Source organism: Pseudomonas sp. ACM7 (assembly GCF_004136015.1).
In the GTDB taxonomy this organism is placed as follows: Bacteria; Pseudomonadota; Gammaproteobacteria; order Pseudomonadales; family Pseudomonadaceae; genus Aquipseudomonas; species Aquipseudomonas frigoris.
The window spans coordinates 3,901,435-3,959,105 of sequence record NZ_CP024866.1; the positions used below are offsets into that span (position 1 = coordinate 3,901,435).

The window sequence follows — 57,671 nt, forward strand, 5'->3', positions numbered from 1 at the left end:
GCGTCGTCTGGCGACAATGGAAGCGGCCCTCAACGAGGGCACGTAACTTGATGCGCCTGGGGCTTAGCGAAGCTCGCGCCTGCAAATCAGCCTTCAATGGCCGAGGCCCATGGTGGAGCTCAGGCGCATCTCATATGAATCAGGCGCTGCCGAAGAAACTATGGGGTCAGCTTGGGTTAGTTTCGGTACTGGATACGATAAACCGGCTTAGCCGCATAGCTTGAACCGCCGTATACGGATCCGTACGTACGGTGGTGTGAGAGGACGGCGGCTGTAAAGCCGCCTCCTACTCGATCTGGATCCAGGATCAAAAGATCGCAGCCTTCGGCAGCTCCTACAGAGAAACGCGTTCCAAAATGTAGGAGCTGCCGAAGGCTGCGATTTTTTGATTCTGGCTTCTAATCCGCGCAAACCACCCGATTACGCCCGCTTTCCTTGGCCTGATACAGCGCCTTGTCCGCTGCAAACAATAGCTGTTCCAGACTGATCTCGGCGGAGGTGGTCCAGGTACTGATACCGATACTGACAGTAATCGGCGACTCGGCACCTGCCACCAGCGGCAATTGCTCCACTGTCGCTCGGATGTGTTCGGCAATCTGTTGCGCACCCTGGCTGTCGGTTTCCGCGAGAATCACCGAAAACTCCTCGCCGCCGTAACGGGCGACCAGATCGGCTGGTCGTCTCACATTGTCAGAGATCAACTTGGCCACCGAGCGCAACGCATCATCGCCAGCCTGATGCCCATGACGGTCGTTGAAGGCCTTGAAGTGGTCGGCATCAATCATCAGCAGCGATAACGGCTGGCCGGAACGTTGAGCGCGGAACCACTCATGACGCAGGACCTGATCCAGCGTTCGGCGGTTGGCCAGGCCGGTCAAGGCATCGGTGGCCGCCAGTTGCGCCAGTTCCTGTTCGGCGTTGTGGCGCAGGCGCAGTTCTCGGCTGAGCAGCCAAGTCAGCCAGAGCAAGCTGATGCACAGCGCAATAGTCGCAACGCTAACCACTACCGTCGTACGCTTCCACGAGGCAAACACTTCATCACTGGACAGTGCAACGATGACGATCAACGGCAAGTTGCCCACCTTGGAGAACGTGTACAGGTGTTTGTCCTTGTAGCGGCTTGAAACACCGGTGAAGCTGCCGTTGCCTTCTTTGACGATGCGCTGAAAGTTGGGACGGTTGCTGAAGTCCTTGCCAATCAGCTCTTCAGCCAAGCGGGGTTCCTGAGCCAGAAGAATCCCGTCCGAGCTGATCAGGTTGACCGAGCTGTCACGACCGATGCTCAAGCTGTTGAACAGCTGATCGAAATAACTCAAGCGCATGGCGGCTTCGGCCACGCCAAGAAATTCGCCCTGTGAGCCGCTGACCCGGCGACTGAAGCTGATTCGCCATTCATGTTCAGCCTGTCTGGACCGGAAGGGACGGCTGATGAGCATGCTCGGATCACGATTGGTCACGTGCGACTGAAAGTATTCGCGGTCAGCAAAATTGCCCTTTCTAGGCTCTACCGAGGCCGAGTCAGCGATCACGTCGCCCTTGTTGTCCAGCAACAAAATGTCGCCCTTGTACGGCGCGGCAGTGGCACGGTCAAACAAGGCCAGATGCCGGATAGCCGGGGAGACGTTCTTGAGGTCTTCACGCTGCGAGGCAGCGATCAAGCCGAGCAAGGACAGGTCATAGAGTTCGACATTGCGCAGCACGTCGGCGTCGATCAGTTGCACGATGTTGGTTGCTGCGCGAGTGGCAGACTGTTCAGCATTGGCGCGTTCGCGTATGAGCAGGAACGCCACGATGCTCAATATCGCAATCACCAGCAGCAAACTGCCGAGAACCAGAAGCCGCTCCGATCGCGTCGACCGGATCGGCTGGTGAGATGTTGCACTGCTCACACTCATGGTTCTGACTTCTGCTAATGAGGCGTTATGAAAGTGTTTTGCAAGACTCGGGCAGAATCCCAGAAACCGTTTGCGTTCGGAGCGCCTGTATAAATCCCGGATAAAAAAAAGGCCAGCAAAACGTGCTGGCCTTTTACTTATTGAAGCTTAGAAGACATTGAGCGGGTAGTCGACGATCACCCGGTATTCATCGGTGTCCTGATCCAGCGCGCCGTAGCCGTTGCCTCCACGGTTGGTCGCCCATTGCAGGCGCAGCGCCAGGTTTTTGGCCTTGCCGCCCTGAACCACGTACTTGAGATCAATGTCGCGTTCCCAGTGCTTGGCGTTTTTGCCATCAGCGCTGTACCACGAAGCATAACCGGGGCTGGCCGGATCGACCTTGGTCAGGTCCAGCTCGCCCCTGGAGTAAGAGACCGCCGAGGTCACGCCGGGCAGGCCGAGCCCGACAAAGTCGTAGGCGTACTTGAGTTTCCATGAGCGTTCGTTCGGGCCGTTGAAGTCCGAATATTGCTGGGAATTGTCGAGGTAGACGCTGTCACCCTGGCTGATGTAGTCGAACGGCGTGTTGCCATTGACCCGCTGATAGGCCGCGGTAACGCTGTGATTGCCCACACCAACGGTGAAATGCAGGCTGTAGGTGTTGTTGTCGATGTTGCCCAGCAGCGCATTGCCGGTGTCTTGCGTGTGATAGGCGTGCAGACCCGGGTTGAGGCTGACCAGATCATTCAGCGCGTAGGTGTAGTCCAGATCGTAGTAATACTGGTTCCAGATGTCCTTGAGTTCGGAAGCATAGAGGCTGCTGGTCAACCCCGGCAGGCCGCTCCAGGCCACGCCGGCCCAATTCAGGTGCTTACTTTCGTCACCGTCGGCCAAGCTGCCGTAGGACGTGCCGATTCGGGTGTGTCCGCTCTGGTTGTAAGGCTTGGTGAAACTTGCCTGGCCACCTTCAATCATCCAGCCGTCAAAACTGTGGTTGGTCAGGCTGACGCCGCGAAAGGTCTGGGGCAGCATGCGGGTTTCGCCGCCGGCGATCACCGGGTTGGTGATAAACAAATCACCGGCCTTCAGTTCGGTATCGAAGGCACGCATTTTCAGCGTGCCGCCCGCCGTCGAGAACGAACTTGGCGCTTTGCCGTTGCCATCGCTGATCGGCAGGATACTCGACCCGTCGGTACCGCCACCGCCGTCGAGCTTGAGCCCGAGCATGGCGTGGGCATCAACACCGAAACCGACGGTGCCTTGGGTGTAGCCCGATTCGAAGAGGCCTAGGAAACCCTGGCCCCATTCAATATTGTCGTCCGTCTGCTGCAGGCGATTGCGGTTCATGTAGTAGTTGCGGGCGTTGAGGTTGAGGCTCGATCCTTCAACGAAACCTTCGGCGTTTGAGTCGTCTGCGGCGTGAGCAGCAGGCGTCACCGTTGCAGTGATTGCAATGAATAACGGGCTGAATCTAAGAGGGAAACGCACTAGCGGTAAAGCTCCTTGGGTCAACTAAGAGCCTCAATGTTTGAGACTCAGGATGTTTCTTGTTAGGGAAGACGAACTGAAGCTGTTTAAAACCACAACGAAAAAAAGCCGCTGATAGCAGCGGCTTTGAAGACAACTTTTCAAAGGGAAGAGCCGGTGAAAAGTGTCGAGGGAAACAAAGTGATACTGGGCAATCAGCTGTCTTTCTCAACCGTTGGCTGGGCCTGAGTGGTCGACGCTTGAGGGGTTTGCGCAGCTTCCTGAGCCTTGGCTGTCATTTCGCTCTGATACTGTTCGAATGCAGCAGCGCGTGCGGAATTTTGCGCGACGAACGTCTGCGACTCTTCAGCGATGGCGAACGGAGACAGAAACAAAGAGGACAAAACGAAAGCGCTGGCAATACCCATAGTGTTGGACATCTTTAAACCTTCTTGCTTGGCAAGTGCTGTTTGGTGCGGCAAAGATAAGGGGGATTGGAGAAGGGAAAAAGAGCGGATTCATGAAAGGACTGTTGCGCTGAAAGCAATAGTTGGCAGACCGGCGCCCGAACCTGTAGCAGCTGGCGAAGCCTGCGTCCGGCTGCGAAGCAGTCGCGAGATCAAGCGCTGCGGTCTGTCAGATAGACCGCGCGTGTAGGGTTTACGACTGCTACGCAGCCGGACGCAGGCTTCGCTGCTACAGGACCGGGGGCAGTCCGGGTGTCGTATGGGGTCAGACAGGGAGGTGAATCCCAAACGTATTCATCCCATGATCACTGCGCACAAACACATCCCCGCCGTGCATCAGTGCAATCGCCTTGACGATCGCCAACCCCAACCCATGGTTGTTGCCACTGTTGCTGCGCGATGCATCCACCCGATAAAAACGCTCAAACAACCGCGACAAATGCTCGCTGGCAATCGGTGACCCAGGGTTCGCAACCCCGATGCTCACTTGATGCTCCTCAACCTCGATGCGCACCTCAATCACCTGCCCAGGTTCGGTGTGTTGCACCGCGTTGCTTAGCAGATTAATCAATGCCCGGCGCAGATGAGCAATCTCGATCCGCACCTGCGCGTCTCCACTGACCTGCACCCGAACCTGCGCGTCCTCAAGGATGAAATCCAGATACTCCAGCGTCGTCGCCACTTCATCGGCCAGCGACGTAGAGGTCAGTTTGGTGGCCTTGCTGCCTTGATCCGCGCTGGCGAGAAACAGCATGTCATTGATGATCGAGCGCAGTCGCTCAAGCTCTTCAAGGTTCGATTGCAGCACTTCAAAATAGTGTTCGGCGGATCGCCCGCGAGTCAGCGCAACCTGGGTCTGGCCGATCAGATTGGTTAGCGGCGAGCGCAGTTCATGGGCGACGTCCGCGTTGAACGACTCAAGGCGCGAGTAAGCCTGTTCGACCCGCTCCAGTGTCGAGTTAAACGAATTGACGAACTGATTCAGTTCCGGCGGCAGAGGCGACAATTGCAGGCGACCGGACAACAGCGGCGGGGCCAGCCGCTGGGCTTCCTGGGACAACTTGATCAGCGGTTTGAGGCCGATCCGCGCCACCCAATAACCGAGGGCCGACGCCAGCAACACGCCGATGATCGCCAGGCTGATCAGGGCAATCAGCAGATGATGTTGAGTCTGCAGAAACGTCTCGGTGTCGATGCCGATCATGAAGCGCAACGGTGGGCGTTGATCCTTGGCCGGGAACTGGCTGACCAGCACTTTCAGCGGATAAGGCTGATCCGGCAGATTCAAGTCGCGCATGCCCAGCGGGCCTTCGGCAAAGGCGCGGATCTGCGGTGTCAGGTTGCCGTATTCGTAGTGCGGATCACCGCTGATGATCCAGAAGCTGATGCGCTTGTCTTCTTCGCCGAGCAGCTTGAGCTTGTTGTTGATCTTCACCCAATGCTCAGGCGTGCCATAACGGCCGACTGTGGATTCGAGCACGCTGTAGCGCGCGTCCAGCTCAGCCTCGGGCAACAAACCCAGGCCTTTATCGACCTGTTGATAAAGTGCCCAGCCAATCAACAGAAACACCAGCAGCGCCACCAGCGTGAACATTCCGCTGAGGCGCAGCGCAATAGAATTACTGGACACCACGGCTCTCCAGCACATAACCCATGCCACGAATCGTGTGCAGCAGTTTCTCGTCGAACGGCCCGTCGAGCTTGGCGCGCAAGCGTTTGATCGCGACTTCGACAACGTTGGCGTCGCTGTCGAAATTGATGTCCCAGACCATTTCGGCGATGGCGGTTTTCGACAGAATTTCACCCTGACGGCGGGCCAGTACGCTCAGCAATGAGAACTCCTTGGCGGTCAAGTCCAGGCGCGTGCCGGCGCGGGTGGCTTTGCGGCTGATCAAATCTATCCACAGGTCGGCGATGCTCACCTGCACCGGTTCATGGCCACCGCTGCGGCGGGTCAGCGCTTGTAGGCGCGCCACCAGTTCGAGGAAGGAAAATGGTTTGCCGAGGTAATCGTCGGCACCGTCGCGCAGGCCTTTGATCCGGTCTTCCACTCGCTCGCGGGCGGTGAGCATGATCACCGGGGTTTGCTTGCGCGCACGCAACGCGCGCAGTACGCCGAAGCCGTCGAGGCCCGGCAGCATGACGTCGAGGACGATCACCGCGTAGTCGCTTTCCAGCGCCAGGTGCAGGCCTTCGACGCCGTCTCGCGCCAGGTCCACGGTGTAACCCTGTTCCGTCAGGCCGCGGTGCAGATAATCCGCGGTTTTTTCTTCGTCTTCGATAATCAGAACGCGCATGACCCCGCCTCAGTCTGTGGTTGCCAGCGCCGGCATCGGTGCGGGTTTGGGCTTATGGAAAAGCCGCTCAAGCCACAAGTATATGACCGGAGTGGTGAACAGCGTCAGCGCCTGGCTCACCAGCAAGCCACCGACCACCGCGATCCCCAAGGGCTGGCGCAGTTCGGCGCCGGTGCCGTAGCCGAGCATCAATGGCAGTGCGCCGAGCAGGGCGGCGAGGGTGGTCATGATGATCGGCCGGAACCGCGTAATACAGGCCTGGTAGATCGCCTCTTCCGGCGGCAGCCCGCCCTTGCGTTGCGCTTCGAGGGCGAAGTCGATCATCAGGATGCCGTTCTTCTTCACGATCCCGATCAGCAACACCAGCCCGATCAGCGCCATGATCGAAAAGTCCTGCCCGCAAATCCACAACATGATCACCGCGCCGAGTCCCGCCGACGGCAGCGTCGAGATGATGGTCAGCGGATGCACGAAGCTCTCGTACAGCACGCCGAGAATGATGTACACCGCCACCAGCGCCGCCAGGATCAGCCATGGCTGACTGGCCAGCGAACTCTGGAACGCCTGGGCCGCTCCCTGGAAGTTGCCGCTCATGGCGGCCGGCATGCCGATTTCGGCTTTGGCCTGATTGAGCATGATCACCGCATCGCCCAACGCCACACCGGGCGCGAGGTTGAACGACAAATTGGCAGCCGGGAACATGCCGTCATGGGCGATGGACAGTGGGCCGACCGTCGGCGCATCGAATTTCGCCAGCGCCGACAGCGGCACCATTTCCCCGCTCAGGGGCGAGCGCAGGTAGAAATAGTTGAGGCTTTCGGCCTTGCCGCGCTGCTTGGTGTCCAGTTCCAGAATCACGTTGTACTGGTTGATCTGAGTCTGGAATTCATTGATCTGCCGCTGGCCGAAGGCGTCGTACAGCGCTTCATCGACATCGCTGGCGGTCAGGCCAAAACGTGCCGCGGCGCTGCGGTCGATGCTGATGTGGGTGATGCTGCCGCCCAGTTGCAGGTCGTTGGAAATGTCACGGAACGCCGGGTTACTGCGCAGTTTTTCCGTGAGGCGCTGGGTCCAGGTGCTGAGGACTGCACCGTCGTTGCTCTTGAGCACGTATTGGTACTGTGCGCGGCTCGGGCCGGAGCTGAGGTTGATGTCTTGGCCGGCGCGCAGGTACAGCACGATGCCCGGGACTTTCATCAATTGCGGACGAATCCGGTCAATGAACTGGCTGGCGGAGACGTCGCGGTCGCCGCGTTTTTTCAGGGATATCCAGAAGCGACCGTTGGCGATGGTCTGGTTACTGCCAGAGACGCCGACCGAGTGGGAAAACGCCGCGACCGCCGGATCCGCCGCGACGATTTCGGCCATCGCCAGGTGTTTTTTCACCATGTCGCCGTAGGAAATATCGGCGGCCGCTTCGGTAGTGCCGAGGACAAAACCGGTGTCCTGCACCGGGAAGAAACCCTTGGGGATAAAGATGTAGCCGGCAATCGCCAGGCCCAGAGACAGGCAGAACACCCCGATCATCAGCTTCTGGTGGGCAAGGGCGCGGCGCAGAAGTTTTTCATAGCCTGTCAGCAAGCGTTCGCCAAACGTAGGTTTGCTGTGGGCGTGATGCACCGGGGCGCGCATGAACAGCGCGGCAAGCGTTGGCGCCAACGTCAGTGAGACCACCACCGAAATCATGATGGTCGAAGTGGCGGTCAGGGCGAACTCCTTGAACAGCCGTCCGACCACGCCGCCCATGAACAGCAACGGAATAAACGCCGCCACCAGCGAAAAGCTGATGGAGACCACGGTGAAACCGATCTCGCCGGCACCTTTGATCGCCGCCTCGCGCATGCCGTCACCAGCTTCAAGGTGACGGTGAATGTTCTCCACCACCACAATCGCATCGTCGACCACAAACCCCACGGCCACCACGATCGCCACCAGCGTCAGGTTGTTCAGGCTGAAACCCATGATGTACATCAGGGCGAAACTGGCGACCAGCGAAACACCCAGCACGGCGGACACGATCAGGGTCGCCGACCATTGGCGCAGGAACAGCGCCATCACCGCCACCACCAGCATGATCGCGATCAGCAGGGTGACTTCCACCTCGTGCAGCGAGGCGCGGATGGTCTGGGTGCGGTCGACCAGCACCTTGACCTGCACCGAGGCTGGCAGCATGGCTTCGAGGCCGGGCAGGGCGGCCTGGATGCGATCCACGGTTTCGACGATGTTGGCGCCCGGTTGCCGGGAAATCACCAGGTTCACCCCAGGCTTGTCACCGGCCCAGGCTTGCACGTAGGCATCTTCCGAACCGTTGACGACTTTGGCCACATCCTTGAGGTGAACCGGGGCACCGTCCTTGTAGGAAACGATGAGTTGGCTGTATTCCTCAGGATGGAACAACTGGTCGTTGGTCGACAGCGTCGAGATGCTCGACTCGCCGTACAAAGCACCTTTGGCCAGGTTGAGGCTGGTTTGCTGGATCGCCAGACGAATGTCCGCCAGGGTCAGGCCGATGGCCGCGAGTTTGTCCGCCGAGGCTTGAACGCGGATCGCCGGACGTTGCTGACCGGTGATGTTGATTTGGCCCACACCGTCGATCTGACTGATCTGACGGGCGAGCAAGGTTTCCACCAAGTCGCTGAGTTCGGTGCCGGGCATCTGGGTCGAGTTGACGCTGAGGATCAGTACCGGGCTGTCGGCCGGGTTGACCTTCCTCCAGGTCGGCAAGGTCGGCATGTCTTTGGGCAGTTTGCCGGCGGCGGTGTTGATCGCGGCCTGAACTTCCTGAGCGGCGGTGTCGATGCTTTTGTCGAGGGTGAATTGCAGGGTCAGGTTGGTCGAGCCCAGTGCGCTGCTCGAGGTCATTTGGGTCACGCCCGGGATGGCGCTGAATTGCACTTCAAGCGGCGTGGCCACCGACGACGCCATGGTCTCCGGGCTGGCACCGGGCAATTGCGCGGCGACCTGGATGGTGGGGAATTCGGCTTCCGGCAACGGCGCGATGGGCAGGCGCGGGAAAGCGATGACCCCGAGCAGCACCAGCGCAAAGGTCAGAAGAATCGTCGCAACCGGATGGTCGATGCACCAGGCAGAGACCGAGCCATGGCCCTTCATGGTTTCGGCTCCGATTGAACCACTTGCGGCGGGTCAGTCACTACGTGCACCGTCGAACCGGGCTTGAGCCGCGACTGGCCGTCGCTGACCAGCACGTCGCCCGGTTTAACGCCTTTGATGATGTCCTGACCGCTGCCTTGATAGACCATTTGTACGGTGACGGTTTCGACCTTGTCGCCATTGACCCGGTACACGAAATGTTGATCGAGACCGCGTTGTACGACAGTGGGTGGCACCACCAGCGCATCTTTATCCAGAGCCGTCTGAATCTTTACCGTCACCAGCAGGCCCGGCCAGAGTTTCTGCCCGGGGTTGTTGAATTCAGCTTTGGCGCGAATGGTCCCGGTGTTGGCGTTGATCTGGTTGTCGATCAGGGTCAGGTGGCCTTCGCCCAGTAGATTGCCGGTTTCGCCGTCGGTGTCGGCGCCGATGTAGGCCTTCACCTGAGCATGTTCCGGATCGTTGATCAGACCCTGCAGGGTCGGCAGCATTTGCTGTGGCAGGGAGAACTCCACGGCGATCGGGTCGATCTGGGTCACCGTGAACAGGCCTTGAGCGTCGGTCATGCGCAGGAAGTTGCCTTCGTCTACCGTGCGAATACCGACGCGACCGGTGACCGGAGATCGAATCTGTGTGTAGGAAAGCTGCACCTGAGCGGCGTCGATCGAGGCCTGGTTACCTTGGGCGGTGGCTTTGAGTTGGTTGACCAGGGCTTGTTGCTGGTCGTAGGTCTGCTTGGAAACGCCGTCGTCCACGCTCAGTAGCTTGTAGCGCTTGAGGTTGACCAATGCGACTTGCAGCTGCGCCTGGCTTTCACCGAGTTGCGCCCGGGCCTGATCGAGGCTGGCGCGGATCGAGCGGTCGTCGATGGTGGCGAGCAGGGCGCCTTTGTTCACCAGTTGGCCTTCATTGACCAGGATTTTGGTGAGGATGCCGTCGATTTGCGGACGCACTACCACGCTGTGCAGCGACAGCACCGAGCCGATGCCGCTGACGTAGCGGGGGACGTCTTTTTCGGTGACGCTGACGACCCGTACGGGAATGGCGGTCGGAGCGGCCAGTTTTGCCGTGGCGGGTTTGGTGAGGTACCACGTGCCCAGCGCTGCCAAGGCAATCAGCAGACCTGCGATCAAGGCGGTTTTTTTCTGAATTCGCATGCGAGTGAGGCGCCGGGCTAAGTGGTCGGGGTTTTGTCAGGTTTATACCTTCCTTTATAAACCTGTTCGCCCGTCAGGAAGGTGACTGCTAACTGACGGCGCTGTCAGTTTGGACCTCTGCGGATCGACGCCTATCCCCCCGTAGTTGCCGGAGGCTGCGATCTTTTGATCTTGGCGCCAGGTAGCCGACCAAGACATAAAACCCGACGGACTCGCTTGCGGCTTGAAGCTTGCAGCTCCCGACACAGGTATACTGCCGCCTTTCGCGGCTCGCTGACCGGGCCCGACTCTATGGCATCACCCGGAGCTTTCATGACTTCCCCGACACAACCGCCGGTTGCCGACGCTTTGAGCGACGACCAGGCAGACCTGCCAGACAGCGTCGACTCCAGCGCAGACAGCGAAACCAAGGCCGCGATCCCGGCGTTCAAGTTCCCGTTCAAACCGGGCGACCTGGCCGCTGCCAAGAACGCCAGCCAGCCTTGGTACAAGAATGGTGCCAAGAATGGCCATACCAAGACGCCGGGGGCGGCGCCTCCCGGCACTCGTCGCTCCATGGGTAAACGCTGACTGTCAGGTATTTTGTTGAGCGGTAATTGTCCTTCCTGTCATTGAGACATTTCCCACAAGGATGAGCGATTCGTCCTCTGGGAAGGTCGGCGGCCACTCGTCAAAGATTCATACCCCTGAATTTTTGATGAAGGCCGCCAAAATGTCTCTTGTAAAAACCCTCTATCTCCTTTCGCTAGTGGCCCTAACCACCGGCTGCATGTCGTTTGTGCCCGATCCGCAGATCCGTTTCGGTGTCGAAGCCCTGGTTCCACCGTTCGAGAGTCGTAACGACAAGGGTGAGCTGGTCGGATTGAATATCGAGTTGGGCAATGCACTGTGTGCCGAGCTCAAATCCCGCTGTGTCTGGGTTGATCAGGATTACGCGACCAACATTCACGCCCTCGAATCCAACCTTTTCGAAGTGATCATGCCGATGACGGCAACATCGGCGCGTCGAGAGCGGGTCGATTTCACCGATAATCTTTACCCCCTGAGCAGCCGTCTGGTGGCGCGCAAAGGGGCGAATCTTCAACCGGATGTGCAATCGCTCAAGGGTAAGCGTATTGGCGTCCTGACAGGCACCAGCCGCGAAGCTTTCGCCAAGTCCCGTTGGGCCCCGGCCGGAGTGACGGTGCGCAGTTTCGATTTCAACAACCAATTGGTCGCCAGCCTGCTGGCGGGTGAGCTCGACGCGACCCTGCAAGACTCGATTGAAATCACCCAGGCGCTTTTAAGTCAGCCTCAGGGGCAAGGTTTCGATTTTGTCGGTCCGGCGCTCAAGGACCCCATGCTGGGCAGTGGCGTGGCCATGGCTGTGCGAAAAACCGACACCCTGCTGCGCGATAACCTGAATGCGGCGCTTGAGCGTCTTAAGCAAAATGGCCAGTACCAGGCGATTACCCAGCGTTATTTGCCACCCGCAGCACCAGACTCTCCACGCTACTTTCCGAATGAGGAAGGTCTGCCATTCTCCGATGCGGTGCAGGTCGGCGAGACCCTTTACTTTTCCGGGGTGATCGGCCTCGGGGCTGATGGTGAACTGGTGAAGGGCGGCATAGGCCCGGAGACGACGCAGGCCATGGAGAACTTGCGTACCGCGCTGCAACGCAACGGTTCGTCCCTGGCTCATGTAGCCAAATGCACGGTCATCCTTGCCGACATGAGGGATTTTTCCGCCATGAGTGCTGTGTATCGCAGCTTCTTTCCGGCGGATCGTTTGCCCGCACGTACGACGTTTGCCGGCAAGTTGGTCGAGAACGCGCGGGTAGAAGTGGAATGTCTGGCGGTGACGGCCAGCTAATTTTTTTGACGACGGGCCACTGCGCAACGGGATTGCGCAGTGGTTCCGAAGTCTTGCGTCTTAGGCTGCCCGCAACGAAATGAACGCGTAATTCTCGGGAGCATCAGTCGCCACGTGCGCCCCGGCCGCCTGCACTTGCCCGGCAATGTCCTCGCCCGACACATGAAACAACCAGTCAGCGCCAGACTCAGCCACTGGCTGCGCCGCAACCTGGTCGATGACCCTCGCAAACGCCGTCATGTCCGGCAGATAAGCGGTAAAGCCATCGCCCTTCAGTGCTGTAGTCCGAATCCCCAACAGCGCGCAAATCGCATCCTTGGTCCGAATGTCATCGCGATCCGCCTGGCGGGAGCGCTGGATTAATCCGACCAGTTCCTGATCCACCAATTCACCACCCACAATCAGATCTGGTCCCTTTTCCCACGACTCGGGAGGACATTCCTTCACGGCAATGTTCAGGGGGATGTGCGGATTGATTTCCATCGGGTAGATGCGGCACACCAGCGGCCGGCGTTCGTAGATGCGGCAGAGGTTGTCTTCGTCAAGATTCCGGCAAGGACCGACGTTGTAGGCAGCAAAGGTGATGGCTATGTACGCGTCGGAGGCGCCGCTTCGAACACTCACCGAGCGGCGTTCGGCGTGTTCGCGTTGCTGCACTGGCAGGCCCAGGCCATTGCCCAGGAAACCTTCCACCAGCACGATCACCTGACCGCCATCGGCCGCCCACATCCGGGCTTCGGGCAGGGTCAGGGGCACGTGGTGGTCGTTGCAGCATTTGCCACAGCCTACGCAGGAAAACGTCGTATTCATTGAACGGCCAGTCGCATAAAAGGACATGAAACGGCGACAGAATGCCGCCGCAAAGGCCGCTATCAAAGCAAGTTATGCGCCAGTCACTGTGCCTTGGTGGTTGGGCGGATGGAGTCCCATTCGGTGACGTAAGCGGTTTTGCTTTTCTTGTTGTAGAGACACAGTTCGGTGCCTTGCTGGCCTTTCATGTGTTTTTGCGGGTATTGGCCTTGCAGCAGAAGTGCGGTGTAGCCAACCCGGTCATCAAACTGCGCGGCGTTGCCCACGGGTTTGGCATTCTTCAAGCCGCTGGCGTTGGTGCAACTGGCGAGCACGGCTTTGTCGTAAGCGGCCCAGGCGTCGGGGCTGGATGCGTGGGCTTGGGTGGCGAGGGCGGTGAGGCAGAGGAGGGTCAGGGTTACAGCTTTCATGGGACAGGCATCCTTGGGCTCGTGTTGGCCGAGGTTGGAGTATGCCTCAAGACGTTTGGTTTGGCCGATATCGCCAAAAGATCGCAGCCTTCGGCAGCTCCTACGGTTGGAATGCGTTCTCCTGTAGGAGCTGCCGCAGGCTGCGATCTTGGCGATGTCAGGCCGGAACCGGTTCCCGGCGGATCACACGCATTCCGGCGTTTTCATACAAACGCTGCGCGCGAAGGTTGTCTTCCAGCACCTTCAAATCCACAAAACCTTCGCGTCGTTGCTGAAACGTCTTGAAAGCATGTAGCAGCAACGCGCGTCCTAATCCTTGCCCCTGAGCCCGTGGATGCACCACCAGGTTCTTGATATAGGCGCTGGTCCAGCACTGGCACACGCCGACGATACCTTCGGCATCCAGAGCGATAAAGCACAGACTCGGATCATATTCAGGATCGGTTTCAAAACGCTGTTGCCAGACATCCAGTGCCGGCACGCGACCGCCACCTTGCTGATAACCCAGTTCCATCAAATGATGAACGGCTTCTGCCAGTTCGGGGCTGTATTCGCTGAGGACAATTCCCTGAGGCCAAGTGATCGCAGGCACAACTTCAGCGAGGTTGCGCCGCATCAGAAAGCAGAAGTCCTTGCTCAAGCTTCAATGACCTTGTTCAGCGACAGCCTTGGCCGCTTCGATCAGGCACTTGGTCAGTTCTGGCGAGGAGAACTTGGTCAGCACCGCGTTCGCGCCGGCAAGACGGGCCTTTTCACTGTTCATCGCACTGTCCAAAGAGGTGTGGAGCAGCACATAGAGGTGCGAAAAGTCCGGGGTTTCGCGCAGGGTTCGAGTAAATGCGTAGCCGTCCATCTCCGACATTTCGATGTCCGAGACGATCAGGTTGATCTGCTGGGCCGTGCCTTGCAGGTCCAGCAGGCAGTCGATGGCTTCCTTGGCACTGCGGGCGGTGTGGCATTGCAGGCCGAGGTTGCGCAGCGTGTGCACTGATTGCTGCAACGCCACCTGGCTGTCATCGACCACCAGAATCCGCGCGTTGCCGAGTACTTCGGCGTCTTCCATGCTCAGTTCGGTCGGGGCCGTTTCGATTTGTGCCGGGGCGATGCCATGAATCACTTTTTCGATGTCCAGCACCTGTACCAACGTGCCGTCGACCGAGGTCACGCCGGTGATGTACGAACGCACGCCGCCAGAGCCAAAGGGCGGCGGACGAATGTCGGTGGTCAGGCAGTGGACGATCTTGCTCACCGCCTGAACGTGCAAACCCTGCTTGGAGCGGCTGACATCGGTGACGATCAGGCAACCACCGTTCGGGTCTTCCAGCGGCCGTTCACCGATGGCACGGCTGAGGTCGATCACCGACAGCGAGGCACCGCGCAGGGTGGCGATGCCTTTGACGTGGGGATGCGACTCCGGCAGCTTGGTCAGCGGCGGGCAGGGAATGATTTCACTGACTTTCAGCAGGTTGATCGCCATCAGCTTGCCGCTGCGCAAGGTAAACAGCAGAAGCGAAAGTGAATCTGCGCGGGCTTTGTTTGAAGACATAAAAACCTTCTGTGGAAAAAGGTGATGGGCGACCGCGAGGATCGCCAACAGCTATCGATGCCGGGTTATCGACTTGTTGCGGGCAGGCTTTAGGGTTATTCCCCGGTATTGCCGACCAACGCGATCCTGTGTAGCAGCTGCCGAAGGCTGCGTCCGGCTGCGAAGCAGTCGTAAATCCCGATCCCTCGGTGCACCAGATATAGCGCGGTGAATGGTTTGGCGAGGACTTCGTCCTCGGACGCAGCCTTCGGCAACTGCTACAAGGGATCGCGTTATTTCATTCCCAGGCGTTTGGCCATCCGCCCAAGATTCGCCCGATCCAAGCCTAGCTCACGCGCCGCACTTGCCCAATTGTTATGGTGCCGTTCCAGACAGGCGTTGATCAGTCGACGCTGATAATCCTCGGTCGCCGCCCGCAAGTCTCCCGAGACCAAAGCAGCAGGGCTGACAGGGACTGGCTCGGTTGCAAGCTCAACGCTGCCATTGGGCAAATCCAGATCCGCCGCGCTCAAGCTGAGAATCTTCGGTCGCTCCTTGCAATTACCCAACGCCTTCAAGGCACTGCGGCCAATCAAGTGCTCCAGCTCCCGCACATTGCCCGGCCATGCATACGCCAGCAATGCAGCCTGCGCATCGCTGTTCAGGCGCAGGCTGTTGAGGCCCATGCGAGAACGGTTTTGCTCCAGAAAATAGCCGCTGAGCAGCAACACATCCCGCCCACGATCACGCAGTGCTGGCACCAGCAACGGATAAACGCTCAGGCGGTGATAGAAGTCGGCACGGTAGTGGCCGCTGCGCACTTCCTCGGCCAGGTCGCGATTGGTCGCGGCGATCAGACGTACGTCCACCTGATGTTCTTTATCCGAACCCAACCGCTGCAATTGACCGCTTTGCAGGACTCGCAACAATTTGGCCTGGACGGTCAGGGACAGCTCACCGACTTCATCGAGAAACAGCGTGCCGCCATTGGCCAGTTCAAACTTGCCGCGCCGATCGTTCATGGCACCGGTGAAGGCGCCGCGAACATGGCCGAACAATTCGCTCTCCACCAGCGTGTCCGGCAGCGCGGCACAGTTGAGGCTGATGATCGGCTTGTCGGCCCGGGGCGATGCGGCGTGGATGGCTTGGGCGACCAGTTCCTTGCCGACCCCGGTTTCGCCGGTGATCAGCACGGTAAGATCGCTGCCGCCCACCAGATTGATTTCTTCCACCAGCCGTTTGTGGGCCTTGCTCTGGCCAATCATCTCGCGGTTCTGCTGGCCGCTGGCTTGTCGGTAAACCTCGGCACGCTGATGTTCGTCTTCGACACGATTGGCCAGGCGTTCGATGCGCTCGGCGGCGTTGACGGTGGCGGCGGCGAGGCTGGCGAAGGCTTCCAGGGCGTCCAGCTCGATCGAATCGAAGCGCTCCGGATCGAGTGCGTCGAGGGTCAGCAAACCCCATGGACGCTCGTCGATAAACAGCGGGCAACCCATGCAGTCGTGGACTTCCAGATGATCGTCGAGGCCATCGACCAGTCCGTCGTAAGGGTCGGGTAAGTCGCTGTCGGCGGCGAAACGAGTCGGGCCGGGACTGCTGAGCAGCGCTTCGAAACGCGGGTGTTCGCTGACTTTGAAGCGTCGACCGAGGGTGTCGGTGCTCAACCCGTCGACGGCCAGTGGCACCAGCCATTCGCCATCAAGGCGCAGCAGGGCAGCAGCGTCGCACGGGAGCAAGGCGCGCATGGCTTCGAGCAAGCGCCGATAACGCTCGCCTTCGGGGAGTTCGCGGGACAGGTCGGAGACCAGTGGCAGCAGGGTGGTTAGCAAGGCTTTTGCAGTCATAGTGACTCCATGTAGTCGGTATGACTATAAGTCAGTCTTTGTCGATATGACTATAAAGAATTTAACTAATTGATTTATAAGGTTTTATTTTGTGGCACGGAAACTGATAAGTACAAGGCAGTCAGTTAGCAATCCAAGTAGATCAGGAGTCGCCTTATGCTTAGCGTTCAAGACCGTGCAATCGTCAAATCCACCGTGCCCTTGCTGGAAAGCGGTGGCGAAGCATTGATCACTCATTTCTACCGCATGATGCTGTCCGAGTACCCGGAAGTCCGCCCGCTATTCAACCAGGCCCACCAGGCCAGCGGTGATCAGCCGCGCGCCCTGGCAAACGGTGTCTTGATGTATGCGCGGCACATCGACCAACTCGACCAGTTGGGCGACCTGGTGGCCAAGATCATCAACAAGCACGTGGCCCTGCAAATCCTCCCGGAACATTACCCGATTGTCGGCGCCTGCCTGCTGCGAGCCATCTCCGAAGTGCTGGGCGATGAGATCGCCACACCTGAAGTGATGGCCGCCTGGGGGGCTGCTTACGGTCAATTGGCCGACATCCTGATCGGTGCCGAAACCAGCATCTACGACCAGAAGGAACAGGCACCGGGCGGCTGGCGCGGGGCGCGGGAATTCATCGTGGTGGCCAAGGTCGAGGAAAGCGCGGAAATCATCTCGTTCTACTTCGAACCGGCGGACAAAGGCCCGATTCTGGCGGCAGAACCCGGCCAGTACATCGGCATGAAACTGATCCTCGATGGCGAAGAGATTCGTCGTAACTATTCGCTGTCGGCCCTGGCCAACAAGGGTCAATACCGGATCAGCGTCAAACGTGAAACCGGTGGCCGCGCCTCCAACCATCTTCACGATCAATTGCATGTGGGCTCCAGCATCCAGCTGTTCCCGCCATCGGGTGAATTCACCCTGACCGACAGCGACAAACCGTTAGTGCTGATCAGCGGCGGCGTCGGCATCACTCCGACGCTGGCGATGCTCGAAGCGGCGCTGGCGACCGAACGGCCGGTGCACTTTATCCACTGCGCGCGTAACGGTAGCGTTCATGCTTTCCGCGACTGGATCGATGGCTTGGCCGAGCGTCATCCGCAGCTCAAACGCTTCTATTGCTACGACGAAGATGATGGCGTGAGCCCGGCGGCGCACCAGGTTGGCCTGTTGAGCCAGGAGCAACTGGGCGAGTGGTTGCCGCAGCAGCGTGACCTGGACGCTTACTTCCTCGGACCAAAAGGCTTCATGGCGGCGGTCAAGCGTCACCTGAAAGCGTTGGGTGTGCCGGAGAAGCAAAGCCGTTACGAATTCTTCGGGCCGGCTTCGGCGCTGGAGTAACGCTAACGCCGGGTACTCTGTGGCGAGGGAGCAAGCTCCCTCGCCACAGGTTTCAGCCCTTCAGTTCTTTCAAATGTTTGTACACCGTTGCCCGCCCCATGTTCAGCACGTTCGCCACATAGTTGGAGGCGCTTTTGCCTTTGAAGGCGCCCTCGGCGTGCAGTGCCAGCACCAGTTCGCGTTTATGGTCACGGGTCAGCAGGTTCAGGCTCAGCTGACGTTCGCGCAGCCAGGCGTGGAGGAAGGTGTTGATGCGCTCCTGCCAGTCATCGCGAAACAGCGAGTCCGGTTGCGGAATCAACTTGCTCGGCGACAGGAACAGGTCCAGCGCGGCTTTGGCATTTTCGAACAACGAAATATTCAAATTAATGCACAGCACCGCCAGCGGATGACCTTCGCTGTCGCGCAGCACGCTGCTCAGGCTGCGAATCTTCTGGCCATCCCAGTTGAGCTTTTCGTACGGCCCGATGTTTCGTTCGCTGATATCGTCGCTGAGCATGTCCTCCAGCGCCGAGTCGTCACCGATTTCCCGTTTGGACAGGTTGTTGGCGATGTAGTCGACCTTCTGGGTACGCAGGTCGTGCAGCACCACCTCGGCGTGAGGAAAGAACAACGTGGCGATGGCATCGGCGATCGCGCGGAAGTTATCCAGCGGTGAGCTCTTCAATGCAGAGTCATCACCGGCCGGTTCTTGTTCTTGGGCGTTCATAAAGTGGAGCTCCAGACAGCATCAGCGCCCCGTCAAAAAAGGGCGCTGGAAGTTTGCCGCAATCGTGTCGACACGTCACCTGCGTCCAAAGGTCAGCCCAGCCGCGAAGGGGAGAGCATTTGGGTGTTCAGACCGAAGCGAGTCAGTTGCTCGGGCAAGGCTTCACCGCGCACCAGTGCGGCGCTGGCCTGGCCCATGGCCGGCGAGGTCTGGATGCCATAACCGCCTTGTGCCGCTACCCAGAATAACCCCGGCACCTGCGGATCAAAACCGGACAGCAAATCACCGTCGCTCACAAAACTGCGCAAGCCGGCCCAGGTGCGGGTCGGACGGCGGATGGTCAGGGTGGTGGCTTCTTCGATCTGGTAGATGCCCATCGCAATGTCCAACTCTTCGGGCTGCACGTCGTGCGGTTCCACCGGGTCGGCGTTGGCTGGCGAGCCGAGGAACATTCCGGCGTCGGGCTTCATGTAGAAGGATTCATCGAGGCTGACCAGCATTGGCCAATGGTGGATGTCCACGCCCTCGGGACCGGCGAAGATGAACGCCGCGCGGCGCTTGGGTTGCAGGCCCAATGGTCTGGCACCGGCCAGCTCGCCGATTTTGTCGGCCCAGGCGCCTGCCGCGTTGATGATGATCGGGGCGCGGAAGGTTTGACCGTTGGTTTGCACGTGCCACACACCTTCGGCGTCACGGGTCAGGCTCAGGACTTCGCTGTCGGTATGAACTTCGCCCTTGTTGCGTCGGATACCGCGCAGGTAGCCCTGATGCAAGGCATCGGTGTCGATGTCGCTGGCGGTCGGGTCGTAAATCGCACCATGGACTTTTTCCCGGCGCAGGATCGGCAGGCGCACGCAGGCCTCGTCGGCGCTGAGTCGCTGCATCTCCGGCACCGTGGCTTTGGCGCTCAGGTATTGATTGTTCAGCTCGTCCGGGTCGCCGGTGAAGTCCACGGTCATCTCGCCACGCGGGGTCAGCAGCGGGTGTTCGCAGAAACCGGCCGGCGGCGCGTCGAAGAAGTCGCGGCTGGCTTGGGTCAACGCCCGAACCTGCGGTGTGCCGTAAGCGGCGGTGAACAATGCGGCCGAACGTCCGGTGGAGTGGTAAGCCGGATGGGATTCGCGTTCGAGCACGATCACTCGGGCGTGCTGCGACAACCAGAAACCGGTGGAAGCGCCGGCAATCCCGCCGCCGATGATGATGAAATCTGCCTGGCTCATGAACGTCTCCTGTGGGGCGTAAATGCCGAATGTGTGGATGACCCTTGTGGGAGCGGGCTTGCTCGCGAAAGCGGTGTGTCAGTCGACGTCGTCGGTGAATGTCAGACCGCATTCGCGAGCAAGCCCGCTCCCACAGGGTTCGTGGTGTCAGGGCTGCAAGCGGTAAAGGGCATTGGCCAGTGCGATGTCTTCCAGGCCCAGGCCAATGGAGCGGAAGAACACATGACGGTCGTAGCCAGGGCGCTGGACTTTTTCGCTGAGCAGGTCAGGCAGGTCGCCGATGATCGCGCCCTTATCCCAACCATGCTGTTCACCGGCAATCAGCATCTCGCCGGCCGAGCCCGGGGTGGTCAGACGATAGTCGCAGAACACTTGCATGTCATTGAGGCTCTGCGGCGGCACTTCGTGGGCACGCGGTGCGTTGGTGCTGATGGAGGTGATCAGTGCCGGTTTGCTCAAGCTTGACGGGTCGATCACCGGGGCTGCGGATGAGGTGCAGAGCATGATCACGTCGGCGTCTTGAACCGCTGCTTCACGACTGTCGACGATGGTCAGGCGTGGATCGAGACTTTGGAGCTGTGCCAATACTTCGGGATTCTTGTCGCTCAGGCTCGGCGAGTAGAGGCTGATGCTCTGCCAGTCGCGCAGGCCTTTGACGTAGTGCAAGTGCGCCCGGGCGACCTTGCCGCTGCCGATGATCGCCAGGCGTCGGGCCTTCAGCGGGGCGAGGGCGTCGACCGCCACTGCGGTTGTTGCGGCGGTGCGTGCCGTGGTCAGTTCACCGGCATCGCAGAGCAGCAACGGCTGGCCGGTCTGCATCGACATCAGCAGCGTCCAGGCGGTTACCAGCGGGCCTTGTTCTCGAACGATGTACGGCGAGGTCTTGACCCCGTACACGCCGTCTTCGGCCAATACGCCCAAGTAGTTGATGAAATCGCCAGCGCCCCGCGGGAACTCCACCAGTTGCTGCGCCGGTTGCACAGCTTGCCCGGCGGCCAAGTCGCGGAACAGTTTGCGCAGGATCTGCGGCACGTCGACCTGCACCAGCAACTCGCTGGCCTGGGCTTGGGTGATCACGTAAGGCGTACTGGTCATGGTCGGCTCCGGGAGCTGGAAGTAAACTAATTTGTCCATTATGGACTTTTAGTTGTCTTGATCAATGTCCGGACGAAAAAAAAGCGCAGTCCGTTTCCGGCTGCGCCTCTTTTAGTGCGACCCGCGTTACGGGCGCTTGCGCTCAACCGCCCGCAGCAGATGCGTCGGTGGCGTTTCACAGCTGATCTTGCGACCCAGCAGCGCCTCGATGGACGGTAGCTGGTAGGAGTCGTCTTCACCGGCAAAACTGATGGACACGCCATCGGCGCCGGCACGACCGGTGCGGCCGATACGGTGCACGTAATCGTCCGGGACTTCCGGCAGGGTGAAGTTGATCACGTGGCTGATGCCGTCGATGTGAATGCCGCGACCGGCCACATCGGTGGCGACCAGTACGCGGATCTTGCCTTCGCGGAAACCTTCCAGGGTCTTGATGCGCTTGTGCTGCGGCACGTCGCCGGACAGTTGCGCGGCGTTGACGCCATCACGCACCAGGCGTTCTTCGATGCGCCGCACTTCATCCTTGCGGTTGGCGAACACCATCACCCGTTCCCAACCGTTGTCGTTGACCAGGTTGTAGAGCAGTTTGTATTTGTCGGCACCGGCGACGGCGTAGATGTGTTGCTCGACGTTTTCGCTGGCCACGTTCTGCGACTCGATCTCGACGATCGACGGGTCGGTGGTCCATTGCTTGGCCAGGTTCATCACGTCTTCGGTGAAGGTCGCGGAGAACAGCAGCGTCTGACGCTCGTTTTTCGGCGGGGTCTGGCGAATGATCTGACGCACTTGTGGGATGAAACCCATGTCGAGCATTCGGTCGGCTTCGTCCAGGACCATGACTTCGACCATGTCCAGGTGCACGTCGCCGCGCTGGTTGAAGTCCAGCAGACGACCCGGCGTGGCCACGAGGATGTCGCAATGACGGGCTTCGAGGTTTTTGAGCTGCTTGTCGAAGTCCATGCCGCCGACAAACGTCATGACGTTGAGGCCGGTGTATTTGGTCAGGTCGGCTGCGTCCTTGGCGATCTGCACCACCAGTTCACGGGTCGGTGCAATGATCAGCGCCCGTGGCTCGCCCATGTAACGCTCTTTCGGCGGCGGGGTTTCCAGCAGCTGAGTGATGATCGAAATCAGGAACGCTGCGGTTTTGCCGGTGCCGGTCTGGGCGCGGCCAATGGCATCTTTGCCGGCCAGGGTGAAGCCGAGGACTTGTGCCTGGATCGGCGTGCAATACGGGAAGCCCAGGTCCTGGATGGCGTGCATCAGTTCGGGGGCGAGTTTGAAATCGTGGAAACGGGTTTTGCCTTCCTGGGGTTCGACGGCGAAGTCTTCGAGTTTCCAGGGGATAACCGGTGCTTTTGGCTTCGGTTCGCGACGCGGTCGGGCAGGTTTTGCAGCTTCGCTGCTCGGTTCTTCAGAGGCCTGAGCCTCAACGGGTTGGACGGCCGGTGTGGTCATTGGCTCGTGCTTCGGTACCGCTACGGTTGCGGTCCGGCCAGACTGATTACCGTCGGTGCGGTGGCTGGGATGGTGAGACGGAGCGCTGGAGACTGGCGCGAGCTGCTCAGTCTCGCTTTTACCGAACATTTTCTTGAGTGCTTTGAGCACGGTCATCTCATCAATTGGTTAAGGAATATACGCCGGCCAGTGTAATGCAAGAATCGGGCGCGGCGTAGTGGGATGGATCAATGGGCTGCTTTTCACATAAACAGTTAACGCAAGCGCTCGGCGAGCCAGACACCAATGTCGCGAATTTCCTCGGGTAACACTTCGTGGCCCATTGGGTATTCCTGCCATGTGACGGTGACACCATGCTGCTTTAAATACTCGTAGGCGGTTCGGCCCATGGAGTTTTGAACGACGTCATCGTACTGGCCGTGTAAAGACAGAACGGGAATGCGCTGCTGGCTGGCGGAAAGCTCCAGTTCATCGCTGAAGGTCGGTGCATAGGTCGAGAGGGCAAGTACGCCACCCAACGGCCCCTGCCATTTCAGAAAAGCGGCGTGTAACGCCACCGCGCCACCTTGGGAAAAACCTGCCAGAAATATCCGCGAGGCGTCTATTCCGCTGGCGCGCTGCACGTCGATCAATTTAACGATCCTGTCTGCCGACTCTTCCAGCTGCTCGCGGTTGATCGCGCGCGCGGGGCTCATGGCCAATATGTCGTACCAACTTGGCATCTCGTAACCACCATTGATGGTGACGGCGCAGGTTGGTGCCTGGGGCAGAACGAAGCGGGTGGTCAGCAGGCTTTCCTGCAGTGCTTCGGCCACCGGCAGGAAGTCGTAGCGATCGGCGCCCAGGCCGTGCAGCCAGATAACGCAGGCGTCTGCAGGCTTGACGGGCTGAAGAATCAAGGGCTCGGTCATGGTTGCTCCAATGTTGTGCAGGCGCTCTCATTGAGTGCGAGGTCTGAGGGCGTGCCTGGTTGATCAGTTAAGAAGATGTCGCAAGGCTACAAGTTTTGCTATTGACCTGTAGCGCAATCGCTTCAGCGAGCGGTCTGGTACGGGCTTTGCTATGGGAAAACGGTGCAACCCATCTCGCGCCTTGCGGTAACACTATCAGTGTACTGCTGGCGATGGGATAGCAAAGAATCCGGTGATGGATGTTCGCCAGTGGCCGCTACGGGCTTCGCGAACGTGAAAGGGCTACAGCCCGTTCGGCCGATTGGTGAGAAGTGAGTTGTCCATGATGTGGATTTTCTCCTACTAGACTCATAGCGCAGGTCTTACGTCGGTTGACCCCAAAAAAAGCCAACACGGGTCAACAACGCCTCATAAGGGTGCGACTGGACTCAGCTCCGACACAACAAGAGCAAAACTGGAGGTTTGAATGAAGATGTTGAAATCCACCCTGGCTATCGTGACTGCAGCCGCAGTACTCGGTGTCAGTGGGTTCGCTCAGGCGGGTGCAACCCTGGATGCAGTGCAGAAGAAAGGTTTCGTACAGTGCGGCGTAAGTGATGGTCTGCCGGGCTTCTCGGTTCCGGACTCGACTGGCAAGATCATCGGCATCGATGCTGACGTCTGCCGCGCTGTGGCCGCTGCCGTTTTCGGCGACGCGACCAAGGTCAAATTCAGCCAGTTGAACGCCAAAGAGCGTTTCACCGCGCTGCAGTCCGGCGAAATCGACGTGCTGTCGCGTAACACCACCTGGACCAGCTCCCGCGATTCGGGCATGGGCCTGGTGTTTGCCGGCGTGACGTACTACGACGGCATCGGCTTCCTGGTGAACAACAAGCTGGGCGTGAAGAGCGCGAAAGAACTCGACGGCGCCACCATCTGCATTCAAGCCGGTACCACGACCGAGCTGAACGTTTCCGACTACTTCCGTGGCAACGGTCTGAAATACACCCCGATCACCTTCGACACCTCCGATGAAAGCGCCAAGTCGCTGGAATCCGGTCGTTGCGACGTGCTGACCTCCGACAAATCCCAGCTCTACGCACAGCGCAGCAAGCTGGCGACCCCGACCGACTACGTCGTTCTGCCGGAAACCATCTCCAAGGAGCCTCTGGGCCCGGTCGTGCGTAAAGGCGACGAAGAGTGGTTCAGCATCGTCAAGTGGACCCTGTTCGCGATGCTCAACGCTGAAGAAATGGGCATCACCCAGAAAAACGTTGAAGCTGAAGCCAAAGCCACCAAGAACCCGGACGTCGCTCGTCTGCTGGGCGCTGACGGTGAATACGGCAAAGACCTGAAAGTGAAGAAAGACTGGGTCGTGCAGATCGTCAAGCAAGTGGGTAACTACGGTGAAGTGTTCGAGAAAAACCTCGGCAAGGGCACTCCACTGGCCATCGACCGCGGGCTGAACGCTCTGTGGAACAACGGCGGCATTCAATACGCACCACCAGTGCGCTGATGGTTCTATCACCCGGTGGGCCAACCACCGGGTGATGTTCTGTTCCATTATTTGCGGGGCACTTCATGCAAAATTCAATCGGCGCACCAAAGCAGAGGCTCAGCCTCAGCGATCCAAAAGTGCGTGCGTGGCTATTTCAGATCATCACCATTGTGGCGGTGGTCTCGATGGGCTGGTATCTGTTCGACAACACACAGACCAACCTTCAACACCGGGGCATTACCTCCGGCTTCAGCTTTCTGGAGCGCAGTGCCGGTTTCGGCATCGCTCAACACCTGATCGACTACACCGAATCGGACAGCTATGCCCGGGTGTTTGTCATCGGCTTGCTCAACACCCTGCTGGTGACCTTCATCGGCGTGATCCTGGCGACGATCCTCGGGTTCATCGTTGGTGTGTCACGGCTGTCGAAGAACTGGATCATCAGCAAGCTGGCGACTGTTTATGTGGAAGTCTTCCGTAACATTCCACCGCTGCTGCAAATCCTGTTCTGGTACTTCGCGGTGTTCCTGACCATGCCGGGGCCACGCAACAGCCATAACTTTGGCGACACTTTCTTCGTCAGCAGCCGTGGCCTGAACATGCCGGCCGCGTTGACGGCGGACGGTTTCTGGCCGTTTGTGGTCAGCGTCGTCGTGGCCATTGTCGCCATCGTGCTGATGAGCCGCTGGGCCACCAAACGCTTCGAAGCGACCGGCGTACCGTTCCACAAGTTCTGGGTGGGCCTGGCGCTGTTCCTGGTGATCCCTGCGCTGTGCGCATTGATCTTCGGCACGCCGCTGCACTGGGAAATGCCGAAGCTGCAAGGCTTCAACTTCGTCGGTGGCTGGGTGCTGATCCCGGAACTGCTGGCGCTGACCCTGGCCCTTACGGTGTACACCGCGGCGTTTATCGCCGAGATCGTGCGTTCGGGCATCAAGTCGGTCAGCCACGGCCAGACCGAAGCGGCGCACTCGTTGGGATTGCGCAACGGTCCGACGCTGCGCAAGGTGATCATCCCGCAAGCCCTGCGCGTGATCATTCCACCGCTGACCAGCCAATACCTGAACCTGGCGAAGAACTCCTCGCTGGCGGCCGGTATCGGTTATCCGGAAATGGTCTCGTTGTTTGCCGGTACGGTGCTGAACCAGACCGGGCAGGCGATCGAGGTGATTGCCATCACCATGAGCGTGTACCTGGCGATCAGTATCAGCATTTCCCTGCTGATGAACTGGTACAACAAGCGCATTGCGCTGATCGAGCGGTAAGGAAAAGCGCATGACGACTCATACTTTCAAACCTGACATGCCACCCCCGAGCCGCAGCATCGGTGTCGTGGCGTGGATGCGCGCGAACATGTTCTCCAGCTGGCTCAACACCCTGCTGACCCTGTTCGCGTTCTACCTGATCTACCTGGTGGTGCCGCCGATCCTGCATTGGGCGATCCTCGATGCCAACTGGGTCGGCACCACGCGCGCCGACTGCACGAAGGAGGGCGCCTGCTGGGTGTTCATCCAACAACGCTTCGGCCAGTTCATGTACGGCTATTACCCGACAGACCTGCGCTGGCGCGTGGACCTGACCGTGTGGCTGGCGGTCATCGGCGTGGCACCGTTGTTTATCTCGCGCTTTCACCGTAAAGCGGTGTATGGCCTGAGCTTCCTCTTCCTGTACCCGATCATTGCCTACTTCCTGTTGCATGGTGGTCTCTTCGGTCTGAGCACTGTGGCGACCAGCCAGTGGGGCGGGCTGATGCTGACTCTGGTGATCGCCACCGTCGGTATTGCCGGTGCGTTGCCGCTGGGTATCGTCCTGGCGCTGGGCCGTCGTTCGAACATGCCGGCGATTCGGGTGGTCTGTGTGACCTTCATCGAATTCTGGCGCGGCGTGCCGCTGATCACGGTGCTGTTCATGTCCTCGGTGATGCTGCCGTTGTTCCTGCCTGAAGGCATGAACTTCGACAAACTGCTGCGGGCACTGATCGGCGTGATCCTGTTCCAGTCGGCCTACGTCGCCGAAGTGGTGCGTGGCGGTCTGCAAGCGATTCCCAAAGGTCAGTACGAAGCGGCTGCAGCGATGGGCCTCGGTTACTGGCGCAGCATGGGCCTGGTAATTCTGCCGCAAGCCCTGAAGCTGGTGATCCCCGGTATCGTCAACACCTTCATTGCGCTGTTCAAGGACACGAGCCTGGTGATCATCATCGGCCTGTTCGACTTGCTCAACAGCGTCAAACAAGCCGCCGCCGACCCGAAATGGTTGGGCATGGCCACCGAAGGCTATGTGTTCGCGGCCCTGGTGTTCTGGATTTTCTGTTTTGGTATGTCCCGCTACTCCATGCATTTGGAACGTAAGCTGGACACTGGCCACAAGCGTTAGGAGCGTAGTTTATGAGTGAAGCGATCAAACAGCCTGTGAGCCCTGAAGGCATTATTCAGATGCAGGGCGTGAACAAGTGGTACGGCCAGTTCCACGTGTTGAAAGACATCAACCTGAACGTTAAACAGGGCGAGCGTATCGTCTTGTGCGGCCCGTCGGGTTCCGGCAAATCCACCACCATTCGTTGCCTCAATCGTCTGGAAGAGCACCAGCAAGGTCGCATCGTGGTCGATGGCGTGGAGCTGACCAACGACCTCAAGCAGATCGAATCGGTTCGCCGTGAAGTCGGCATGGTGTTCCAGCACTTCAATCTGTTTCCGCACCTGACCATCCTGCAGAACTGCACCCTGGCGCCGATGTGGGTACGCAAGATGCCCAAGCGCCAGGCCGAAGAAATCGCCATGCATTACCTTGAGCGCGTACGCATTCCGGAGCAGGCGCATAAATTCCCGGGGCAACTGTCTGGCGGTCAGCAACAGCGTGTGGCGATTGCCCGCGCCCTGTGCATGAAACCGAAAATCATGCTGTTCGACGAACCGACCTCGGCACTCGACCCGGAGATGGTGAAAGAGGTTCTCGACACCATGATCGGCCTCGCCGAAGACGGCATGACCATGCTCTGCGTGACCCACGAAATGGGCTTCGCCCGCACCGTGGCCAACCGCGTGATCTTCATGGACAAGGGCGAAATCGTCGAGCAGGCGGCGCCAAACGACTTCTTCGATAACCCGCAGAATGAACGTACCAAACTGTTCTTGAGCCAGATCCTGCATTGATCCTGCGCAGGTGTTGAAATGAACCCGGACTTGATCCGGGTTTATTTTGTCTGGGGTTTGAGGTCAGGAGGTGAGTGCCGCTTCCAGTTCCGGATGGCGGGCGGCCAATAGTTGTTTGAGGGCGGCACCTTCGTTCAATACCTGAATTTCCGCCAGTAAATAGGGATGACGATCCAACAGCTGCATCAGTGTGAGTAACGGTTTGGGCGCAGGCAGCTCTCCACGCTCATACCGCGAAAAGGCATTGTTCCCACCGCCGGACAGCAACTTCACTGCGTTTTTTTGCGTGAGGTGGAGTTTGCGGCGGATACGCTTGATCTCCGAGCCGATCAGTTGCAGGCAGTCCTGAAGCAATTGATCGCTGGCATCTGCATAACGCTCGGCGCTGTCGGTGTCATGATCGAATTCGATTTCACCGCAAACTCTGCATTCCCAACCCGCAAGCTCGTCAACAAGTCGCGACATCTGTTTGTAATTGACTGAGAGTGTGCGGCCTTCGAAGTGCCCCATCCCATCGTGTGTGCCACAGTTGACGCATTGCCGCGTTCTCATAGGTCTTTCTCCTTGAAGGAGACTACTGGATGTCAACCGCCGGGGCGGTAAGACACTTTTATGTAAATCTCCAATCCGTGAAATGTTGTGTGATAAACGTCCTGCCAAACCCGGTGGTCGACATAGGTGGTGATGGATTTGAAAAGCATTCGGCGTTCCAGTGCACAGATCACCTCAATCATTTGCCGGACGTTGAAACCCATGTAGCTGCCCGATTCCACAGCCCGTCGGGTGAATGCCTTTCTACCCAGCCTGACCACCTCAGCCTTGATCACCGCCAAGTCGTAATGGGGTGTGCTCTTTTCCATAAGAAACCAAAACCCTGCCCCTGAAATTACCCTTAAAGGGTAATTTTGACTAATCGAAAATCCCGCTTCATTCCCTCTCTCTGACCGTAGGCGGTTGCCGTCCTACTTGAAGCTGACTAACATGTCAGAAAATTCATCCTATGATTGGATGAAAGGGCGAATCCTATGTCAGACATTTCTCCGCTAGTTAAACGGTCCCTGGTCGACCAGGCACTGGACCAGCTACGCCTGCGCATCACCGAAGGCGTCTGGACGGTCGGCCAGCGTTTACCGACCGAACCTGAGCTGTCCGCCGAGCTGGGCATCAGCCGCAATACCGTGCGTGAAGCCATGCGTGTATTGGCGTTTTCCGGGTTGATCGAAATCCGTCAAGGCGACGGCAGCTATTTGCGGGCGGTGGTCGATCCGCTCGACACCATGAAGGCGTTGTCCCGCTGCTCCCACGAGCAGGCCCGGGAGACTCGGCACATTCTGGAAGTCGAGGCCATCGGCCTGGCCGCGTTGCGTCGTACCGACGAAGACCTGGTGGCATTGCGTGAGGCGTTGGGCGTCAGTGGCAGTCACTACCACGGCGATCTCGACACGTATATCGCCTGCGATCTGGTGTTCCACCGCCGCTTGGTTGACGCCGCACACAACCCGACCCTCAGTGAGTTGTACCGCTATTTTTCCAGCGTCATCGGGGCGCAGTTGCGCGAGACCCTGAACATTTCCCCTCGACGCCAAGAGGTGTTCGACCTCCATATCGAACTGCTTGATGCCGTCGAGCAACGCGACCCGGAACGGGCCAAAGCCCTGTCGAGGCAGTTGATCAATGAACCTTGAAACCGAGAATTCCATGTCCAGCAGCAACAGCAACATCACTCAGCCCAAGCGCACGGCGGAGCTCGAAGAGCTGCTGATCGACGCGGAGGCGGATGACGAACAGGTCCAGCAAAGTCACCCGATCCTGCGGCGGCCGTGGCTGCTGTTGCTGGGCCTGATTCTGGTGGCGCTGAACCTGCGTCCGGCGCTGTCGAGCATGGCGCCGATGCTCAGCGAGGTGTCGAAAACCCTCGGTTTGTCGGCAGCCCAGGCCGGTTTGCTGACGACGTTGCCGGTGCTGTGCCTCGGCTTGTTTGCACCACTGGCGCCCGTGCTGGCACGACGTTTCGGCGCCGAGCGAGTGGTGCTGGGCATTCTCTTGATGTTGGCCGGTGGGATCATCCTGCGCAGTTCGTTCGGCGAGATCGGCCTGTTTGCCGGCAGCGTGCTGGCCGGCGCGAGCATCGGTGTGATCGGCGTATTGCTGCCCGGCATCGTTAAGCGCGACTTCGCGAAACACGCGGGCACCATGACCGGCGTCTACACCATGGCCCTGTGCCTGGGCGCGGCGATGGCCGCGGGTGCGACCGTGCCGTTGAGCGAGCATTTCGACAAGAGCTGGGCCTTGGGCCTCGGCTTCTGGGTGGTTCCGGCATTGGTCGCGGCGATTTTCTGGTTGCCACAGGTCGGGCAGAAACACGGAGCGCACAACGTCGCGTATCGGGTTCGCGGTCTGTTGCGTGATCCACTGGCCTGGCAAGTGACGCTCTACATGGGCCTGCAATCTTCTCTGGCCTACATTGTGTTCGGCTGGTTGCCGTCGATCCTGATCGGTCGCGGCCTGACGCCGACCCAGGCGGGTCTGGTGCTGTCAGGCTCGGTCATTGTTCAGTTGGCGAGTTCACTGGCGGCGCCATGGCTGGCGACGCGTGGCAAGGATCACCGTCTGGCGATCGTCATCGTCATGCTGCTGACCCTTGGCGGTTTGTTCGGTTGTCTTTACGCACCGATCGAAGGCTTGTGGGGCTGGGCGATCCTGCTGGGTCTGGGGCAGGGCGGTACGTTCAGTCTGGCGTTGACCCTGATCGTGCTGCGTTCGCGGGACGCCCATGTCGCGGCGAACCTGTCGAGCATGGCCCAAGGCTTCGGTTACACCCTGGCGTCCATGGGGCCGTTCGCGGTCGGCATCGTGCATGACTGGACCGGTGGCTGGAACGACTTGGGCTGGATTTTCGGCATCATCGGCCTTGGGGCGATCATCGCCGGTCTCGGCGCCGGCCGTTCGCTGTACGTCCAGGTCGAAAGCGAAAAGGTCTGACACCCGCGCACTGTCGGTATTCGGCTCACGAATGCCGATAGTGTTTCGCGCCTTTGTTGACTATCGTGCAGGCAATCTTTTGAAACCACTTTGCGCATCTATTTGCACATCCAGAGGGAGCCTGTCCATGAGTGATGCCCACAACGCATTGATCACCCAGTTCTACCAAGCCTTCCAGCGTCTGGATGCCGAGGCCATGAGTGCCTGCTATACCGACGACGTGGTGTTCAGTGATCCGGCGTTCGGCGAGTTGCACGGCCGCGATGCAGGCGACATGTGGCGCATGCTCACTACCCGAGCCAAGGATTTTTCCCTGACGTTCGATAACGTGCGCAGCGATGAGCGCACGGGCGGCGCCCATTGGGTGGCGACGTACCTGTTCAGCCAGACCGGCAATACCGTGGTCAACGACATTCAGGCACGCTTCGTTTTTCGCGACGGCAAGATTTGCGAGCATCACGACAGCTTCGACATGTGGACCTGGTCCCGACAGGCGCTGGGTTTCAAGGGGCTGTTGTTGGGCTGGACGCCGGCGGTGAGAAACGCCGTGCGCGCTCAAGCCTTGAAGGGGCTCAAGGCATTCCAGGCCAGTCGCTGATAAGATCGCGGCTTGTTTCCTACAAGCCTTGATCGTCACGTGAACACCGCCAGCGAATCTTCCGTCATTGCCGCCGAACCGACGCTGCCTGTCAGCAAACCCTGGTTCGTCTATCTCGTTCGCGCGGCCAATGGTTCGCTCTACTGCGGGATCAGCGATGATCCCGTGCGCCGCTTCGCCACCCACCAGAGTGGCAAGGGCGCGCGCTTTTTTCTCTCCAGCCCTGCCGTGGCATTGGTTTACACCGAAGTCTGCCGCGATAAAAGCGAAGCGCTACGTCAGGAACGGCTGATCAAAAAACTCAAGAAAAGCGCCAAGGAATGCTTGGTAGCGAGCGCCGCTGCGGGCTTATCAATCTGATTGATAAGTGCCCATCAGGCAGATCGGTGGGATGCACATGGAATGCGCGCTAAGCTGCGGATTCCCTATCCGTGCGGCGGAGCCGAGCATGTCAGAGTTAATTCTTCATCATTACCCGACGTCCCCTTTTTCTGAAAAGGCCCGCTTGCTGCTGGGCTTCAAGGGGCTGTCCTGGCGCTCGGTGAAGATCTCGCCGGTGATGCCAAAACCCGATCTGACCGCGCTGACCGGCGGCTACCGCAAGACGCCGGTGTTGCAGATTGGCGCGGATATCTATTGCGACACGTCGCTGATCGCCCGTCGTCTGGAACAGGAAAAAGCCTTGCCGGCGTTCTTCCCGGAAGGTCAGGAAATGATCGCCGCGACCTTTGCCGTATGGGCGGATTCGGTAGTGTTCCAGCACGCGGTCAGCCTGGTGTTTCAACCGGAATCGATCGCCGTGCGCTTCGGCAATATGCCGCCGGAAGCGATCAAGGCGTTCATTGCCGATCGCGCGGAGTTGTTCAGCGGTGGCAGCGCCACACGGCTGCCGGCAGAGCAGGCCCGGCATCAGTGGCCGACCATCATGACGCGTCTGGAGCAACAGCTTCAGCGTGAGCAGGGCGACTTCCTGTTCGGCGAGCCGTCGATTGCCGACTTCGCCCTGGCCCATCCGTTGTGGTTCCTCAAGGCCACGCCCGTCACGTCACCGTTGGTCGATGCTTATCCAGCGGTTTCGGCATGGCTGGGTCGCGTGTTGGGCTTCGGTCATGGCGCGTTCAGCGAGATGACCTCCGAGGAGGCGCTGGAGGTTGCGCGCAATGCCACACCGGCCGCATTGCCGGATGAGCAATTCGACGAGCCGAATGGTTTTGAGGCTGGCCAGCAGGTGGTCATTGCCGCCATCGATTACGGCGTTGACCCGGTGGAGGGTGAGTTGCTGTTTGCGGGCAGTGAAGAATTGATTCTTCGTCGTGAAGACGAGCGGGTCGGTGTGGTGCATGTGCACTTTCCGCGATTGGGCTTCCGCATCGAAAAGCGCCGATGAACCCCTGTGGGAGCGGGCTTGCTCGCGAAGAGGCCATTACATTCAACATTGATGTTGACTGACAGGCCGCTTTCGCGAGCAAGCCCGCTCCCACAGGGTTTGTGTTTATTTCAGTGCGGCCAGGATTTCATCCGGGTCATACCCGCGAATCAACGTCCCGTTCACATCAATGATCGGAATCCCGCCGCCACCCAGCGCCTCGTAGTCCTTGCGCGCCTCAGCATCCTTCTCGATATCGAACTCCTTGTACGGAATGCCCTTCTGATCGAGAAAGCGCCGAGTCAGTTTGCAGTAACCACACCATTCAGTGGCGTAGAGCACGACGTTGGCCTTGGCCTGAGTCTGCTCCGACACCACCTGCGCCGGATGGAACACCCGCTCGATCTTGCCCCAGTTCTGGTAGACCACGACCACCAGCAGGATCAGCAGGCATTTCTTCAGTACGCCGCCGAGCATCAGTTACGCCGCTTGAGCTGATCGGTGAGTTGGGTCGGCAGACCTTTGATGATCAGCGTGCCGGCTTCTTCGTCGTATTCGATCTTCGAGCCCAGCAGGTGCGCTTCGAAGCTGATGGACAGGCCTTCGGCGCGACCGGTGAAGCGGCGGAACTGGTTGAGGGTACGTTTATCTGCCGGAATCTCCGGTGACAAGCCGTAGTCCTTGTTGCGGATGTGGTCGTAGAAGGCTTTCGGGCGTTCTTCGTCGATCAGCTCCGAGAGTTCTTCCAGGCCCATGGGTTCGCCCAATTTTGCTTGGCTGCTGGCGTAATCCACCAGGGTCTTGGTCTTCTCGCGGGCGGACTCTTCCGGCAGGTCTTCGCTTTCGACGAAGTCACTGAAGGCCTTGAGCAGGGTGCGGGTTTCGCCGGGGCCGTCGACGCCTTCCTGGCAGCCGATGAAGTCGCGGAAATACTCCGAAACCTTTTTGCCGTTCTTGCCTTTAATGAACGAAATGTACTGCTTGGACTGCTTGTTGTTCTGCCACTCGGACACGTTGATCCGTGCCGCCAGGTGCAGTTGGCCCAGATCCAGGTGCCGGGACGGGGTCACGTCCAGTTGATCGGTCACTGCAACGCCTTCACTGTGGTGTAGCAGGGCGATCGCCAGGTAGTCGGTCATGCCTTGCTGATAATGCGCAAACAACACGTGGCCGCCCACAGAGAGGTTCGACTCTTCCATCAGCTTTTGCAGGTGTTCCACCGCCACACGGCTGAACGCTGTGAAATCCTTGCCGCCATCGAGGTATTCCTTCAGCCAGCCGCTGAACGGGTGTGCCCCGGACTCGGCATGGAAGAAACCCCAGGCCTTGCCTTGTTTGGCGTTGTAGCTCTCATTGAGGTCGGCAAGCATGTACTCGATGGCGCTCGACTCGGCCAGTTCGGAGTCGCGGGCGTGGAGAACTGCAGGTGTGCCGTCGGGTTTTTTGTCGATCAGGTGGACGATGCAATGGCGGATCGGCATGGGCTTCTCGGCTGATTGAAGAGAGGAGGGCGTGCTCCCCCGAAAAAGCGCCCAGTGTACCGCAACCACTGGTTTTGGCGCGGCACGAAGGGCAATTCGCAGGTGTCCAACGGCGCTTATGCTGTTTTTTACAGTTTTAGAGCAATAAAGCTGACCAAATGGGTAGCTAGAGGCGGATATTTCCCCGTCTCTGTGCTAGTTTTGCCCGGTCTTACGCGAAGTCACTGCGTTAAGCGTGCATTCAGCATTTGTCAGGTCGAACCAAACCCAGATTTCGGTATCTATAACCCCGATCCCGTGGTTATTGGCCGAGGGTGCCAGATCCAGAAGATCGGGCTCGATGGCTGACACTGCACTCTGCAATCCATATGAATTTGATAGGGAAGGAACACTACATGGCTCTTACTAAAGACCAACTGATCGCCGACATCGCTGAAGCTATCGACGCGCCAAAAACCACCGCGCGTAACGCTCTGGACCAACTGGGCCAAATCGTTGCCGATCAGCTGGAAAACGGCGGCGAAATCACTCTGCCAGGTATCGGCAAACTGAAAGTGACTGAGCGTCCTGCCCGTACCGGCCGCAACCCTTCGACTGGCGCTGCCATCGAAATCGCTGCCAAGAAAGTTATCAAGCTGGTTGTGGCCAAAGGCCTGACCGACGCTGTTAACAAGTAAGACGCAGTAAAAAAAGCCGTGCTCCGGAGTGATCCGGGCACGGCTTTTTTGTGTCTGCGATTTACCACCTACACCGCTAAACCAATGTGGGAGCGAGCTTGCTCGCGATGGCGGCCTGTCAGTCAACACTTGTGCTGAATGTTATGGCCTCATCGCGAGCAAGCTCGCTCCCACAGGGTCACTCAGCTTTTGCGAGCCCAACGTTCGCGCCAGACCTGCTGCTCGGATTTGGTCTGGAAGGTCCAGGCGACGAAACGGCTTTGCTTCTGCCCCTGAGACATTTCCACGACCTGGCTTTCCAGTACGCCGGCCTTTTTCAGCGCAGTCTGGATCGCCGGCAGGTTGGAGGCTTTCGAGACCAGGGTGCTGAACCAAAGTACTTTGTGTTGGAAATGCGCGCTCTCGGCGATCAGTTGCGTCACAAACCGTGCTTCGCCACCTTCACACCACAATTCTGCCGATTGACCGCCAAAGTTCAGCACAGGCAGTTTGCGTTTTGGATCAGCACGGCCCAGCGCGCGCCATTTACGTTCGCTGCCCTTGGTCGCTTCGTCCATCGAGGCGTGGAACGGCGGGTTGCACATGGTCAGGTCAAAGCGTTCGCCGGGTTCGAGCAGGCCCAGCAGAATGTGCTTGGGATTGCTTTGCTGGCGCAACTGGATGGCTTTGTTCAGCCCGTTGGACTGCACGATGGCTTTGGCAGCGGCCACGGCCGTCGGGTCGATTTCCGAGCCGAGGAAGTGCCAGCGGTAGTCGCTGTAGCCGATCAGCGGATAGACGCAGTTGGCGCCCATGCCGATATCGAGCACCTTGACCGGCGCACCGCGAGGGATCTCGCCGTCGTTGACGCTGGCCAGCAGGTCGGCCAGGAAGTGCACGTAATCGGCACGGCCCGGAACCGGAGGGCAGAGGTAGTCGGCCGGGATGTCCCAATGGGCGACGCCGTAGAACGACTTGAGCAACGCACGGTTGAACACCCGCACTGCGTCCGGGCTGGCGAAGTCGATACTTTCCTTGCCGTACGGATTGATGATCACGAACTTCGCCAGTTCCGGCGTGGTTTTGATCAGCGCCGGGAAGTCGTAACGACCCTGATGGCGGTTGCGCGGATGCAGGCTGGCCTTCTCGCGGGGCTCCACGGCTTTGGCCGGGGTGGCGGTGTCAGGCTTCTTGCGCGCGGGGCGGGGTGTGCGGGGGGCGTTCATGGGCGTGGTCGATTCGGGTATGGCTAAAAGTGGCGGGTATTGTCCCACATCCAGCCGTTGTGAACGCAATTGTGACAAACACCGCCATCCCCCCTGTGGGAGCGAGCTTGCTCGCGATAGCGGACTGTCAGCCAACGTCGATGTTGAATATTATGACCTCATCGCGAGCAAGCTCGCTCCCACAGGGGGGGGGTGTTTGGGAGAAAGCGTCGGGCATAAAAAAGGGAGGCCGTTTCGGGCCTCCCGTTTTCATTGCGATGTGCCGTTACAAACTGGCAATCCGCGCATGCTGCTCGGCCAACTTGCCCAAAGCCTGTTCAGCTTCAGCCAGTTTGGCGCGTTCCTTGTCGATGACTTCGGCCGGGGCCTTGTCGACGAAACCGGCGTTAGACAGCTTGCCGCCAACCCGCTGAACTTCGCCCTGCAGACGCAGGATTTCCTTGTCCAGACGGGCCAATTCGGCGTCTTTGTCGATCAGGCCGGCCATCGGCACCAGCACTTCCATCTCGCCGACCAGTGCGGTGGCGGACAGCGGTGCTTCTTCGCCAGCAGCCAACACGGTGATCGATTCGAGGCGAGCCAGCTTCTTCAGCAGGGCTTCGTTCTCCGTGAGACGACGCTGATCTTCGGCGCTGACGTTTTTCAGGAACAGGTTCAACGGCTTGCCTGGTCCGATGTTCATCTCGACGCGAATGTTGCGCGTGCCAAGCATCAGCGTCTTCAGCCACTCGATATCGTCTTCGGCGCCCTGGTCGATGCGCTCTTCATTGGCCACTGGCCACGGTTGCAGCATGATCGTCTTGCCTTCGATACCGGCCAGCGGCGCGATGCGCTGCCAGATTTCTTCGGTGATGAACGGCATGAACGGATGTGCCAGACGCAGCGCGACTTCCAATACCCGAACAAGGGTGCGGCGGGTGCCACGCTGACGTTCGACCGGCGCGTTTTCGTCCCACAGCACAGGCTTGGAGAGTTCCAGGTACCAGTCGCAATACTGGTTCCAGATGAACTCGTACAAGGCTTGTGCGGCCAGGTCGAAGCGGAACTGATCGAGTTGACGGGTCACTTCAGCTTCGGTGCGTTGCAGCTGCGAAATGATCCAGCGGTCCGCCAGCGACAGCTCGTAAGCCTCGCCGTTCTGACCGCAGTCTTCGCCCTTGTCCAGCACATAGCGCGCGGCGTTCCAGATCTTGTTGCAGAAGTTGCGATAGCCTTCGACGCGGCCCATGTCGAACTTTATGTCGCGACCGGTGGACGCCAGCGAGCAGAAGGTGAAGCGCAGAGCGTCGGTGCCGTAGCTGGCGATGCCGTCGGCGAACTCGTCGCGGGTCTGCTTCTCGATCTTCTTCGCCAGTTTCGGCTGCATCATGCCGGAGGTGCGTTTCTGCACGAGGTCTTCGAGCTCGATGCCGTCGATGATGTCCAGCGGATCCAGGACGTTGCCCTTGGACTTGGACATCTTCTGGCCCTGGCCATCACGCACCAGGCCGTGAACATAAACAGTCTTGAACGGAACCTGCGGCGTGCCGTCTTCGTTTTTCACCAAGTGCATGGTGAGCATGATCATCCGGGCAACCCAGAAGAAAATGATGTCGAAACCGGTCACCAGCACGTCGGTGGAGTGGAATTTCTTCAGGAATTCGGTCTGCTCAGGCCAGCCGAGCGTGGAGAAGGTCCACAGGCCCGAACTGAACCAGGTGTCGAGAACGTCGTTGTCCTGTTGCAGTGCAACGTCCGGGCCGAGGTTGTGCTTGGCACGTACATCGGCTTCGTCGCGACCGACATAGACCTTGCCCGACTCGTCGTACCAGGCCGGAATCCGGTGGCCCCACCACAGCTGACGGCTGATGCACCAGTCCTGGATGTCGCGCATCCACGAGAAGTACATGTTTTCGTACTGTTTCGGCACGAACGCGATGCGACCGTCTTCAACGGCAGCGATGGCTGGCTCAGCCAATGGCTTGGTCGACACGTACCACTGGTCGGTCAGCCACGGCTCGATGATAGTGCCGGAACGGTCGCCTTTCGGTACTTTCAGGGCGTGGTCGTTGACGCTGACCAAGAGGCCGGCGGCGTCAAACGCAGCAACGATCTGCTTGCGCGCTTCGAAGCGATCCAGACCGGCGTATTCGGCCGGGATCTTGCCGTCGATGCTTTCGTTGAGCGTGCCGTCGAGGTTGAACACCTGACAGGCCGGCAATACGGCGGCGTTCTTGTCGAAGATGTTCAGCAGCGGCAGGTTGTGGCGCTTGCCGACTTCATAGTCGTTGAAATCGTGGGCCGGGGTGATTTTCACGCAGCCGGTGCCGAATTCTGGGTCGCAGTAATCGTCGGCGATGATCGGGATGCGGCGGCCGACCAGCGGCAGCTCGACAAATTTGCCGATCAGGGCATGGTAGCGTTCATCGTTCGGGTTAACCGCTACGGCGGCGTCGCCGAGCATGGTTTCCGGGCGAGTGGTCGCGACGATCAGGTAATCGTTGCCTTCAGCGGTCTTGGCGCCGTCGGCCAGCGGGTATTTCAGGTTCCACAGGAAACCTTTCTCGTCATGGTTTTCCACTTCGAGGTCTGAAATCGCCGTGTGCAACTTGGTGTCCCAGTTGACCAGACGCTTGCCGCGGTAGATCAGGCCGTCTTCGTGCAGACGCACGAAGGCTTCTTTAACGGCTTCCGAGAGGCCGTCGTCCATGGTGAAGCGCTCGCGGCCCCAGTCCACGGACGAGCCGAGACGGCGGATCTGACGGCTGATGTTGCCGCCGGACTGATCCTTCCACTCCCAGACTTTCTCGAGGAATTTTTCGCGGCCCAGATCGTGACGATTCTGGCCCTGAGCTTCGAGTTGACGCTCCACCAGCATTTGCGTGGCGATACCGGCGTGGTCGGTACCCGGCTGCCACAGGGTGTTACGACCCTGCATGCGACGGAAACGGATCAGGGCGTCCATGATCGCGTTGTTGAAGCCGTGACCCATGTGCAGGCTGCCGGTGACGTTCGGCGGCGGGATCATGATGGTGTAGGACTCGCCCGCGCCTTGCGGGGCGAAGTAATTCTCTGACTCCCAGGTGTTGTACCAGGAAGTTTCAATGGCGTGCGGCTGGTAGGTCTTATCCATGCGCGGCGGGACCCTATTGGCATTTATTCAGGAAAAGCCGGCAAGTATAGCGGGGCATGGGGCGCAGGGCGAGCAGGGGCAGACCGGGCGCATCATCAAAAACGACGCCAATCAAATGTGGGAGCGGGCTTGCTCGCGAAGGCGGTGTGTCAGTCAGCATTAATGTTGAATGTTGGACCGCATTCGCGAGCAAGCCCGCTCCCACAAGGAGGGTGGGTTATTCGTATTGGCTGAGGAGGCGTTCCATCCGCGCGCTGAGGCGGCGTTTGATTTCGGTTTCGATGTGCGGGGCGAAGTCGTCGATCACGTCTTGCATGATCAATTGCGCGGCGGCACGCAGTTCGCCATCCAGGTGCAGCAGCTCGTCGGGGCCCTTGCTGGCGACGGGCGCCGGTTGGGCGGCAGGGGCAGCAGGGGCGGGTGGCGCCGGTTCGAGGGTTGGCGGGCTGGCGCCGACCGTATCGAACAGCATTGGAATCTGTTCCTGATCACCTTCCTCGACCGTGTCGGTGAGCAAGGGCGGTTGCAGGTTGTCATCGCCGAGCAATTGACGGATCGACTCAAGGTCGTCCAGCAGATGCGCGGACTTTTGCAGCGGTTTTGGAGTGTCCATCGGAATGCTCAGAGTCGCTGTAAACGGTGATCTTGCAGAGGATAGCCCTGTTCGCGGTAGAAACGGAAACTCTCCCGCGCAGCCGTACGAATCGTCGGATCTTCTACCACCACTTCCGCCACGCGGGCGAACTTGTTGGCGAATGCCGGGACTTTCAGGGCGAGATTGACCAACAGGTCCTGATGCGGGCCGCAGTCATCGCCAAGACCCAACACAATCAAACCGTCCGGCTCATTTTCAGCAGGGCCGTGGGGCACGAAGCTTTCGCCCTTGAAGGCCCACAAACGCGCATCGAGATCGTCACGCTGGGCGGCATCGCTGCAATGCAGATAGATGCGGTGGCCCATGCGCCAGGCTTTTTCGGTGAGCTTGCAGGCAAAATCCAGCCGCGCTGAAGGATCTGCGCTGGGCAGGATATAGAAGTCGACTTTGGTCATTGCGGTTCCTGAGCCAAGGGCGGCGTCACCCGAAAGCAACGCCGCCCTGGGTCATCGGTTTCAGGCTTTGGCGCGGTCCAGCAGGTATTGGGTCAGCAATGGAACCGGACGGCCAGTGGCGCCCTTGTCCTTGCCGCCGCTGGTCCAGGCCGTGCCGGCGATGTCCAGGTGCGCCCAGTTGAGGTTCTTGGTGAAGCGCGACAGGAAGCAGGCGGCGGTGATGGTGCCGGCTTTCGGGCCACCGATGTTGGCCATGTCGGCGAACGGGCTGTCCAGCTGTTCCTGGTACTCATCGAACAGCGGCAGTTGCCAGGCGCGATCGTCAGCCGATTGGCCGGCGCTCAGCAGTTGGCCGATCAGTTCGTCGTTGTTGCCCAGCAGGCCCGACGTGTGGGAACCCAGCGCAACGACGCAAGCGCCGGTCAGGGTCGCGATGTCGATTACTGCTTGTGGCTTGAAGCGCTCGGAGTAGGTCAGGGCGTCGCACAGCACCAGACGGCCTTCGGCGTCGGTGTTGAGGATTTCCACGGTCTGGCCGCTCATGGTGGTGACGATGTCGCCAGGACGCGAAGCGTTGCCGCTCGGCATGTTCTCGGCGCACGCCAGGATGCACACCAGGTTGATCGGCAGTTTCAGCTCGAGCACGGCGCGCAGGGTGCCGAATACGCTGGCAGCGCCGCCCATGTCGTACTTCATTTCATCCATGCCGGCGCCCGGTTTCAGGCTGATGCCGCCAGTGTCAAAAGTGATGCCTTTGCCGACCAGTGCATACGGCTTCTCGGATTTCTTGCCGCCGTTGTATTGCATGACGATCAGGCGCGGTGGCTGGGCGCTGCCCTGGCCCACGGCGTAGAACGAGCCCATGCCCAGGTCCTTGATCTTCTTCTCATCAAGGACTTCGACTTTCAGGCTCTTGAATTCTTTGCCCAGGTTCTTCGCTTGCTCACCGAGGAACGTCGGGTGGCAGATGTTCGGCGGCAGGTTACCCAGGTCGCGGGTGAACGCCATGCCGTTGGCGATAGCGGTGGCGTGGGCCACGGCGCGCTCGACTTCAGCCTGTGCAGCCTTGATGGTCACCAAAGTGACTTTCTTCAGGGTGCGAGGCTCGGCTTTCTGGCTTTTGAACTGGTCGAACGTGTATTCGCCGTCCACCAGGGTTTCCGCCAGCAGGCGGGTCTTGCCGTAGCTGTCGCGGCCTTTGACCACGACTTCGTCGAGGGCCAGCACCGCATCGCTGCCGCCCAGGCCTTTAAGGGTGTTGAGGATGCCGGCAATGATTTTACGGAACGGGCGGTCGCCCAGCTCTTTGTCCTTGCCAACGCCGACCAGCAGCACGCGCTCGGCCTTGAGGTTCGGCAGGCTGTGCAGCAACAGACTCTGACCGACTTTGCCAGCCAGGTCACCGCGCTTGAGCACGGCGCTGATGGCGCCACCGCTCAGTTCGTCGAGTTGCTTGGCGACGGCGCCGAGCTTGCGGCCTTCGCCGACGGCGACCACCAGAGTGGCGGTTTTCAACGTTTCTGGGCTAACGCTTTTTACAACCAGTTCCATGTCCGGGTCCCTGAATTAATGGTCAACACGCAAGAGCTCGACGGCATGCATTCGAGCTTGCTTATAAATAGAAAGACGCAGGTCACGGCCCGCGACAAAGGCCGCAGTTTGAACCTCGTGCCCCGAGCCTGACAACCCTCGGTTGTACGATCTTCAGCGCATTACCCGCCTGCTTGAGCATGCGCAGTGACAGGCGCACCCAATCACAGGATAATGCGCCATCTTTTTCGGCGGCTCTGCCCTGCGGGCTGTCTGATACGTTTGCTTGTTTGGCCGCCTTAGCCTGACAACCCTGGAGTGTCTGGTTTGATCGTCTTCCGTTATCTATCCCGCGAAGTCCTGTTGACCTTGAGCGCCGTCAGCGCCGTGCTGTTGGTCATCATCATGAGCGGTCGCTTCATTAAATACCTCGCCCAGGCGGCCTCTGGTCTCCTGGATCCGGGCTCGCTATTCCTGATCATGGGTTTCCGTCTGCCGGGCTTCCTGCAACTGATTCTGCCGTTGGGCCTGTTTCTCGGGATCCTGCTGGCTTACGGTCGCTTGTACCTCGAAAGCGAAATGACCGTGCTGTCGGCCACCGGCATGAGCCAGCAGCGTCTGTTTGCCATGACCCTTTTTCCGGCCACCCTCGTCGCATTGGTGGTGGCATGGCTGAGCCTGAGCCTGGCGCCACAAGGCGCCAATCAATTCCAGTTGCTGTTGAACAAGCAGGATGCCCTGACCGAGTTCGACACCCTCGAGCCAGGTCGCTTCCAGGCGCTGCGTGACGGGACGCGGGTGACCTACACCGAAACGCTGTCGGATGACCGCATCAACCTTGGCGGCGTGTTCATTTCGCAGAAGAACGTCAATTCCGATAACAAGGATCGCGGGATTTCCGTGCTGGTGGCCGAGAAGGGCCGTCAGGAAATTCGCCCCGACGGTAACCGTTACCTGATTCTCGACAACGGCTATCGCTATGACGGCAATCCGGGACAGGCTGATTACCGGGCGATCAAGTACGACGAGTACGGCGTATTGCTGCCCAAGCCGGACGTCAGCGATGAAGTGACCGACCGTGACGCGATGGCCACCAGTACCCTGATCGGCAGCGATGACATCCGCTCCCGCACCGAACTGCAATGGCGTCTATCCCTGCCGTTGCTGGTGTTCATCGTGACCCTGATGGCGGTGCCGCTGTCGCGGGTCAATCCGCGTCAGGGCCGTTTCCTCAAGCTGCTGCCGGCGATTCTTCTTTATATGGCTTATCTGAGCATTCTGATTGCCGCTCGTGGCGCCCTTGAAAAAGGCAAGATTCCGCCTGTTCTGGGGTTGTGGTGGGTTCACGCGATCTTCCTGGCGATTGGCCTGGGCTTGCTCTATTGGGAGGCAATGCAATTGAAGTTGGCGAGTCGCCGCAGCGCGCTGGAGGTGGCTCGTGGATAAGCTCGATCGCTACATTGGTAGCAGCGTTTTCGTGGCAATTCTGGCGGTACTGGGGATCATTCTCGGTCTGGCGACGCTGTTCGCGTTCATCGATGAGATGAGTGAGGTCAGCGATACCTACACCTTGATGGACGTGTTGAGCTACGTCTTGCTGACCGCGCCACGTCGGTTGTACGACATGTTGCCGATGGCGGCACTGATCGGTTGCCTGATCGGCCTCGGCAGTCTGGCCAGTCACAGCGAGCTGACCATCATGCGCGCTGCGGGCGTGTCGATCGGGCGAATCGTCTGGGCGGTCATGAAGCCAATGCTGATCCTGATGGTGGTGGGTGTGCTGATCGGCGAATACGTCGCGCCGGCCACCGAAGTCACCGCTCAGGCCAATCGCTCGCTGGCCCAGGGCAGCGGCGATGCGCAAAGCGCCAAGCATGGCCTGTGGCACCGTCAGGGGGACGAGTTCATTCACGTCAACTCCGTGCAGCCAAACGGTTTGCTGTATGGCGTGACCCGTTATCGCTTCGACGATCAGCGCCACATGCTGTCCTCAAGCTTCGCCAAGCGCGCCGAATTCGACAAGGATCACTGGCAGCTCAGCGATGTCACGACCACGTTATTCCATGACAAGAACACCGAAGTGGTGACCGCTCCGGTCGAGCGCTGGAACGTGGCGTTGAGCCCGCAACTGCTGGATACCGTGGTGATGTCGCCCGATTCGCTGTCGATTAGTGGTCTGTGGGGGTACATCCACTACCTGGCTGACCAAGGCTTGAGCAATGGTCGTTACTGGCTGGCATTTTGGGTCAAGGTGTTGCAACCGCTGGTCACCGCTGCGCTGGTACTGATGGCGATTTCCTTCATCTTCGGTCCGCTACGCTCGGTGACCCTTGGTCAGCGAGTGTTCACCGGTGTGCTGGTGGGCTTCACCTTCCGTATTGTTCAGGATTTGCTCGGTCCTTCGAGCCTGGTCTTCGGTTTCTCGCCGCTGTTTGCGGTGCTTATTCCGGCGGGTGTTTGTGCCTTGGCCGGGGTCTGGTTGTTGCGCAGGGCCGGTTGATCAAGGGTTTCTCCTGACCTTGCAGGTCACTCAAAACGCCTCTGTCGCAAGACCGGGGCGTTTTTGTAGGCGCCGTCTGACCTGCGAACGTGACGCTTGCGCCGTGGATCAGGTACAATTCCCGGCTATTTTTCGGCGGGCTATGCCTGCAGCCTTTTTGAGTGTTGATCCGTGAGTGATTTGAGTCATATCCGCAATTTCTCCATCATCGCCCACATTGACCATGGCAAGTCGACGCTGGCCGATCGCTTCATCCAGATGTGTGGCGGCCTTGCCGAGCGCGAAATGGAAGCCCAGGTTCTGGACTCCATGGACCTGGAACGTGAACGCGGGATCACCATCAAGGCCCACAGCGTCACCCTGTATTACACCGCTCGCGATGGCATCAAGTACCAGCTGAACTTCATTGACACCCCGGGCCACGTTGACTTCACCTACGAAGTCAGCCGGTCGCTGGCGGCCTGTGAAGGTGCGTTGCTGGTGGTCGATGCCGGTCAGGGCGTTGAAGCGCAGTCGGTAGCCAACTGCTACACCGCGATCGAGCAGGGCCTGGAAGTGATGCCGGTCCTGAACAAGATCGACCTGCCTCAGGCCGATCCGGACCGCGTGAAAGAAGAAATCGAAAAAATCATCGGCATCGATGCCACCGACGCGGTCGAGTGCAGTGCCAAGACCGGTCTGGGCGTCGACGAAGTGCTGGAGCGTCTGGTCAAGACCATTCCTGCGCCGACCGGCAACTATGAAGATCCGCTGCAAGCGTTGATCATCGACTCCTGGTTCGACAACTACCTGGGCGTTGTTTCCCTGGTTCGCGTGCGCCACGGTCGTGTGAAGAAGGGCGACAAGATCCTGGTCAAGTCCACCGGCAAGATCCATCTGGTGGACAGCGTCGGTGTCTTCAACCCTAAACACTCCGCGACCGTTGACCTGAAGGCCGGCGAAGTGGGCTTCATCATTGCCGGCATCAAGGACATCCATGGTGCACCGGTCGGTGACACCCTGACCTTGAGCTCCACGCCGGACGTTGATGTACTGCCAGGTTTTAAACGCATTCAGCCGCAGGTGTACGCCGGTCTGTTCCCGGTCAGTTCCGACGACTTCGAAGATTTTCGTGAAGCCCTGCAAAAGCTCACGCTCAACGACTCGTCCCTGCAGTACACCCCGGAAAGCTCCGACGCACTGGGCTTCGGCTTCCGTTGCGGGTTCCTCGGCATGCTGCACATGGAAATCATCCAGGAGCGCCTGGAGCGCGAGTACGACCTGGACCTGATCACCACGGCGCCGACGGTAATTTTCGAGCTGCTGCTGAAAACCGGTGAAACGATTTACGTCGACAACCCGTCGAAGCTGCCAGACCTGTCCTCGATCGAAGACATGCGCGAACCGATCGTGCGGGCCAATATTCTTGTGCCGCAAGAGCACCTGGGCAACGTCATTACCCTGTGCATCGAGAAACGTGGCGTACAGCACGACATGCTGTTCCTCGGTACCCAGGTTCAAGTGACCTACGATTTGCCGATGAACGAAGTGGTCCTGGACTTCTTCGACCGTCTGAAATCCACCAGTCGTGGCTATGCTTCGCTGGATTACCATTTCGATCGTTATCAATCGGCTAATCTGGTGAAACTGGATGTGCTGATCAACGGTGACAAGGTCGACGCCCTGGCGTTGATCGTGCACAAGGATAACGCGCACTACAAAGGTCGCCAGTTGACCGAGAAGATGAAAGAACTGATTCCACGTCAGATGTTCGACGTCGCGATCCAGGCCGCCATTGGCGGGCAGATCATTGCGCGGACCTCTGTCAAGGCACTCAGAAAGAACGTATTGGCCAAATGCTACGGCGGTGACGTTAGCCGTAAGAAGAAACTGCTTGAAAAGCAGAAGGCCGGTAAGAAACGCATGAAGCAAGTCGGTAACGTGGAAATTCCACAAGAAGCCTTCCTTGCAGTGCTCAGGTTGGATAGTTAGGTCCTATGTCACTAAATTTCCCGCTGTTGCTGGTCATCGCCGTGTTCGTCTGCGGCCTGTTGGCGTTGCTCGATCTGGTTTTCCTGGCGCCGCGTCGGCGTGCCGCCATTGCCTCCTATCAGGGCAGTGTCAGTCAGCCTGATGGGATGGTGGTCGAGAAACTGAATAAAGAGCCGCTGCTGGTCGAATACGGCAAGTCGTTCTTCCCGGTGTTGTTCATCGTGCTGGTACTGCGTTCGTTCCTGGTGGAACCGTTCCAGATTCCTTCAGGCTCGATGAAACCGACCCTGGACGTTGGCGACTTCATTCTGGTGAGCAAGTTTTCTTACGGGATCCGCTTGCCGGTGATCGACAAGAAAGTCATCGAAGTGGGTGATCCACAGCGCGGCGATGTGATGGTGTTCCGCTATCCGAGCGATCCGAACGTCAACTACATTAAACGTGTGGTAGGCCTGCCGGGTGACCAGATTCGTTACACCGCCGACAAGCGTCTGTTCGTCAACGGTGAGTCGATTGCCGAACAACTGGTCGGCTCCGAGCCGGGCACGTTGGGCAGCGCCGAGCTCTACAAGGAAAAACTCGGCGTTGCCGAGCACCTGATCCGCAAGGAAATGAGCCGTTACCGCGCAACGCCGGACCATTCGTGGACCGTGCCTGCCGGACACTACTTCATGATGGGCGACAACCGCGACAACTCGAATGACAGTCGCTACTGGGATGATCCGAGCATTCCCAAGGATCTGCTGGGCATGGTTCCCGACAAGAATATCGTCGGCAAGGCCTTCGCAGTCTGGATGAGCTGGCCGGAACCTAAACTCAGTCACCTGCCGAATTTCTCGCGGGTTGGCCTGATCAAGTAATCACACACGGCGCTGTTGAACACAGCGCCGAATGCATTTCTGGAGTCGGCACAATCGGCCCCGAAAGCATGAAGCCAATGATATTCAGGACGTTATTTTTGAACACAGCGTTAATTGTCCCAAGCCTGCGCCGCATCACGGCGATGGCGGTGGAATCCAACCACGAACTCAGCGTGGGTAAACCGTGAGCGTCTCCTTAAGCCGTCTCGAGCGTCAGCTCGGCTACACCTTCAAGGACCAGGAACTGATGGTCCTGGCCCTGACTCACCGCAGCTTTGCCGGGCGTAACAACGAACGCCTGGAATTCCTCGGTGATGCCATCCTTAACTTTGTCGCTGGCGAGGCGCTGTTCGATCGCTTCCCGCTGGCCCGCGAAGGTCAGTTGTCGCGCTTGCGCGCACGCCTCGTGAAAGGCGAGACCTTGGCCGTACTGGCTCGCGGTTTCGATCTGGGCGAATACCTGCGCCTGGGTTCCGGTGAATTGAAAAGCGGCGGTTTCCGTCGCGAATCGATTCTGGCCGATGCCCTTGAAGCGCTGATTGGTGCGATCTACCTGGATGCCGGCATGGACATGGCACGCGAACGCGTACTGGCCTGGCTGGCCGGGGAGTTCGAAGGCCTGACGCTGGTCGACACCAACAAAGATCCAAAAACCCGCCTGCAAGAGTTCCTGCAGTCGCGGGGTTGTGAACTGCCGCGTTACGAAGTGGTGGATATCCAGGGTGAGCCGCATTGCCGGACGTTCTTCGTCGAATGTGAAATCACCTTACTGAATGAAAAAAGCCGAGGTCAGGGTGTGAGCCGTCGTATTGCCGAACAGGTAGCGGCCGCCGCAGCACTGATTGCCCTGGGCGTGGAGAATGGCCATGACTGATTCAACTGCAACTCGCTGTGGCTATGTCGCCATCGTCGGCCGTCCCAACGTGGGCAAGTCCACGCTGCTGAACCACATCCTCGGTCAGAAGCTGGCGATCACCTCGCGCAAGCCTCAGACCACTCGCCACAACATGCTCGGCATCAAGACCGAAGGCGCCGTGCAGGCGATCTACGTCGACACCCCCGGCATGCACAAAGGTGGCGAGAAAGCCCTGAACCGCTACATGAACAAGACCGCTTCGGCGGCGTTGAAAGACGTCGACGTGGTGATCTTCGTGGTTGACCGCACCAAGTGGACAGACGAAGACCAGATGGTCCTCGAGCGCGTTCAATACGTGACCGGCCCGCTGATCGTGGCGCTGAACAAGACCGACCGCATCGAAGACAAAGCCGAGCTGATGCCGCACCTGACCTGGTTGCAGGAACAGTTGCCGAACGCGCAGATCATGCCGATCTCGGCCCAGCACGGGCATAACCTCGAAACGCTGGAGCGCGTGATTGCCGGTTACCTGCCGGAAAACGATCACTTCTTCCCGGAAGACCAGATCACCGACCGCAGCAGCCGCTTCCTCGCCGCTGAACTGGTACGCGAGAAAATCATGCGCCAGATGGGCGCCGAGCTGCCGTACCAGATCACCGTTGAAATCGAAGAGTTCAAGCAACAGGGCAAAACCCTGCACATCCATGCCTTGATTCTCGTCGAGCGCGACGGCCAGAAGAAAATCATCATTGGCGACAAGGGCGAGCGGATCAAACGCATCGGCACCGAGGCGCGCAAGGACATGGAGCTGCTGTTCGACTCCAAGATCATGCTCAACCTTTGGGTCAAGGTGAAAGGCGGCTGGTCCGACGATGAACGCGCCTTGCGTTCGCTGGGTTACGGCGACCTGTAAGTCTCGGTTCCAGATACACCAGTGAGCCCCTGTGGGAGCGGGCTTGCTCGCGAATAGGATGTAACATTCAGCATTGATGTTGACTGTTACGTCGCATTCGCGAGCAAGCCCGCTCCCACATTGGTTTTGGGTTGTTTGTAAAATTGCGTTTCTCCATTGAGAACTCCATGTCCCAACCCATCGGCCAACCCGCCTTCGTGCTCCACAGTCGCGCCTACCGCGAAAACAGCGCGCTGGTGGATTTCCTCACGCCGCAAGGTCGGCTGCGGGCGGTGTTGCGTAGTGCTCGGGGCAAGGCCGGGACCCTGGCGCGGCCGTTCGTGCCGCTGGAAGTCGAGTTCCGTGGGCGTGGTGAGTTGAAGAACGTCGGTCGCATGGAAAGCGCCGGTGTTTCAACCTGGCTCAATGGTGAAGCGCTGTTCAGTGGTCTCTACCTCAATGAGCTGTTGATTCGGCTGTTGCCGTCCGAAGACCCGCATCCCGCTGTGTTTGACCACTACGCCGCGACCCTGCTTGCGCTTGCCGAAGGTCGTCCGCTGGAACCGTTGTTGCGTTCCTTCGAGTGGCGGCTGCTCGATGATCTCGGTTATGGCTTCGCCCTGGCCACCGACATCCATGGCGATCCCATCGCGCCGGACGGTCTCTACCGTTTGCAAGTGGATGCGGGGCTCGAACGGGTCTACCTGCTGCAACCCGGTCTGTTCAACGGCACCGAACTGTTGGCCATGGCCGATGCAGATTGGTCAGCCCCTGGCGCACTATCGGCAGCCAAGCGATTGATGCGCCAGGCACTGGCCGTTCATCTGGGCGGTCGTCCCTTGGTGAGTCGCGAGTTGTTTCGCAAGCCATAGGGTCTGTTGATGCTTGGCAGCGGCCGCGCCGGGCGCCCACTTGGCGCAGGGCTGCGTTGCTCGGAACTTATTTGGAACAACCAAACTACGTTCCTCGCGCCTTGCCCTGCACCAAGTGGTCATCCGTCGCGGCCGCTGCCAAACATCAACAGACCCTATCTCCCCGTGTATGCTGTGCGCCGAACTTTTCCATTTTCAGGAGCGCTTCCGTGACCACCAGCAATCGCATTCTTCTTGGCGTGAACATCGACCATGTTGCCACCCTGCGTCAGGCCCGGGGCACGCGCTATCCGGATCCGGTCAAGGCAGCACTGGACGCGGAAGAGGCGGGCGCTGACGGCATTACCGTGCACCTGCGCGAAGACCGTCGGCACATTCAGGAGCGCGACGTGTTGCTGCTCAAGGATGTGCTGCAAACCCGCATGAACTTCGAAATGGGCGTAACCGAAGAAATGATGGCGTTCGCCGAACGCATTCGTCCGGCGCACATTTGCCTGGTGCCGGAAACCCGTCAGGAGCTGACGACCGAAGGTGGTCTGGACGTGGCGGGGCAGGAAGCGCGGATCAAGGCTGCGGTGGATCGCCTGGCGAAAATCGGCTGTGAAGTGTCGCTGTTCATTGATGCTGACGAGCGGCAGATTGAAGCGTCCCATCGTGTTGGTGCGCCGGCTATTGAGCTGCATACCGGTCGTTATGCCGATGCCGAGACGCCGACCGATGTGGCTGAAGAGCTCAAGCGTGTGGCGGATGGCGTGGCGTTTGGTCTGGCTCAAGGTTTGATCGTCAACGCTGGCCACGGTCTGCACTATCACAACGTTGAAGCTGTCGCGGCGATCAAAGGCATCAACGAACTGAACATCGGCCACGCGCTGGTGGCTCATGCGTTGTTCGTCGGGTTCAAGTCGGCAGTGTCGGAGATGAAGGCATTGATCCTGGCCGCCGCAAAAGCCTAAAGCCAAACACCAAACCCTGTGGGAGCGGGCTTGCTCGCGAATGCGGTTTAACATTCAACATCTTCGTTGACTGATACACCGCTTTCGCGAGCAAGTCCGCTCCCACATTGGATCTAGGTTGTTCTGTTAGAGCTGCGGGGTTTCCTGATTCGGTTTGGTCTTGTCGACCCCCGGCACATGCAGGTTGCCCTCGGCGACCTGATTGCCTTCCAGCTGCGGCTGCGTCACCCACGTCAGGATGTCGTAGTAGCGGCGGATGTTCGCCACAAAGTGAACGGGTTCGCCGCCACGGGCATAGCCGTAACGGGTTTTGCTGAACCACTTCTTCTCGGACAGGCGCGGCAGGATTTTTTTCACGTCCAGCCACTTGTCCGGGTTCAGTCCTTCCTTGGCCGCCAGTTTGCGCGCGTCATCCAGGTGACCGCTGCCAACGTTGTAGGCCGCCAGTGCAAACCAGGTGCGATCCGGCTCCTGGATCGACTCATCCAGCTGATCCTTCATGTAGGCCAGGTACTTGGCGCCCCCCATGATGCTTTGTTTGGGGTCCAGTCGATTGGACACGCCCATGGCCTGCGCGGTGTTCTGGGTCAGCATCATCAGGCCGCGCACGCCGGTCTTCGATGTGACGGCCGGTTGCCATAGCGATTCCTGATAGCCGACCGCTGCCAGCAGGCGCCAATCGACTTTCTCTTTCTTGGCGTACGCCTTGAAGTGCTGTTCATATTTGGGCAGACGTTGCTGCAAGTGTTGGGCGAAGGTGGTGGCGCCCATGTAACCCAGTACGTCGACGTGCCCGTAATAGCGGTCTTTGAGACGTTGCAGGGTGCCATTTTTCTTCACCTTGTCTAGGTAGTCGTTGATCTCGTTGAGCAAGCTGTTGTCGTCGCCAGCGGCCACTGCCCAGCTCTGGTTGCTGGCGTCACCGAGGTCGAAGGCTACCCGTACGTTGGGGAAGTAGACCTGGTTCATCGCGACTTCGTTTGAATCGACCAGGGTCAGGTCTATCTGATCTTCATCGACCATCCGCAGCAAGTCGACGACTTCAACGGCGTCGGACTCTTCGTATTCAATGCCGGGATATTTCTTTTTCAGCTCCGCCAATTGCTCGGCGTGGGTGCTGCCCTTGAGCACCATGATCTTCTTGCCCACCAGATCCTTCGCTTCGGTGGGCCGCGATTGGCCGTTGCGATAGATGATCTGCGGGGTGACTTCGAGGTAAGAGTGGGAAAACCGAACCTGCTTTTTGCGTACTTCGCTGCTGACCAGGCCGGCAGCAGCGATCACCGGGCCGTTGGGTTTGCCCACCTGATCAAACAGGTCGTCGAGGTTGTCGGCGGTTTCGATTTTGAGTTCCACCCCCAGATCTTCGGCGAAGCGCTTCACCAGCTCGTATTCGAAGCCGGTTTCACCGTTGCGATCCTGAAAGTAGGTGGCGGGGCTGTTACGGGTAACCACCCGCAGCACGCCATCCTCCTTTACGCGCTCCAGCGTGTTGGGTTTATCAACACAGCCACTGAGCATCAGGAAGAGTCCGGTTGCGATCAGCCATTTGGCGTACCGCGGACGCAAAGCCGTTGGGGAAAACATCTGCGCAGTATACGCAAAGGACCACGAGCGCCATATCTCGACAGCGAAGGGCTTGTCTGCTAGGCAACTGAAAACCGCTCCGGAGCCCGCAGGAATGGGCCCGAGCAGCATTTTGTGACAGAAAAAATAACGCTCGGCGCGCACCGGTTTGCTGTCCGAACACCCGGCCCGACGCCCGGGTGCAGCCGCCCGTACCGTTTCGGGTGATGTCGCGGCCTGTTTAGGCTAGAATGCATGGCCTCAAAGCACACCCCTTCCCGAGGCTGTCCCGAAGATGTTGATCCTGCGCGGCGCTCCTGCCCTTTCTGCCTTTCGCCACAGCAAACTCCTTGAGCAACTGAGCCAGAAGGTCCCGGCTGTCAGCGGCTTGTATGCTGAATTCGCTCACTTCGCCGAAGTTACCGGCGTCCTGACCGGCGACGAACAGCAGGTGCTCGCGCGCCTTCTGAAGTACGGCCCAAGTGTTCCGGTACAAGAGCCAACCGGTCGTCTGTTCCTGGTGTTGCCGCGGTTCGGCACCATCTCGCCATGGTCCAGTAAAGCCAGCGACATCGCTCGCAACTGCGGCCTGACGAAAATCCAGCGCCTGGAACGCGGCATCGCGTTCTACGTCGCCGGCCAGTTCAGCGACGCCGAAGCGCAACTGATCGCAGGCGCGCTGCACGACCGCATGACCCAGATCGTCCTCGGCAACCTTGAACAAGCCGCCGGCCTGTTCAGCCATGCCGAGCCAAAGCCCCTGACCGCGATCGACGTGCTGGGTGGCGGCCGCGCCGCGCTGGAAAAAGCCAACACCGAGCTGGGCCTGGCCCTGGCCGAAGACGAAATCGACTACCTGGTCAACGCCTTCGTCGGCTTGAAGCGCAACCCGCACGACATCGAACTGATGATGTTCGCCCAGGCGAACTCCGAGCACTGCCGTCACAAGATCTTCAACGCCAGTTGGGATATCGACGGTCAGAGCCAGGAAAAAAGCCTGTTCGGCATGATCAAGAACACTTACGTGATGCACAGCGAAGGCGTTCTGTCGGCTTATAAGGACAACGCTTCGGTGATCGTCGGCAACGTCGCCGGCCGTTTCTTCCCGGACCCTGAAACCCGCCAATACGGTGCGGTGCAGGAGCCGGTGCACATCCTGATGAAAGTCGAAACACACAACCACCCGACCGCGATTGCCCCGTTCCCGGGCGCATCCACCGGTTCCGGTGGCGAGATTCGTGACGAAGGCGCAACCGGTCGCGGTGCCAAGCCAAAGGCTGGCCTGACCGGTTTCACCGTGTCCAACCTGCAAATCCCGGGCTTCGAACAGCCGTGGGAAGTGCCGTACGGCAAGCCTGAGCGCATCGTTACCGCGCTGGACATCATGATCGAAGGCCCACTGGGTGGTGCCGCGTTCAACAACGAATTCGGTCGTCCGGCCCTGACCGGTTACTTCCGTACCTTCGAACAGTCGATCACCACCCCGCGTGGCGACGAAGTTCGCGGATACCACAAGCCGATCATGCTGGCCGGCGGTATGGGTAACATCCGTGCCGAACACGTACAGAAAGGCGAGATCACCGTTGGCTCCAAGCTGATCGTGCTCGGCGGCCCGGCGATGCTGATCGGTCTGGGCGGCGGCGCCGCTTCCTCCATGGCCACCGGCACCAGCTCGGCAGACCTGGACTTCGCTTCCGTACAGCGCGAAAACCCTGAGATGGAGCGTCGCTGCCAGGAAGTCATCGACCGTTGCTGGCAACTGGGTGACAAGAACCCGATCAGCTTCATCCACGACGTCGGCGCGGGCGGTCTGTCCAACGCCTTCCCGGAACTGGTCAACGATGGCAACCGTGGCGGTCGCTTCGAACTGCGCAACATTCCAAACGACGAGCCGGGCATGGCCCCGCACGAAATCTGGAGTAACGAATCCCAGGAGCGTTACGTTCTGGCGGTCGGCCCGGCTGACTTCGAACGCTTCCAGGCGATCTGCGAGCGCGAGCGTTGCCCGTTTGCCGTTGTTGGCGAAGCCACTGCCGAGCCGCAACTGACCGTCACCGACAGTCACTTCGGCAACAGCCCGGTGGACATGCCACTGGAAGTGCTGCTGGGCAAAGCCCCGCGCATGCACCGTTCGGCCGTTCGCGAAAACGAACTGGGCGACGATTTCGATCCGTCGACCCTCGAGATTGCAGACTGCGTCGAACGCGTTCTGCATCACCCGGCCGTGGCGAGCAAAAGCTTCCTGATCACCATCGGCGACCGCACCATCACCGGCCTCGTGGCCCGTGATCAGATGGTCGGCCCGTGGCAGGTTCCGGTAGCCGACGTTGCCGTCACCGCCACCAGCTTCGACGTTTACACCGGTGAAGCCATGGCCATGGGCGAGCGCACTCCGCTGGCTCTGCTGGACGCTCCGGCGTCGGGCCGTATGGCCATCGGCGAAACCCTGACCAACATCGCGGCTTCGCGCATCAACAAAATCTCCGACATCAAACTGTCGGCCAACTGGATGTCCGCTGCCGGTCACCCAGGCGAAGACGCGCGTCTGTACGACACCGTTAAAGCGGTCGGCATGGAACTGTGTCCAGAACTGGGCATTACCATTCCGGTGGGCAAGGACTCCATGTCCATGGCCACGCGCTGGAACGATGAAGGCGTTGACAAGACCGTGACCTCGCCGATGTCCCTGATCGTGACCGGTTTCGCGCCAGTGGCTGACATCCGTCAGACCCTGACGCCGGAACTGCGCATGGACAAGGGCACCACCGACCTGATCCTGATCGATCTGGGCCGTGGCCAGAACCGCATGGGCGCCTCGATCCTGGCCCAGGTTCACGGCAAGCTCGGTTCGCAAGCGCCGGACGTCGACGATGCCGAAGACCTCAAAGCCTTCTTCGCCGTGATCCAGGGCCTCAACGCCGACGGTCACCTGCTGGCTTACCACGACCGTTCCGACGGTGGTCTGCTGACCAGCACCGTGGAAATGGCCTTCGCCGGCCACTGCGGTCTGAGCCTGAACCTCGACGGTCTGGCAGAAACCTCCGCCGACATCGCAGCAATCCTGTTCAACGAAGAACTGGGTGCCGTGATCCAGGTTCGTCAGGACGCTACTCCAGACATCCTTGCGCAGTTCAGCGCTGCCGGTCTGGGCGAGTGCGTGTCGGTGATCGGTCAGCCGATGAACAACGGCCAGATCAACATCACCTTCAACGGCGAAACCGTGTTCGAAGGCCAGCGTCGTCTGCTGCAACGTCAGTGGGCTGAAACCAGCTACCAGATCCAGCGTCTGCGTGATAACGCCGACTGCGCCGAACAAGAGTTCGACGTGTTGCTGGAAGAAGACAACCCGGGCCTGAGCGTCAAGCTGAGCTACGACGTCAACCAGGACGTCGCCGCGCCTTACATCAAGAAAGGCATTCGCCCACAAGTTGCCGTGCTGCGTGAGCAGGGCGTCAACGGTCAGGTGGAAATGGCGGCCGCGTTCGACCGCGCCGGTTTCAACGCGATTGACGTGCACATGAGCGACATTCTGGCCGGCCGTGTCGACCTGAACGAGTTCAAAGGCCTGGTGGCGTGCGGTGGTTTCTCCTACGGCGACGTTCTCGGTGCCGGCGAAGGTTGGGCCAAGTCCGCGCTGTTCAACAGCCGCGCTCGCGATGCGTTCCAGGGTTTCTTCGAACGTAACGACAGCTTCACCCTCGGTGTGTGCAACGGTTGCCAGATGATGTCCAACCTGCACGAGCTGATCCCGGGCAGCGAGTTCTGGCCGCACTTTGTGCGTAACCGTTCCGAGCAGTTCGAAGCCCGTGTGGCGATGGTTCAGGTCCAGGAATCGAACTCGATCTTCCTGCAAGGCATGGCCGGTTCGCGTATGCCGATCGCTATTGCTCACGGTGAAGGTCATGCCGAGTTCGCCAGCGAAGAAGCGTTGCTGGAAGCCGATCTGTCGGGTTGCGTGGCGATGCGTTTTGTCGACAACCACGGCAAGGTCACCGAAAACTACCCGGCCAACCCGAACGGCTCGCCGCGCGGGATCACCGGTTTGACCAGCCGCGACGGTCGCGTAACGATCATGATGCCGCACCCGGAACGTGTGTTCCGCGCGGTGCAGAACTCGTGGCGTTCGGAAGACTGGAACGAAGACGCACCTTGGATGCGTATGTTCCGTAATGCTCGCGTCTGGGTAAACTAAAAGCGGGTTAACTAAGCGCTGTGTACAAGCTCAGCTTTTTTGTTCCAACCAGTCACGTCGAAGACGTGAAAAGTGCCGTATTCGCCGCCGGCGGCGGACGAATCGGCGCTTACGACCATTGCGCCTGGCAAGTGCTCGGCCTCGGCCAGTTTCGCCCGTTGGATGGCAGTCAGCCGTTTATTGGTGAAGCGGGGCAGGTCGAGCAGGTTGAGGAATGGAAGGTTGAGCTTGTCGTGGCGGATGAGCTGATTCGCGCTGTGGTGATGGCTCTGAAGCAGAGTCATCCCTATGAGACGCCGGCTTATGAGGTGTGGCGGTTGGAGGATTTCTAGTCTTCCTGGCCGCTGAAATGAAAAACCCGCTGAATTTGCGTTCAGCGGGTTTTTTGTTGCCTGAACAATCAATGAATGCATACACCCCTTGTAGGAGCTGTCGAGTGAAACGAGGCTGCGATCTTTTGATTTTGATTTTTCAAGATCAAAAGATCGCAGCCTCGTTTCACTCGACAGCTCCTACAGAGGGCGTGGGTTTAAACCTTGGCACTCACCTCACTGCGATTCACCAACGCATTCAGCGCATCATTCAAACTCGCTGCCTTGTCGCCAACCAACAGATGCCAAACCCCACCTTCCAACTGACTCACACCCTGGCATCCCAGCGCCTTCAGATCACATTCCGACAACGCCTTGCCATCTGCCAGTTGCAATCGAATCCGGGTCATGGCGATGCAATCCATCTGCAACACGTTCTCGCCACCGCCCAACGCATTCAGCCATTGCTGCGCTTCTGAATTCGCCACCGCCGCAGGTTTCGGCGCATCGATAACAGCAGGAGGGG

The 57,671-nt window shown here is 59.3% G+C and carries 51 protein-coding genes and 1 pseudogene (1 of these 52 running past the window's edge); 24 read left to right on the top strand and 28 right to left on the bottom strand.

Going from position 1 to position 57,671, the window contains the following annotated elements; translation table 11 throughout:
* Positions 1–224: pseudogene (locus CUN63_RS32250) on the top strand (group II intron reverse transcriptase/maturase); the annotation flags it as partial.
* A 174-nt stretch (positions 225–398) separates the two neighbouring features.
* On the opposite strand, the gene CUN63_RS18460 reads toward CUN63_RS32250, so the two are convergent.
* The 7 genes from CUN63_RS18460 to CUN63_RS18490 form a co-directional block, all read right to left on the bottom strand.
* Positions 399–1,895, bottom strand: coding sequence for a sensor domain-containing diguanylate cyclase (locus tag CUN63_RS18460; RefSeq protein ID WP_129441383.1), 1,497 nt, complete (start codon positions 1,893–1,895; stop codon positions 399–401).
* 147 nt (positions 1,896–2,042) lie between these two features.
* Positions 2,043–3,362 (bottom strand): OprD family porin, encoded by a 1,320-nt coding sequence (locus tag CUN63_RS18465; RefSeq protein WP_129441385.1) that lies wholly within the window; start codon positions 3,360–3,362, stop codon positions 2,043–2,045.
* A 194-nt stretch (positions 3,363–3,556) separates the two neighbouring features.
* Positions 3,557–3,781, bottom strand: coding sequence for a hypothetical protein (locus CUN63_RS18470; RefSeq protein WP_129441387.1), 225 nt, complete (start codon positions 3,779–3,781; stop codon positions 3,557–3,559).
* A 292-nt stretch (positions 3,782–4,073) separates the two neighbouring features.
* Positions 4,074–5,438 (bottom strand): heavy metal sensor histidine kinase, encoded by a 1,365-nt coding sequence (locus CUN63_RS18475; RefSeq protein ID WP_129441389.1) that lies wholly within the window; start codon positions 5,436–5,438, stop codon positions 4,074–4,076.
* Complete coding sequence (locus CUN63_RS18480) at positions 5,428–6,105, bottom strand: heavy metal response regulator transcription factor (RefSeq protein WP_007916978.1); 678 nt, start codon at positions 6,103–6,105, stop codon at positions 5,428–5,430. The genes CUN63_RS18475 and CUN63_RS18480 overlap by 11 nt, the downstream gene beginning before the upstream one ends.
* Before the next feature lie 9 nt (positions 6,106–6,114).
* Positions 6,115–9,216: a multidrug efflux RND transporter permease subunit gene (locus CUN63_RS18485; protein ID WP_129441391.1), complete on the bottom strand. Its 3,102-nt coding sequence runs from the start codon at positions 9,214–9,216 to the stop codon at positions 6,115–6,117.
* The gene (locus tag CUN63_RS18490; RefSeq protein ID WP_129441393.1) at positions 9,213–10,373 is read right to left on the bottom strand and encodes an efflux RND transporter periplasmic adaptor subunit; all 1,161 of its coding nucleotides are present in this window, start codon (positions 10,371–10,373) and stop codon (positions 9,213–9,215) included. The genes CUN63_RS18485 and CUN63_RS18490 overlap by 4 nt, the downstream gene beginning before the upstream one ends.
* A gap of 312 nt (positions 10,374–10,685) precedes the next feature.
* Between CUN63_RS18490 and CUN63_RS18495 the strand changes: the two genes are divergently transcribed.
* Complete coding sequence (locus CUN63_RS18495; RefSeq protein WP_007943495.1) at positions 10,686–10,943, top strand: hypothetical protein; 258 nt, start codon at positions 10,686–10,688, stop codon at positions 10,941–10,943.
* A 142-nt stretch (positions 10,944–11,085) separates the two neighbouring features.
* Positions 11,086–12,225 (top strand): transporter substrate-binding domain-containing protein, encoded by a 1,140-nt coding sequence (locus tag CUN63_RS18500; RefSeq protein WP_129441395.1) that lies wholly within the window; start codon positions 11,086–11,088, stop codon positions 12,223–12,225.
* A gap of 60 nt (positions 12,226–12,285) precedes the next feature.
* On the opposite strand, the gene CUN63_RS18505 is transcribed toward CUN63_RS18500, so the two are convergent.
* The 5 genes from CUN63_RS18505 to norR form a co-directional block, all read right to left on the bottom strand.
* Positions 12,286–13,035, bottom strand: coding sequence for a YkgJ family cysteine cluster protein (locus tag CUN63_RS18505; RefSeq protein ID WP_129441397.1), 750 nt, complete (start codon positions 13,033–13,035; stop codon positions 12,286–12,288).
* 83 nt (positions 13,036–13,118) lie between these two features.
* Complete coding sequence (locus CUN63_RS18510; protein ID WP_129441399.1) at positions 13,119–13,445, bottom strand: hypothetical protein; 327 nt, start codon at positions 13,443–13,445, stop codon at positions 13,119–13,121.
* A gap of 157 nt (positions 13,446–13,602) precedes the next feature.
* Positions 13,603–14,061, bottom strand: coding sequence for an N-acetyltransferase (locus CUN63_RS18515; protein ID WP_129441401.1), 459 nt, complete (start codon positions 14,059–14,061; stop codon positions 13,603–13,605).
* A 27-nt stretch (positions 14,062–14,088) separates the two neighbouring features.
* On the bottom strand, positions 14,089–14,991 hold the full coding sequence (locus CUN63_RS18520; protein ID WP_008147551.1) for a chemotaxis protein CheV: 903 nt from the start codon (positions 14,989–14,991) through the stop codon (positions 14,089–14,091).
* A gap of 272 nt (positions 14,992–15,263) precedes the next feature.
* Positions 15,264–16,814, bottom strand: a complete 1,551-nt coding sequence (gene norR, locus CUN63_RS18525) for a nitric oxide reductase transcriptional regulator NorR (RefSeq protein ID WP_129441403.1) — start codon at positions 16,812–16,814, stop codon at positions 15,264–15,266.
* 156 nt (positions 16,815–16,970) lie between these two features.
* On the opposite strand from norR, the gene hmpA reads away from it, so the two are divergent.
* Positions 16,971–18,152 carry an NO-inducible flavohemoprotein gene (gene hmpA / locus CUN63_RS18530; RefSeq protein ID WP_129441405.1) on the top strand — a complete coding sequence of 394 codons (1,182 nt, stop codon included), beginning with the start codon at positions 16,971–16,973 and terminating at the stop codon, positions 18,150–18,152.
* Between the two features lie 52 nt (positions 18,153–18,204).
* Here the strand turns inward: hmpA and CUN63_RS18535 are convergent, their stop codons facing one another.
* From CUN63_RS18535 to CUN63_RS18555, 5 genes are all read right to left on the bottom strand, one after another.
* Positions 18,205–18,861 (bottom strand): transcriptional regulator, encoded by a 657-nt coding sequence (locus CUN63_RS18535; protein ID WP_129441407.1) that lies wholly within the window; start codon positions 18,859–18,861, stop codon positions 18,205–18,207.
* 92 nt (positions 18,862–18,953) lie between these two features.
* On the bottom strand, positions 18,954–20,081 hold the full coding sequence (locus CUN63_RS18540; protein WP_129441409.1) for an FAD-binding oxidoreductase: 1,128 nt from the start codon (positions 20,079–20,081) through the stop codon (positions 18,954–18,956).
* 147 nt (positions 20,082–20,228) lie between these two features.
* Positions 20,229–21,176 (bottom strand): ornithine cyclodeaminase family protein, encoded by a 948-nt coding sequence (locus tag CUN63_RS18545; RefSeq protein WP_178082666.1) that lies wholly within the window; start codon positions 21,174–21,176, stop codon positions 20,229–20,231.
* A 126-nt stretch (positions 21,177–21,302) separates the two neighbouring features.
* The gene (gene rhlB / locus CUN63_RS18550; RefSeq protein ID WP_129441413.1) at positions 21,303–22,790 is read right to left on the bottom strand and encodes an ATP-dependent RNA helicase RhlB; all 1,488 of its coding nucleotides are present in this window, start codon (positions 22,788–22,790) and stop codon (positions 21,303–21,305) included.
* 98 nt (positions 22,791–22,888) lie between these two features.
* Positions 22,889–23,545 carry an alpha/beta hydrolase gene (locus CUN63_RS18555; protein WP_129441415.1) on the bottom strand — a complete coding sequence of 219 codons (657 nt, stop codon included), beginning with the start codon at positions 23,543–23,545 and terminating at the stop codon, positions 22,889–22,891.
* A gap of 466 nt (positions 23,546–24,011) precedes the next feature.
* Between CUN63_RS18555 and CUN63_RS18560 the strand changes: the two genes are divergently transcribed.
* The 4 genes from CUN63_RS18560 (at position 24,012) to CUN63_RS18575 (ending at position 28,171) form a co-directional block, all read left to right on the top strand.
* Positions 24,012–25,040 (top strand): amino acid ABC transporter substrate-binding protein, encoded by a 1,029-nt coding sequence (locus tag CUN63_RS18560; RefSeq protein WP_123365710.1) that lies wholly within the window; start codon positions 24,012–24,014, stop codon positions 25,038–25,040.
* 65 nt (positions 25,041–25,105) lie between these two features.
* Entirely contained in the window at positions 25,106–26,287 is a 1,182-nt protein-coding gene (locus CUN63_RS18565; protein ID WP_129441416.1) for an amino acid ABC transporter permease, read from the top strand.
* 10 nt (positions 26,288–26,297) lie between these two features.
* Positions 26,298–27,395 carry an amino acid ABC transporter permease gene (locus CUN63_RS18570; protein WP_046048227.1) on the top strand — a complete coding sequence of 366 codons (1,098 nt, stop codon included), beginning with the start codon at positions 26,298–26,300 and terminating at the stop codon, positions 27,393–27,395.
* An 11-nt stretch (positions 27,396–27,406) separates the two neighbouring features.
* Positions 27,407–28,171: an amino acid ABC transporter ATP-binding protein gene (locus CUN63_RS18575; RefSeq protein WP_129441418.1), complete on the top strand. Its 765-nt coding sequence runs from the start codon at positions 27,407–27,409 to the stop codon at positions 28,169–28,171.
* 63 nt (positions 28,172–28,234) lie between these two features.
* Here CUN63_RS18575 and CUN63_RS18580 read toward each other — a convergent pair whose 3' ends face one another.
* Positions 28,235–28,723, bottom strand: coding sequence for a type II toxin-antitoxin system MqsA family antitoxin (locus CUN63_RS18580; RefSeq protein WP_129441420.1), 489 nt, complete (start codon positions 28,721–28,723; stop codon positions 28,235–28,237).
* 32 nt (positions 28,724–28,755) lie between these two features.
* Complete coding sequence (locus tag CUN63_RS18585) at positions 28,756–29,031, bottom strand: type II toxin-antitoxin system MqsR family toxin (protein WP_129441422.1); 276 nt, start codon at positions 29,029–29,031, stop codon at positions 28,756–28,758.
* A gap of 165 nt (positions 29,032–29,196) precedes the next feature.
* On the opposite strand from CUN63_RS18585, the gene CUN63_RS18590 reads away from it, so the two are divergent.
* The 5 genes from CUN63_RS18590 (at position 29,197) to CUN63_RS18610 (ending at position 33,138) form a co-directional block, all read left to right on the top strand.
* Positions 29,197–29,856 (top strand): FadR/GntR family transcriptional regulator, encoded by a 660-nt coding sequence (locus CUN63_RS18590; protein ID WP_129441424.1) that lies wholly within the window; start codon positions 29,197–29,199, stop codon positions 29,854–29,856.
* A complete protein-coding gene (locus CUN63_RS18595) occupies positions 29,846–31,153 on the top strand; it encodes a CynX/NimT family MFS transporter (RefSeq protein ID WP_129441426.1) in 1,308 nt (435 codons plus the stop codon). Before CUN63_RS18590 ends, CUN63_RS18595 begins: the two co-directional genes overlap by 11 nt.
* Before the next feature lie 127 nt (positions 31,154–31,280).
* Positions 31,281–31,751 (top strand): nuclear transport factor 2 family protein, encoded by a 471-nt coding sequence (locus CUN63_RS18600; protein WP_129441428.1) that lies wholly within the window; start codon positions 31,281–31,283, stop codon positions 31,749–31,751.
* A 39-nt stretch (positions 31,752–31,790) separates the two neighbouring features.
* The gene (locus CUN63_RS18605) at positions 31,791–32,111 is read left to right on the top strand and encodes a GIY-YIG nuclease family protein (RefSeq protein WP_129441430.1); all 321 of its coding nucleotides are present in this window, start codon (positions 31,791–31,793) and stop codon (positions 32,109–32,111) included.
* Positions 32,112–32,199: 88 nt separating this feature from the next.
* The gene (locus CUN63_RS18610; RefSeq protein WP_129441432.1) at positions 32,200–33,138 is read left to right on the top strand and encodes a glutathione S-transferase family protein; all 939 of its coding nucleotides are present in this window, start codon (positions 32,200–32,202) and stop codon (positions 33,136–33,138) included.
* 105 nt (positions 33,139–33,243) lie between these two features.
* Here the strand turns inward: CUN63_RS18610 and CUN63_RS18620 are convergent, their stop codons facing one another.
* Entirely contained in the window at positions 33,244–33,594 is a 351-nt protein-coding gene (locus CUN63_RS18620) for a glutaredoxin family protein (RefSeq protein ID WP_129441434.1), read from the bottom strand.
* On the bottom strand, positions 33,594–34,598 hold the full coding sequence (gene yejK / locus CUN63_RS18625; RefSeq protein ID WP_008147593.1) for a nucleoid-associated protein YejK: 1,005 nt from the start codon (positions 34,596–34,598) through the stop codon (positions 33,594–33,596). The genes CUN63_RS18620 and yejK overlap by 1 nt, the downstream gene beginning before the upstream one ends.
* Positions 34,599–34,993: 395 nt before the next feature.
* Between yejK and CUN63_RS18630 the strand changes: the two genes are divergently transcribed.
* A complete protein-coding gene (locus CUN63_RS18630; protein WP_007905514.1) occupies positions 34,994–35,275 on the top strand; it encodes an HU family DNA-binding protein in 282 nt (93 codons plus the stop codon).
* A gap of 182 nt (positions 35,276–35,457) precedes the next feature.
* Here CUN63_RS18630 and rlmF read toward each other — a convergent pair whose 3' ends face one another.
* The 5 genes from rlmF to CUN63_RS18670 form a co-directional block, all read right to left on the bottom strand.
* Positions 35,458–36,480, bottom strand: a complete 1,023-nt coding sequence (gene rlmF, locus CUN63_RS18640; protein ID WP_129441436.1) for a 23S rRNA (adenine(1618)-N(6))-methyltransferase RlmF — start codon at positions 36,478–36,480, stop codon at positions 35,458–35,460.
* A gap of 265 nt (positions 36,481–36,745) precedes the next feature.
* Positions 36,746–39,592, bottom strand: a complete 2,847-nt coding sequence (locus CUN63_RS18650) for a valine--tRNA ligase (protein ID WP_129441438.1) — start codon at positions 39,590–39,592, stop codon at positions 36,746–36,748.
* A gap of 217 nt (positions 39,593–39,809) precedes the next feature.
* Positions 39,810–40,205 carry a DNA polymerase III subunit chi gene (locus CUN63_RS18660; protein WP_129441440.1) on the bottom strand — a complete coding sequence of 132 codons (396 nt, stop codon included), beginning with the start codon at positions 40,203–40,205 and terminating at the stop codon, positions 39,810–39,812.
* Positions 40,206–40,213: 8 nt separating this feature from the next.
* Positions 40,214–40,642 carry a DNA polymerase III subunit chi gene (locus CUN63_RS18665; protein WP_046048214.1) on the bottom strand — a complete coding sequence of 143 codons (429 nt, stop codon included), beginning with the start codon at positions 40,640–40,642 and terminating at the stop codon, positions 40,214–40,216.
* A gap of 60 nt (positions 40,643–40,702) precedes the next feature.
* Positions 40,703–42,193, bottom strand: coding sequence for a leucyl aminopeptidase (locus CUN63_RS18670; RefSeq protein ID WP_129441442.1), 1,491 nt, complete (start codon positions 42,191–42,193; stop codon positions 40,703–40,705).
* A 306-nt stretch (positions 42,194–42,499) separates the two neighbouring features.
* Here CUN63_RS18670 and lptF point away from each other — a divergent pair, with 306 nt between their 5' ends.
* The 8 genes from lptF (at position 42,500) to pdxJ (ending at position 51,076) form a co-directional block, all read left to right on the top strand.
* Complete coding sequence (lptF, locus tag CUN63_RS18675; protein ID WP_129441444.1) at positions 42,500–43,618, top strand: LPS export ABC transporter permease LptF; 1,119 nt, start codon at positions 42,500–42,502, stop codon at positions 43,616–43,618.
* Entirely contained in the window at positions 43,611–44,672 is a 1,062-nt protein-coding gene (lptG, locus tag CUN63_RS18680) for an LPS export ABC transporter permease LptG (RefSeq protein WP_129441446.1), read from the top strand. Before lptF ends, lptG begins: the two co-directional genes overlap by 8 nt.
* A 171-nt stretch (positions 44,673–44,843) precedes the next feature.
* Entirely contained in the window at positions 44,844–46,643 is a 1,800-nt protein-coding gene (gene lepA / locus CUN63_RS18685; RefSeq protein ID WP_129441448.1) for a translation elongation factor 4, read from the top strand.
* Between the two features lie 5 nt (positions 46,644–46,648).
* On the top strand, positions 46,649–47,503 hold the full coding sequence (gene lepB, locus CUN63_RS18690; protein ID WP_129441450.1) for a signal peptidase I: 855 nt from the start codon (positions 46,649–46,651) through the stop codon (positions 47,501–47,503).
* A 184-nt stretch (positions 47,504–47,687) separates the two neighbouring features.
* Positions 47,688–48,377, top strand: a complete 690-nt coding sequence (gene rnc / locus CUN63_RS18695; RefSeq protein WP_033053426.1) for a ribonuclease III — start codon at positions 47,688–47,690, stop codon at positions 48,375–48,377.
* A complete protein-coding gene (gene era, locus CUN63_RS18700) occupies positions 48,370–49,272 on the top strand; it encodes a GTPase Era (protein ID WP_008151577.1) in 903 nt (300 codons plus the stop codon). The genes rnc and era overlap by 8 nt, the downstream gene beginning before the upstream one ends.
* Before the next feature lie 167 nt (positions 49,273–49,439).
* Positions 49,440–50,123: a DNA repair protein RecO gene (recO, locus tag CUN63_RS18705; RefSeq protein WP_129441452.1), complete on the top strand. Its 684-nt coding sequence runs from the start codon at positions 49,440–49,442 to the stop codon at positions 50,121–50,123.
* A 209-nt stretch (positions 50,124–50,332) separates the two neighbouring features.
* Positions 50,333–51,076: a pyridoxine 5'-phosphate synthase gene (pdxJ, locus tag CUN63_RS18710; protein ID WP_129441454.1), complete on the top strand. Its 744-nt coding sequence runs from the start codon at positions 50,333–50,335 to the stop codon at positions 51,074–51,076.
* 126 nt (positions 51,077–51,202) lie between these two features.
* Here pdxJ and mltF read toward each other — a convergent pair whose 3' ends face one another.
* Entirely contained in the window at positions 51,203–52,663 is a 1,461-nt protein-coding gene (mltF, locus tag CUN63_RS18715) for a membrane-bound lytic murein transglycosylase MltF (protein WP_129441456.1), read from the bottom strand.
* Positions 52,664–52,937: 274 nt separating this feature from the next.
* Here mltF and purL point away from each other — a divergent pair, with 274 nt between their 5' ends.
* Positions 52,938–56,834, top strand: coding sequence for a phosphoribosylformylglycinamidine synthase (gene purL / locus CUN63_RS18720; RefSeq protein WP_129441458.1), 3,897 nt, complete (start codon positions 52,938–52,940; stop codon positions 56,832–56,834).
* A gap of 20 nt (positions 56,835–56,854) precedes the next feature.
* Positions 56,855–57,166, top strand: coding sequence for a YqfO family protein (locus CUN63_RS18725; RefSeq protein WP_129441460.1), 312 nt, complete (start codon positions 56,855–56,857; stop codon positions 57,164–57,166).
* A 197-nt stretch (positions 57,167–57,363) separates the two neighbouring features.
* Here CUN63_RS18725 and nagE read toward each other — a convergent pair whose 3' ends face one another.
* Positions 57,364–57,671: the final stretch of an N-acetylglucosamine-specific PTS transporter subunit IIBC gene (gene nagE, locus CUN63_RS18730; protein WP_129441462.1), read on the bottom strand. It continues 1,408 nt past the right edge of the window; 308 of the gene's 1,716 nt are visible here — the last part of the coding sequence; its start codon lies off the right edge, out of view — the gene reads right to left on this strand; its stop codon occupies positions 57,364–57,366.

Bases quoted from the DNA above. Each gene is read 5' to 3' on its own strand.
- CUN63_RS18460 (WP_129441383.1), bottom strand. From the start codon at position 1,895: ATGAGTGTGAGCAGTGCAACATCTCACCAGCCGATCCGGTCGACGCGA.
- CUN63_RS18470 (WP_129441387.1), bottom strand. From the start codon at position 3,781: ATGTCCAACACTATGGGTATTGCCAGCGCTTTCGTTTTGTCCTCTTTG.
- CUN63_RS18480 (WP_007916978.1), bottom strand. From the start codon at position 6,105: ATGCGCGTTCTGATTATCGAAGACGAAGAAAAAACCGCGGATTATCTG.
- CUN63_RS18485 (WP_129441391.1), bottom strand. From the start codon at position 9,216: ATGAAGGGCCATGGCTCGGTCTCTGCCTGGTGCATCGACCATCCGGTT.
- CUN63_RS18490 (WP_129441393.1), bottom strand. From the start codon at position 10,373: ATGCGAATTCAGAAAAAAACCGCCTTGATCGCAGGTCTGCTGATTGCC.
- CUN63_RS18495 (WP_007943495.1), top strand. From the start codon at position 10,686: ATGACTTCCCCGACACAACCGCCGGTTGCCGACGCTTTGAGCGACGAC.
- CUN63_RS18500 (WP_129441395.1), top strand. From the start codon at position 11,086: ATGTCTCTTGTAAAAACCCTCTATCTCCTTTCGCTAGTGGCCCTAACC.
- CUN63_RS18505 (WP_129441397.1), bottom strand. From the start codon at position 13,035: ATGAATACGACGTTTTCCTGCGTAGGCTGTGGCAAATGCTGCAACGAC.
- CUN63_RS18510 (WP_129441399.1), bottom strand. From the start codon at position 13,445: ATGAAAGCTGTAACCCTGACCCTCCTCTGCCTCACCGCCCTCGCCACC.
- CUN63_RS18515 (WP_129441401.1), bottom strand. From the start codon at position 14,061: ATGCGGCGCAACCTCGCTGAAGTTGTGCCTGCGATCACTTGGCCTCAG.
- CUN63_RS18520 (WP_008147551.1), bottom strand. From the start codon at position 14,991: ATGTCTTCAAACAAAGCCCGCGCAGATTCACTTTCGCTTCTGCTGTTT.
- norR (WP_129441403.1), bottom strand. From the start codon at position 16,814: ATGACTGCAAAAGCCTTGCTAACCACCCTGCTGCCACTGGTCTCCGAC.
- hmpA (WP_129441405.1), top strand. From the start codon at position 16,971: ATGCTTAGCGTTCAAGACCGTGCAATCGTCAAATCCACCGTGCCCTTG.
- CUN63_RS18535 (WP_129441407.1), bottom strand. From the start codon at position 18,861: ATGAACGCCCAAGAACAAGAACCGGCCGGTGATGACTCTGCATTGAAG.
- CUN63_RS18540 (WP_129441409.1), bottom strand. From the start codon at position 20,081: ATGAGCCAGGCAGATTTCATCATCATCGGCGGCGGGATTGCCGGCGCT.
- CUN63_RS18545 (WP_178082666.1), bottom strand. From the start codon at position 21,176: ATGACCAGTACGCCTTACGTGATCACCCAAGCCCAGGCCAGCGAGTTG.
- rhlB (WP_129441413.1), bottom strand. From the start codon at position 22,790: ATGACCGTGCTCAAAGCACTCAAGAAAATGTTCGGTAAAAGCGAGACT.
- CUN63_RS18555 (WP_129441415.1), bottom strand. From the start codon at position 23,545: ATGACCGAGCCCTTGATTCTTCAGCCCGTCAAGCCTGCAGACGCCTGC.
- CUN63_RS18560 (WP_123365710.1), top strand. From the start codon at position 24,012: ATGAAGATGTTGAAATCCACCCTGGCTATCGTGACTGCAGCCGCAGTA.
- CUN63_RS18565 (WP_129441416.1), top strand. From the start codon at position 25,106: ATGCAAAATTCAATCGGCGCACCAAAGCAGAGGCTCAGCCTCAGCGAT.
- CUN63_RS18570 (WP_046048227.1), top strand. From the start codon at position 26,298: ATGACGACTCATACTTTCAAACCTGACATGCCACCCCCGAGCCGCAGC.
- CUN63_RS18575 (WP_129441418.1), top strand. From the start codon at position 27,407: ATGAGTGAAGCGATCAAACAGCCTGTGAGCCCTGAAGGCATTATTCAG.
- CUN63_RS18580 (WP_129441420.1), bottom strand. From the start codon at position 28,723: ATGAGAACGCGGCAATGCGTCAACTGTGGCACACACGATGGGATGGGG.
- CUN63_RS18585 (WP_129441422.1), bottom strand. From the start codon at position 29,031: ATGGAAAAGAGCACACCCCATTACGACTTGGCGGTGATCAAGGCTGAG.
- CUN63_RS18590 (WP_129441424.1), top strand. From the start codon at position 29,197: ATGTCAGACATTTCTCCGCTAGTTAAACGGTCCCTGGTCGACCAGGCA.
- CUN63_RS18595 (WP_129441426.1), top strand. From the start codon at position 29,846: ATGAACCTTGAAACCGAGAATTCCATGTCCAGCAGCAACAGCAACATC.
- CUN63_RS18600 (WP_129441428.1), top strand. From the start codon at position 31,281: ATGAGTGATGCCCACAACGCATTGATCACCCAGTTCTACCAAGCCTTC.
- CUN63_RS18610 (WP_129441432.1), top strand. From the start codon at position 32,200: ATGTCAGAGTTAATTCTTCATCATTACCCGACGTCCCCTTTTTCTGAA.
- CUN63_RS18620 (WP_129441434.1), bottom strand. From the start codon at position 33,594: ATGCTCGGCGGCGTACTGAAGAAATGCCTGCTGATCCTGCTGGTGGTC.
- yejK (WP_008147593.1), bottom strand. From the start codon at position 34,598: ATGCCGATCCGCCATTGCATCGTCCACCTGATCGACAAAAAACCCGAC.
- CUN63_RS18630 (WP_007905514.1), top strand. From the start codon at position 34,994: ATGGCTCTTACTAAAGACCAACTGATCGCCGACATCGCTGAAGCTATC.
- rlmF (WP_129441436.1), bottom strand. From the start codon at position 36,480: ATGAACGCCCCCCGCACACCCCGCCCCGCGCGCAAGAAGCCTGACACC.
- CUN63_RS18650 (WP_129441438.1), bottom strand. From the start codon at position 39,592: ATGGATAAGACCTACCAGCCGCACGCCATTGAAACTTCCTGGTACAAC.
- CUN63_RS18660 (WP_129441440.1), bottom strand. From the start codon at position 40,205: ATGGACACTCCAAAACCGCTGCAAAAGTCCGCGCATCTGCTGGACGAC.
- CUN63_RS18665 (WP_046048214.1), bottom strand. From the start codon at position 40,642: ATGACCAAAGTCGACTTCTATATCCTGCCCAGCGCAGATCCTTCAGCG.
- CUN63_RS18670 (WP_129441442.1), bottom strand. From the start codon at position 42,193: ATGGAACTGGTTGTAAAAAGCGTTAGCCCAGAAACGTTGAAAACCGCC.
- lepB (WP_129441450.1), top strand. From the start codon at position 46,649: ATGTCACTAAATTTCCCGCTGTTGCTGGTCATCGCCGTGTTCGTCTGC.
- era (WP_008151577.1), top strand. From the start codon at position 48,370: ATGACTGATTCAACTGCAACTCGCTGTGGCTATGTCGCCATCGTCGGC.
- recO (WP_129441452.1), top strand. From the start codon at position 49,440: ATGTCCCAACCCATCGGCCAACCCGCCTTCGTGCTCCACAGTCGCGCC.
- mltF (WP_129441456.1), bottom strand. From the start codon at position 52,663: ATGTTTTCCCCAACGGCTTTGCGTCCGCGGTACGCCAAATGGCTGATC.
- purL (WP_129441458.1), top strand. From the start codon at position 52,938: ATGTTGATCCTGCGCGGCGCTCCTGCCCTTTCTGCCTTTCGCCACAGC.